Below are 55,964 nucleotides of genomic sequence, written 5' to 3' on the forward strand. Positions count from 1 at the left end.
GCGGATCCGGCGGTGGTGCCGCTCCGCAGGCGCCTGCGGAGTCCTGAAGACGGTGAAGGGCGGATGCCGAGAGGCATCCGCCCTTCGTCATTCCGTCAGGCCAGGCGCGGAGCCGTACCCGTGCCGCGCTCGATGATGCGCTGCACCATCGCATCGGCAGTGGTGTTCTCCCCCGGGCGGTTGGGCTTGCCCGCACCGTGGTAGTCGCTGGATCCGGTGACGATGAGATCGTTCCGCGCGGCGAGGTCGCGCAGCAGCGCCTTGCCGGACGCGGTGTTCTCCCGATGATCGATCTCGAATCCCGCGAGGCCTGCGGCGATCAGGCGTTCGATGACCGGCACCGGCATCATCCGATCGCGACCCGCGGTGACCGGATGCGCGATGATCGCAACACCGCCGGCCTGGGTGATCAGACGCACCGCGGTCAGCGGATCGGGCGCGTAGTGCGGCTCGTAGTACCCCTCACGGGGGTGCAGGATGCCATCGAAGGCCTCCGCGCGGTCTCGGACGATCCCGCGGGCGATGAGGGCATCCGCGATGTGCGGCCGACCGACCGTCGCATCGCCGGCGGTCTGGGCGACCACGTCGTCCCAGACGAGGTCGTAGTCGCGGCCGATGTTGCGGACGATCCGCTCTGCTCTGCCGATCCGGTCGCCGCGGATGCGGTCGGTCTCCGCCACCAGCGCCGCGTCAGCCGGGTCGAACAGGTAGCCGAGCACGTGGACGCTGCGCCACTCGTGCTTGGCCGAGAGCTCCATGCCCGGCAGGAACGTCATGCCGAGCGACTCCGCCGCGTCACCCGCCTCGGTCCAGCCGGTCGTCCGGTCGTGGTCCGTGAGCGCCAGGGTTCGGACGCCATGGGCGTGCGCCTGACGCACGACCTCGCCGGGGGTCTCCGTGCCATCGGAGTGGTTGGAGTGCAGGTGCAGGTCGCTCGGACCGTGGAAGAGCGCTGCACTCGTCATCCTCCGAGCGTATCGCGCGCACGGACGCCAGACGCGACAGAGGATTCACAGCCGTTCCCCCTAGGCTCGGGACGATGTTCCGACTCCTGGGGATCCTGCTCACCGTGCTGTTCGCGATCGCGACGGCGGTCGTGGTGTGGCCGCAGTTCTTCCAGCTCGAGCAGACGTTCCCCTTCGCCCAGCTCGTCGCGGTGCGCGGCGTCGTCATCGCCGGGTTCCTCGTCATCGCCGTGCTCTCCCTGCTGATGCTGTTCGCGAAGCCGTTGCGAGGCTTCGCGGCGTCGATCCTCATCGTCGCCCTGCTGGGAGCCGGAGCCACGGGCGCGGTCGGCGCCCTGCGAGGGTTCGGTTCCGACACGCTGCCGGAGAAGGGCGAGGAGAGCGTGCGCGTGCTGACCTGGAACACCGCGGGCGAGGCGATCTCCGCGGAGGACATCGCGGGCGAGATCCTCGCCGCCGATGCGGACATCGTCGCCCTCCCCGAGACGGCCGAGGCCGTCGGGTCGCGGATCGCGGTCATGCTCCGCGAGCAGGGCCATCCGATGTGGGTGCACCATGTGCAGTTCAATCCCGACATCGAGAACGGGCCGCAGGCCTGGCAGACGACGATCCTCATCTCCCCCGACCTCGGCGACTACTCCGTCATCCAGTCCTCCGCCGACGGCTCGAGCAACACCGGATCCGTGCCGAGCGCGGTCGTGATGCCCGTCGACGGCGAAGGGCCGACGGTCGTCGCCGTTCACGCCGTCGCACCGCGTGCAGAGGACATGGCCGCGTGGCGCTCGGACCTCGCATGGATCGCCGATCAGTGCCCCGAGGGCGATTTCATCCTCGCCGGCGACTTCAACGCCACGATCGACCACATGTCATCCCTGGGCGTGGACGGCGGCGACATGGGCTATTGCCGCGACGCGGCCACGCGCACCGGCAACGGGATGGTGTCGACCTGGCCGGCGTCGTTCCCCGAGCTGATCGGCGCGCCGATCGATCACGTCATGGCCTCGCCGAACTGGGAGCCGACCGGCTCGCGTGTGCTGGACGCCGGCGGCAGCGATCACCGCGGCCTCGTCGTGCAGCTCGACCCCGCGGCCGTCGAGGGCTGAGTCTCAGCGCGCCCTGCGTCGCCGGAGGATCGCCGCGACGAGGCGCCAGCCGACGAGGAAGAGCGCGAGCACGACGGCGGTGACGACGATGAACGCGACCGCCGTCCCCTGACCGGTCGCCGCCCGCAGCGCCATGCCGCCGGCGACCGTGACGAGCCAGATGAGGACGCCCACCGCGACGCGCGACGCGTCGACGCGCACCGCGAGCGCGACACCGTGCACCACGATGAGCGCCGCCAGGAACGGCCAGATCGAGAACACGATGCGCGCCACGGCATCCGGCTCGCCGAGCGAGTGCGAGAGGCCGCCGAGAAGGCAGAACACCACGACGAGCACCGCATCGATGACGATCGTGACGGCGGGGGACGGTCCGGTGGACACCTCATCACGACTCATCCCGCCAGCCTACGCGGCCGCCTCGCCCTGCCGCTCAGCGGCTGCGGATGAGAGACTGGATGCATGAGCACCGCATCCGGCGACACGACCGCCACGCACATCGAAGAGGACGCGGCGAAGGCGGCGGTGACCAACCGCAAGCAGCCCTTCCCCCGCGGATTCCTCGACACCATCTCCACGGGCTGGGCCGATCGCCCCGAGACCGTGCCCGGAGCACGTCCGCAGGCGCCGTACGCGGCGCGGCGACGCGCCGCGGTCTCGGCCGCCTTCCCCGGCAAGCGCCTGGTGATCCCCGCGGGCTCGCTCAAGCAGCGCAGCAACGACACCGACTACCCGTTCCGCGCCCACTCCGCCTTCGCGCACCTGACCGGCTGGGCGGCGGACGCCGAGCCCGACTCCGTGCTCGTCTTCGAGCCGACCGACGCAGGGCACGACGTCACGCTCTACTTCCGAGAGCGTGCCGACCGCACGACGACCGAGTTCTACGCCGATGCCACGGTCGGGGAGTTCTGGATCGGACCGCGGCCATCGTTGGCGGGCGTCGCCGCCGACCTGGCCATCGCCACGGACCACCTCGCATCCTTCGTCGCGGGCGACGACGACCTGTCCCTCGACGACGCCGAGCTGGCCAGGGTCGTCTCCGAGCTGCGCCTGGTCAAGGACGAGTACGAGATCGCCGAGATGCGCCGCGCCGTCGAGATCACCGCCGCGGGCTTCGACGACATCATCCGATCCCTCCCTGAGGCGGTCGCGCACGGTCGAGGCGAGCGCGTCGTCGAGGGCGTCTTCCACCGTCGCGCCCGCGAGGACGGCAACGGAGAGGGCTACGACACGATCGCCGCGTCCGGCCCGCACGCCTGCTACCTGCACTGGACCCGCAACGACGGCGCCGTCGTCCCCGGTGACCTCATCCTCGTGGATGCGGGTGTCGAGGCCGACAGCCTGTACACGGCCGACATCACCCGGACGCTGCCGGTGAGCGGCACCTTCACCGAGGTGCAGCGCCGGGTCTACGAGACCGTGCGCGAGGCCGCCGACGCCGCCTTCGCCGCCGCTCGGGTCGGCGTGCCGTTCCGCACCGTCCACGAGGCCGCGATGGGCGTGATCGCCGCGCGCGTCGCGGAGTGGGGCCTCCTGCCGGTCACAGCCGAGGAGGCGCTGGATGCGGATGCCGGTGGCCAGCACCGCCGTTACATGGTGCACGGCACCTCACATCACCTCGGCATCGACGTGCACGACTGCGCGCAGGCGCGGCGGGAGATGTACTACGACGGCATCCTCGAGCCCGGCATGGTGTTCACCATCGAGCCTGGTCTGTACTTCCAGATCGACGACCTCACCGTCCCCGAGGAACTGCGCGGCATCGGCGTGCGCATCGAGGACGACATCCTGATGACCGAGGACGGCCCGGTGAACCTGTCCGCCGGCATCCCGCGGACGGCGGACGAGGTCGAGGCCTGGATCGCGCGGGTGCGCTGACCCGGTCGTCCGGCGGGCACGTGCACCGACGCGCCGGCTCGGCGTACCGAATCCCTGGCGCCTTCACGCCATGACGGCGTGTCGCGCCGCGTCGCGCCTGGACACGCCGCGGCTGCAGGGCTGTGCCCGGGATTCGGCACGCAGGAGACGGGATCCCACGGCTCGCATCGGCCGAAAAGCCGTCAACGCGAGGTACGGTCAGTAGCGCGCGGAGAACCCGCCGTCCGAATGCAGCAGTTGCCCTGACACCCATCGGCCTTCCGGCGAGACGAGGAACGACACGACGGCGGCGATGTCGCCGGGGGTCCCCAGCCTTCCGAGCGGATGCGCGGGGATGAGCTCCTCGGCGAACCCCGGTTCCATCCAGCCCGTGTCGATCGGGCCGGGGTTGAGCGCGTTCGCCGAGATGCCGAGCGGGCCGAGCTCCCTGGCGGCCGAGATCACGAGTCGGTCCAGCGCGCCCTTCGAGGCACCATAGGGCAGGTTGCCCGTGGTGTGGTCGCTCGTGAGCGCGACGACCGCTCCCCCGGCATCCGTGATCTGACGGGCAAAGGCGGCGATGAGGAGCAGGCTCGCCCTGGCGTTCACGGCGACGTGCCGATCGAAGCTCTCAGCCGTGGTGTCGAGGATGCCTGTCGGCACATCGTGCGCGTGCGAGAGGACGAGCGCCGAGATCGGGCCCCGTGCGCGTGTGACGGCGTCGATGAGCTCCTGCGGTCCCTCGTGCGTGGAGAGATCGCAGAGGAACTCCGCATCGGCGAGATCACTGGTCGCGACATCCCACCCGTCGGCGATCAGACGAGGGACGATGCCCGCCGCGATGCTGTTCGCGCGCGCGGAACCGGTGACGAGTGCGAGGGGCATGAGCAAACCCTAGCGGGCGTGGTGCAGCCCAGCCATCACTGTCTCCCTCGGTAGACGGCGGTGCGCAGCTCCACGGCCCAGACGTCTCGCTCGGGCATCCGCAGCTCCTCCGCCACGGCGATCTCAGCCTCGACATCGTATGGGACCCGCACGAACTGGATCCCGAAGGGTTCGGCCGCCGATGCCCCGCCCTCGAGGATCACATACGACGGCGTCGGCTCGTCGAGCGGGTTGCCCGTGCTGCCGATGTTGAACAGGGTGCGACCGTCCACCGACTCGATGTAGGCGTCGTGGATGTCGGCGTAGCCGACGACATCCGGCGCGGGGCCGTCGCCCGTCATCGACGTGTTGACGAACATGCCGGCGAACTGCTCTTCGGTGTGGTGGAAATGCACACGCACGTGCGGGCTCTCGGCCGACGCATGGAAGAGCCGGATGCGGCGACCGCTCAGCTCGAGGTCATGGCTGAGCGGCAGCGACCCCAGCCAGGCGCGGCTCTCGGCGGAGAGCTCGTCGCGCCACCACACCATCTGGCCCGGGCCATCGTCGGGGATGCTGGGGAGGAAGTCGTCCCAGTTCCCGCGGACGTTCACTTCGCAGACCTCGCGGCATCGCCGCACGGCGGCCTCGCCCCGAGGCCCTTTGCCCGCGGTGTCGCCGAGGTTGAAGATCCTCGTGATGCCCCGATGGTCGATATCCGCCAGGACCGCTTCGAGGGCCGTGAGATTGCCGTGGACGTCGGAGATCAGCGCGATGCGTTCGAGGGGCACCCGACCATCGTGACACGGCATGCCGGATGCTCGGCCGCCGGCACGCTTCGACAGGCTCAGCGAGCGGGATGGGGCTCAGCGAGCGGGATGAGGCTCAGCGAGCGGGATGAGGCTCAGCGAGCGGGATGAGGCTCAGCGAGCGGGATGAGGCTCAGCGAGCGGGATGAGGCTCAGCGAGCGGGACGAGGCTCAGCGCGTCAGGAACTCCCCGACGATCGGCGCGAGCGATGCGCCGGCTTGCTCGGCAGGACGCTTCATTCCCTTGATCTGGAAATCGTGGCCGCCGCCCTCGATCCACGCGACCCTGGCGTTCTGGCAACAGGAGACCACGGCCTCGAACTGCTCGATCGGCTGGATGAACGGATCGTTCGTCCCCTCGACGAACAGCTGCGCCGCGGTGATCGCCGGAAGATGCTCGCTGCGCGGCTTCTCCGGTTTTCCTGGCGCGTGCAGCGGATAGCCCAGATACACGAGGGCGTCGACGGACATGCCCTCCGAGACGGCCATCGAGGCCATCCTTCCCCCGTAGGACTTGCCCGCCGCCCACACCGGCCCCTCCGCGCGGGCCCGCACGGCATCGACCACCGCGTTCCATGCGGTGATCGCGTGGGCGGCAGGGCCGGGCATCCGACGCCCCTGCGCGCGATACGGGAAGTCGAAGCGCACCGTCGTGAACCCCGTCTTCGCCAACGCGTCGGCGAACCCGACGAGGAAGGGATGCGCCATCCCCGCCCCGGCGCCGTGCGCGATCACGACCGTTCCCCGGCCGCTTCCCGTCCACTCCAGCGGGATGGTGACCGTCCCGGTGGGGAGCTCGACGTCGATCTGCTCGGCGCTCATCGGCCGCTCAGGACGGGTTGCGCTCGGCATCGCCGTCCGGAGAACCGGGACGATCCTGCCCCTGCTCGGCGTCTCCCTCATCGGCACGCCCTGACGCATCCGATGCGTCTCCGTTCTCCGATGCTGCGGGCGCCGCCTCCACGCGCTCTCCGTACTGCGGGAGTGCGGGGCGCGGCGGGATCACCGGCTCCGCGGGCGCAGCGGATGCGGCCGGAGCGGCGGCGGCCTGCCCCGGCGCCACCCGCTCGCCGTAGCGCGGCGGCTCGTCGAGGTTCACCGGAGGACGCACCGGCGCCTGCCGCTGCGGACCGAGCACCTGCCTGGCTTTGGCGAGGGATGCCGGAAGCACGGTGACCTCGTAGTGATCGGCGGCGAGCTGGGTGATGCTGGCGAAGTCCCGCCGACGCCGCACGATGGCGAAAGTGATGAGGCTGAGGATCATGCCGATCGCGACGCCGATGAGCACGAAGCCCACGAAGAGCTGGATCGGGGCCTCTGGATTGCCCAGCACGAGGACGGCGGCGAGGAAGAGTCCGATGAGCACGCCGTTGGTCGCGCCGGATCGTGCGGCGGTCGCATAGCCGAGGCGGCCAGTGACCCGCTCCACCGTGCGGGCGTTCTGACCCACGATCGCGATGTCGCGCGCGGGGACCTCGCCGGCGATGAGCGTGGACACCGTCTTCTGCGCACTCTGGTAGTCGCGTGTGGAGGCGACGGTCTCGCCGACCTCGGCGCTGTCTGCAGGGCGGTTCAGCATGCTCATCGCCCCATTGTCCCACGCGCTCCTGTCCACAGCCCCGGGGCTACGCTGGTCGGGTGAGCACACAACGGGTTTTCGTCGCGCGCCTGGCAGGCTGCGCCGTCTTCGACCCCGTGGGCGACCGGCTCGGAAAAGTCCGGGATGTCGTCATCGTGTACCGAAGTACCGGATCCCCGCGGGTGATCGGTCTCGTCGTGGAGATCCCAGGGCGACGCCAGGTCTTCCTCTCCATCGGCAGGGTCACCTCGATCCGTTCCGGCCAGGTCATCTCCACCGGGCTCATCAACGTCCGCCGCTTCTCGCCCCGCGCGGGCGAGGTGCGTGTGCTCGCGGAGCTCCTCGGACGCCGTGTCTCGCTCGTGGACGGCGGCGGGAGCGGCGTGATCGAGGATGTCGCGATCGAGCCGAACCGACTCGGCGAGTGGGCGGTCAGCCAGCTGTTCCTGCGCAAGCCCAAGACGAGCGCCTCGCCCTTCGCCAAGGGTCCGACGGCCTTCGCGACGTGGAGCGATGTCGCCGAGCAGCGCGCACCGGGTGAGGCGCAGTCGGCGGAGCAGCTCGTCGCGAGCTACTCGGAGCTGCACGCCGCCGACCTCGCGACCACGCTGCTCGATCTGCCCCAGCAGCGCATGATCGAGGTGGCGGAGGAGCTCTCCGACGATCGGCTCGCCGACGCACTCGAGGAGATGCCCGAGGACGAGCAGGTGCACATCCTCGACCGCCTCGGCGACGAGCGCGCCGCCGACATCCTCGACCAGATGGAGCCGGACGACGCGGCCGACCTCCTCGCCCAGCTTCCCAAGAGCCGTCTCGAGCAGCTGCTCGATCTCATGGAGCCCGACGAGGCCGAGGACGTCCGCACCCTGCTTGCATACGGACCGGACACGGCGGGCGGTCTCATGACGCCGGAGCCGATCATCCTGTCCGCCGACGCGACGGTCGCCGAAGCGCTCGCACTCATCCGCCGGCATGAGCTGCATCCGGCACTCGCCGCGGCGGTCTTCGTCACGCTGCCGCCCTTCGAGACCCCGACCGGGCGCCTGCTCGGCGTCGTGCATTTCCAGCGGATGCTGCGCTACCCCCCGCATGAGCGGCTCGGGGCGATCATGGACGACAGCATGGAGCCGATCGCCGTCACCGCGTCCGCCGCAGAGGTGGCTCGCACGCTCGCCAGCTACGACCTCGTCTCACTGCCCGTCGTCGATGCCGCGCACCGGCTCGTCGGCGCGGTGAGCGTCGACGACATGCTCGACTACCTGCTCCCCGACGACTGGCGCACCCACGACATCGACGAACCGTCTGCGGTGCAGGACGGGGGTGCACGATGATGGCGAAGTCAGGCCGCCCCGGATTCGACTCCCCGCTCGCGCGCTCGACCTCGCGTCAGCGCCCCACCTCGCGCGACCGCTTCGGGCGGTTCACGGAATGGGTCGCCCGCGCCATGGGCACGCCGGCGTTCCTCGTGATCCTCTCGTTGTTCTGCATCGCGTGGATCGGCTGGAACACGCTGATGCCCGCCTCGCTGCGCTTCGACGACGCCGCGCTCGGCTTCACGGCGCTGACCCTGATGCTGTCGCTGCAGGCCTCCTACGCCGCCCCTCTCATCCTCCTCGCGCAGAACCGCCAGGACGACCGCGACCGCGTGCAGATCGAGCAGGACCGCCAGCGCGCGGAGCGCAATCTCGCCGACACCGAATACCTCGCGCGGGAGATCGTCGCGCTGCGGATGGCGCTCGAGGAGCGCAATTCCCAGGTCGTCACGCGAGACGTGCTCAGGCAGGAGCTGAAGGCGATGCTGGCCGAGCTCGGCGAGGACGGGCATCCGGATGCCTCGACGCCGCGCACCGGCCCGGTGAGGACGACCGGGCAGCGATCGCGATCATGACGACGGATCAGGTACGCGCCGCGGTGTCGGCGGTCAGCGATCCGGAGCTGCGGCGCCCGATCGGCGACCTCGACATGGTCCGCGCCGTCCGACTCGACGACGGCATCGCACATGTGGAGATCGCACTCACCATCGTCGGCTGCCCTGCCGCGGATCGGATCGAGGCCGACGTGCGGCGAGCCGCCGCCTCCGTCCGCGGGGTGTCGGATGTCGCGCTCACCATCGGCGTCATGACGCCGACCGAGCGCAAGGCGCTCACCGAGAAGCTGCGTGCAGGAAGGCCTGCGCGCCAGATGCCGTTCGGCGCGGACTCGCTCACGCGCGTGATCATGGTCTCCAGCGGCAAGGGCGGCGTGGGCAAGTCCACCGTGACGACGAACCTCGCGGTCGCCCTCGCGGCACAGGGCCTCGCGGTCGGCCTGGTCGACGCCGACGTGCACGGCTTCTCGATCCCCGGCCTGCTCGGAATCCCCGCTGGCACTCAGCCCACCCGCATCGACGATCTGATGCTGCCGCCGGTCGCGCACGGGGTCAAGACGATCTCGATCGGGATGTTCTTGCGCGAGGGCGAGTCCGTCGTCGCCTGGCGCGGCCCGATGCTGCATCGCACGATCACCCAGTTCCTCACCGATGTGCACTTCGGCGATCTCGACGTGCTCCTCATCGACATGCCGCCCGGCACCGGGGACATCGCGATCTCGATCGGTCAGCTCCTCCCCCACGCAGAGGTCCTCGTCGTCACGACACCCCAGGCCGCCGCATCCGAGGTGGCGATCCGCAGCGGGCTGGTCGCCCGGCAGACCGGCCAGCGGGTGATCGGGGTCGTCGAGAACATGTCGGCGCTGACAATGCCGGACGGCACGACGCTCGACCTGTTCGGCTCCGGCGGTGGCGCCCAGGTCGCCGAGGCCCTGTCCGACGGCGAGGAGACCGTTCCGCTCCTGGCCACGATCCCCCTCAGCCCGGCGCTGCGACAGGGCGGCGATAGCGGCATCCCGGTCGTGATCGCCGACCAGGGCGACGCCGCCGCCGCGGCGATCGTCGATCTGGCGCGCTCCCTCGTGACGCGCAGCCGATCCCTCACCGGGCGTCTGCTCCCTGTGGCCCCCGCCCGCGGTGAACACGAAGATGGCAGACTTCAGGGGTGACGAACGCCTCCGAGCCCCGCGCGATCCGCGTGGACGCCGACCTCCTGCGCGGCATGACCGCCGATGCCACCCTCTATGTGCTCACGCGGCCGCTCGCCCTCACCGCGTACACCGCGCTCATCGCGGCAGCGGTGGTCATCGCCTTCACGCTTCCCTCGCTGACGGTGATCGATCCGCAGCGGGCGACGACCCTGCAATGGACGCTCGTCCTTCTTCTCGCCCTGCTGATCGCCTCGGTGGTCTTCACCCGGTCGTCGGTGCGCAGAGCCATCACCACGGCGATGCCCGCGGACTCCAGCGTCCGCGTCGAGGTCGGCGAGGAGAGCCTCGTGATCGTCACCGGCAAGCGCCTCTCGGATGTGCGGTTCGACACCTTCCGATCCATCCGCGTCGGCAGGCACGCCGCGCTGCTGCGGCTTCGCACCTCATCGTCGGTGATCACCGCGATCCCGCGCGCAGCACTGGACGATGAGGAGATCGCGCGGCTGAGATCCGCGATCGGCTGAACGGCCCGCTCAGGTCGCCTCAGGGTCGAACGGCGGCGGAGACGAACGCGTGAAGACACGCGGCGCCGCGGACGCCGTCGACGCTCCGCCTGCCACAGACACCGGATCGACGGGGGTCGCCTCGGCGATCACGGTCCTCGCGCCGGGAGCCGCCGGCGCGGGCTCCTCGAAGAGCGCGTCCCTGATGATGCGGCGCGGGTCGTACTGGCGGGGGTCGAGCTTCTTCCAGTCGACGTCGGAGACCTCCGGCCCCATCTCCTCCTGGACCCTGGCCTTGGTGTCGCGGAGCATCTCGCCGGCACGGCGGACGAGCTTCGCGAACTGCTCCGCGTAGTGCGGCAGACGTTCCGGCCCGATCAGAAGCACGGCGATCACACCGATCACCAGCAGCTTCTCGAAGTCGAGCCCGAAATTCATGGCTCAAGGCTACCCCGCCGCGCCTGCCCTGCGTCTCACCTCACGGCGCATAATCTGGATGGACACGAGCACGGGAGCAGCCATGAGCGACAACGACGCCAACGCGCGATACATCCGCGAGGCGACTGTGGAGCCGGACACGATCGTCCGCGCCAGAGCGCGTGCGGACGAGATCGGCGCTGCACCGCTGAGCCCCGTGCTCGGCGCGCAGATCTCCGTGCTCGCCGCAGCCGTCGGCGCACGCACGATGGTCGAGGTCGGCACGGGTGCCGGTGTCTCGGGTCTGTGGCTGCTGCGCGGCGCGCCGAACGCCGTGCTGACCTCCATCGACAATGAGCCGGAGCATCTGGCCGCCGCCCGCCAGGCGTTCGCCGAGGCTCGCATCCCGACGACCCGAGCGCGGTTCATCACGGGACGCGCCGCGGATGTGCTCCCCCGCATGAACGAGGGCTCCTACGACATCGTGCTCGTGGACGCCGACGCGGAGAACGCCGTCGAGTACGTCGAGCACGGTCTCCGACTGGTCCGCACGGGGGGAATGGTGCTGGTGCCAAGGGTGCTCGCTGGAGGCAGAGTGGCCGATCCCGTGCAGCGCGACGCCGTGACCGCGGGGTTCCGCTCGCTGATCCAGGAGACCCAGCAGTCCGCCGCGGTGCTCGCTTCCCTCTCGCCCGCAGGCGAGGGCCTGCTGCAGCTGATCAGCGTCGCCGAGACCGACTGAAACGCCCCCGTAGACACGAGAGAGGGGCGAGGATCCGCAGATCCTCGCCCCTCTCTCGTGCTGAACGAGCTCAGGCCGGGTTCACGACGCCGGCCAGCACGTCGTGAAGCTCCTTCGCCTCGGCATCGTTGACTGAAACGACCAGGCGTCCCCCGCCCTCGAGCGGAACGCGCACGATGATGAGTCGCCCCTCCTTAACGGCCTCCATAGGTCCGTCTCCGGTCCTCGGCTTCATCGCTGCCATCGTGGCTCCTTTTCCTCGGTGGTATGCGACAAGTTTATCGGTAGCGGTCCCCGCCGCGCGGAAAGCGGGAAGAAACCGTCATGAACGTCAGGGAACCTGCCAGTACGTGTTGGCGAGGGCATACATCGCGTAGATCCATGCCCACTGGCCGATGAGGCAGGCCAGCAGCACACAGATGCGAGAGAGCCGGCTGCGCGGCACCGCGACCGCACCCCACAGCGGCGAGAGGGGCAGGAGGAGCCGGAAGGTCGACGACTGCGGGAAGAACACCGCCAGCAGATAGACGAGGTAGCTCGCGCTCCAGAGTCGGAGCTCCGGCCCGAGTCGGCGCACGGCAGGGAGCAGGAGCAGCGCGGCCGCGGCGGCGAGCACGAGCAGGCACAGGAAGACGATCCCCCACCATCCCGGAAGGCCCCACTGCCCGAACCAGAACTGCGCCGCCTGCACCCAGCCGTCGAACGGGATGAAGCCACCCGCATGCACGCCCCAGTTCCGCCGCCAGGCGAGCTCGGTCGCCAGATACGCACCGGGATCGCCCGTGACAGTCCCTGCGATCAGCTGCCAGGCGAAGCCCGTCGTCGTGGCGAGGGCCCCCAGCGCGACGATGTGCACGACGTGGCGGGCGGGCAGCGCTTCCTGCGCTCTGCGCACGAAGCGGAGGATGCCGTGCAGGCCGAGGTAGAGCGCGAAGGCGAGGATGCCCGGCCGGGTGAACGCCATCACCAGGACGAGCGGATACACCAGCGCGTAGCGCCGGCGCGACACGGCGTCCAGAGCCGTCAGCAGCAGCGCCAGGAACAGCGATTCCGCATACCCGACCTGGAACATCGCCGCGAGAGGACCCGCAGCGAAGAACGCGACCGCCCAGAGCGCCGCCGAGGACCCGATCCGCTCGTGCAGGAGACGGTACAGGGCGAGACAGGCGAGGTAGCCCGCCGTGACCGCGAGGACGAACGCTCCTGCACCCCACGATCCGAGCAGGAAGCCGAGCCCCTTCGCCGCATATGCGAACACGGGCATGAATGCCCAGGCGTTCTCCGCGACCTCGCCGCTCTCCGTGAGCGGAAGAGTGTCCGGATAGCCCTCCACCGCGACGAGCCAGTACCACTGAGCATCCCAGCCGAGCACGAGGTCGCCCAGACCGGCGTCCGCGCCGAACCGCGACATCGGCCCTGACAGCGACGCGGCGGAGAGGAGGAACAGCGTCGTCACGACGCGCGCCACGAGATAGACGACAGCGATACGCGCAGCGACCGGGATCGTCGCCCACCGCCGCGCCGCGCTGATCAGGGCGCGGTCAGCCACGCGCGGAGCCCCCGCTCGACGGCCTCGATCTGAGCCAGCGGCACCCGCTCTTCGTCATGATGGGCGAGATGCGGGTCGCCGGGGCCGTAGTTCACCGCCGGCACGCCCATCGCCGAGAACCGGGCGACGTCCGTCCACCCGTACTTGGGCCTGGGCTGGGCGCCGACGGCGGCGAGGAAGTCACCGGCGATGGGGGCGTCGAGGCCGGGGCGCGCGCCGTCGGCGGCGTCCGTGATCTCGACCTCGAAGCCCGCGAGCACGGCGCGCAGATGAGCCGCAGCCTCCTGAGCGTTCTTGCTCGGAGCGAAGCGGTAGTTGACCTCGACCTCGCAGAGATCCGGGATCACGTTGCCCGCGACTCCGCCGGTGATGCGCACCGCGCTCATGCTCTCGCGGTACAGGAGCCCGTCGACGGCGACCTCCTTCGCACGGTACTCGGCGAGCCGCGCCAGGATCGGCGCCGCACGATGGATCGCGTTCTCGCCCACCCACGCCCGTGCGCTGTGCGCCCTGACGCCATGGGTGCGCACGACGGCGCGGAGCGTCCCGTTGCAGCCTCCCTCGACTTCGCCGCCGGAGGGTTCGCCGAGGATCGCGAAGTCCGCCCGGAACAGATCAGGCCGCTCGGCGGCGAGGAGGTTGAGCCCGTTCAGGGAGGCGGCGACCTCCTCGTTGTCGTACCACATCCACGTGATGTCGACCACGGGATCCGTCAGCTCTGCGGCGAGCTTGAGCTGCACGGCGACGCCCGCCTTCATGTCGACGGTGCCCCTGCCCCACAGGAACGGCACGCCGTCGACGACGACGTCTCTGGTGGGGAGGTTGTCATTGATCGGGACGGTGTCGATGTGCCCTGCGATGACCACTCGCTGCGCTCGGCCGAGGTCCGTCCGCGCGACGATCGTGTTGCCGTGTCGGCTGACCTCCAGGTGGGTCAGCGCTCCGACGGCCTCCTCGATCGCATCCGCGAGCGTCTTCTCGTCCCCCGAGACGCTGTGCACATCGCAGATCGCGCGGGTGAGGTCGACGGAGGAAGCGGTCAGATCGAGCACCATGACGACCAGCCTACGGCTCCGCGCGTCGCGTCGATCGCGATAGCGTTGTCGCATGAGCAACGCGCGTACCGTCTGGGGTGTCGGCCTGTCCACGATCGCCGGGGACGGCACCGTCCTCGATGCCTGGTACGCCGAGGTCGGCGCCGGTGAGCAGGACGCCGCGTCCGCCGCCACAGCGGCGTCCACCTACGCATCCCTCGAGGATGCGGACGAGCGCCGCAACGTCCGCACGGAGTTCGTGCAGCTGCGGATCGATCTCGATGAGGCCCCGTCCTCCACCGCCGATGCCTACCTCCGCCTGCACGCGCTGTCCCACCTGCTCGTGCGCCCGAACGAGCTGAACCTGGACGGCATCTTCGCCCATCTGCCCAACATCGCCTGGACGACGGCGGGACCGATGCTGCCCGCGGATGCCGCCCGGTTGCGGCCCTTGCTCCAGCGCCACGGCATCCAGGTGCAGGGCCTGGATAAGTTCCCCCGGCTCACCGACTACGTCCAGCCCGACGGCGTGCGCATCGCGGATGCATCCCGTGTGCGCCTCGGGGCGCACCTGAGCCCTGGCACGACCGTGATGCACGAGGGCTTCGTGAACTTCAACGCCGGAACGCTCGGCCCCGTCATGGTCGAGGGCCGGATCTCGCAGGGCGTCGTGGTCGGAGCGAACAGCGACATCGGCGGCGGAGCATCCATCATGGGCACGCTCTCCGGCGGAGGGACCGTGCGCGTCTCGATCGGCGAGCGGACGCTGCTCGGCGCGAACGCGGGCATCGGCATCGCGCTCGGAGACGACTGCGTCGTGGAGGCGGGCCTCTACGTCACCGCCGCATCGAAGATCGTCCTCGTCGATGCGCCGCGCACCGCCGACGGCGGCCGGCAGACCGTGAAGGCGGCCGAGCTGAGCGGGCGCGACGGTCTCCTGTTCCTGCGCAACTCCATCACCGGGGCGGTCGAGGCGCGGCAGCGGGCGGGCGTGGGTGTCACCCTGAACGACGCTCTGCACGCCTGACGCGCCGCCCGCCACGCCGTTGGGGCCTCACACAGCCGCGCGCTGGTAGACTCGGCTGGTTGCCCCTTCGGGCAGCCACGTCGTCGTCACGGGGTCTCTGAGGACCGAAGCGAGCACGATCAGCTCCCACCACCAGCATCGACTGGCCTTTCGCACGGCGAATCGTCGCGCGGCCGCCTCTGGCCGCGGACGCGCCCACCTCACACCCAGCTATCGCGCGCCTTCATCTGCGCGCTGACGGAGTACTGCAATGCCCACTTTCCTCGAACTCGGCGTACCAGCGCCCATCGCCGAAGCGCTCGCCGCCGACGGCAAGACCGAGGCCTTCGCGATCCAGCGCGACACCCTTCCCGACTCCCTCGCCGGTCGTGACCTGCTCGGTCGCGGCCGCACCGGCAGCGGCAAGACGATCGCGTTCGCCGTGCCGCTCGTCGCGCGCCTCGCGGCAGCCCGCCGTACCACCCGCCCCGGTCACCCGCGCGGCCTCGTCCTCGCGCCCACCCGCGAGCTGGCCACCCAGATCGCAGCCACGATCACCCCGCTCGCGAAGGCATCCGGCCTGACCGTGACGACGGTCTTCGGCGGCGTCAGCCAGCGCCCGCAGGAGCAGGCGCTCCGCGGCGGAGTGGACATCGTCGTGGCGTGCCCCGGTCGTCTGGAAGACCTCATGAAGCAGAAGGTCGCCCACATGGACGCCGTCGAGGTCGCCGTCCTCGACGAGGCCGACCACATGGCCGACCTCGGCTTCCTGCCTGGTGTCACGCGCATCCTCACCGCGACACCGGAGGGCGGCCAGCGCCTGCTCTTCAGCGCGACGCTGGACCGAGGCATCGACACCCTCGCACGCCGGTTCCTCTCGAACCCGGTCAGCCACGAGGTCGACGAGGCGAGCGTCCCGGTCGGCGAGATGACCCACCGGGTGCTCCTCGTCGAGGACGCCGACCGGAAGAAGGTCCTCGTGAACGACCTGGCCTCCGGCCTCGGCCGTCGCATCCTCTTCACACGGACGAAGCACCAGGCGAAGAAGCTCGCGAAGCTGCTCACCGCCTCGGGCATCCCCGCCGTCGATCTGCACGGCAACCTCTCGCAGAACGCCCGTGAACGCAACCTGAGCGCATTCTCCGTAGATCCTGCGGACGGCGGAGTGCGCGTCCTCGTCGCCACCGACGTCGCCGCCCGCGGCGTGCACGTGGACAACGTCGACCTCGTCGTGCACGTCGATCCCCCCGTCGAGCACAAGGCGTACCTGCACCGCTCCGGCCGCACCGCGCGCGCGGGCGCTGCCGGCACCGTCGTCACGGTCGTGCTGCCCGAGCAGCGCCGCGACGTGAAGGACCTGCTCCGCAAGGCGAAGATCAGCGCCGACCTCGAGCCGGTGACCGCAGATGCCGTGAGCGGTCTCGTGGGCGAGAAGGCCCCGCACGTGAAGCCGGCCCCCGTGCAGCAGGCCCAGCGCCCGCAGCGTCCGTCGCCCGCCCGCGCCGCGTCGAAGGAGCCCGGCTCCGCCAGCACTCCCCCGGCCCGCCGTCGCCGTCGTCGCCCCGCGCAGGGCGGCCAGGGCGCTCAGCGCCCGCAGGGGCAGGGCGGTCGGCGCTCGCAGGGGCGCTGACCCCGGCATCCGTCCGAGAACATCGCGGAGAACGAAGAAGAGCGGATGCCGTCCGGCATCCGCTCTTCTTGTCGTCCTGCTCAGCGCGTGGGGAACGCCCGCTCCGGCGCGCCCGTGTACAGCTGCTGCGGGCGGCCGATCTTGGTCTGCGGGTCGAGGTTCAGCTCGCGCCACTGCGCCAGCCAGCCAGGCAGACGCCCGATGGCGAACAGCACCGTGAACATGCGCGTCGGGAAGCCCATCGCCTTGTAGATGACGCCGGTGTAGAAGTCGACGTTCGGGTACAGGCGGCGCTCCTTGAAGTAGTCGTCCGCGAGGGCGATCTCCTCGAGCTCCTTGGCGAGATCGAGGAGCGGGTCGCTCACGCCGAGGGAGGCGAGGACCTCGTCGGCCGCTTCCTTCACGAGCTTGGCGCGCGGGTCGTAGTTCTTGTAGACCCGGTGGCCGAAGCCCATCAGCTTGACGCCGTCCTCCTTGTTCTTGACCTTCTCCACGAAGCGCTGCACGCTCTGACCGGAGTCGCGGATCTGGCCGAGCATCGTCAGCACGGCCTCGTTCGCACCGCCGTGCAGCGGCCCGGAGAGGGCCTGGATGCCCGCGGAGATGGAGGCGAACTGGTTCGCCCCGGTGGATCCGACCAGACGCACGGTCGAGGTGGAGGCGTTCTGCTCGTGGTCCTCGTGCAGGATGAGCAGCAGCTCGAGCGCCTTGGACATCACCGGGTTGACCTCGTAGGGCTCGGAGTGCACGCCGAAGTTGAGCTTGAGGAAGTTGTCGACGAAGCTCAGCGAGTTGTCCGGGTAGAGGAAGGCCTGCCCCACGCTCTTCTTGTGCGCGTAGGCGGCGATGACGGGAAGCTTCGCCAGCATCCGCACCATGTTGAGCTCGACGTGCTCCGGGTTGTGCGGATCGGTCTGGCCCTCGTAGTACGTGGAGAGCGCGGCGACGGCGCTGGAGAGCACCGACATGGGGTGGGCGGTGTGCGGCAGCGCCGAGAAGAAGTGCTTGAGGTCCTCGTGCAGGAGCGTGTGACGGCGGATGCGCTCATCGAAGTCCGCGAGCTCCGCGGGTGTGGGCAGCTCGCCGTAGATCAGCAGCCACGCGACTTCGAGATAGCTGCAGTTCTTCGCGATCTGGTCGATCGGGTAGCCGCGGTAGCGGAGGATGCCCTGATCGCCGTCGATGAACGTGATCGCCGACTTCGTCGACGCGGTGTTCACATAGCCGTAGTCGAGGCCGGTGTACCCGGTCTGCCTCGTCAGCGTCGAGAAGTCGATGCTGTCGTTGCCCGCCGTGCCTCGCACCACCGGGAACTCCGCCGTGGTTCCGCCGATCGAAAGGGTCGCCTTCACCTGCTGGTCTCCCGTCGCGCTCACGCGGACCTCCTTGTACGTCTGTCTCGACCGTGTCGGTCGTCGTCGAGGGGCGATGTCTCATGGCGCCGGAGCACCGGGCCGGATCTCGGCCGGATCGCCTTTACAGCCTAGTCTGCGCGTCGGCCTACTGTGACATCCGCCAAGGGTCGACGCTCTGCCCTGCCGAAACCTACAGAACTGCCGTGTTCAGACGCCGCGCCGCTTCGGCGACGCGCTCCGTCGGCGCGGTGAGCGCCAACCGCACGTGCTGCGTCGAGCTCTGTCCGTAGAAAGGTCCCGGCCCCGCGAGGATGCCCAGATCGGCCAGTCGCGCCATCGAGTCCCAGGCGTCCCGTCCCTCGGTCACCCAGAGATAGAGCCCGGCCTCGGAGCCCTCGAGCCGGAACCCTGCCGCCTCGACGGCGGGGCGCAGCAGATCGCGCCTGGTCCGGTAGAGCTCTTTCTGCACGGCGACGTGCTCGTCGTCGGCGAGCGCCACCGACATCGCGTGCTGCACGGGCTCAGGTGGCATGAGCCCCAGGTGCTTGCGCGCCGTGAGGAGGTCGGCGACGATCGCGGCATCTCCGGCGAGGAAGGCGGCACGGTAGCCGGCGAGATTGGACTGCTTGCTCAGCGAGTAGACGCTGAGCACGCCGTCGAGGACGCCGCCTGTCGCACGCGGATCGAGCACGGAGGGCACCGGCTCGCTCGCCCACGGGCCGTCCCAGCCGAGCTCCGCGTAGCATTCGTCGCTGGCCAGCACGGCGCCGAGCTCTCTGGCCCGGCGCACCGCGGCGGTGAGCTCGTCGACCGTCCAGGTCCTGCCGTCCGGGTTGCCAGGGGTGTTGATCCAGACGAGCTTCGTCCCCTCCGGCCACGCCTGCGGATCATCCGCGCGCACCGGCGTGGCGCCGGCGACGAGCGCGCCCACCTCGTACGTGGGGTACGCGACCGAGGGGTGGACGACGATGTCCCCCTCGCCCAGTCCCAGCAGCGTCGGCAGCAGAGCGACGAGCTCCTTGGAGCCGATCGTCGGGAGCACGTTCTGCACGGCGAGGCCAGGGACGCCGCGCCGCCTGGCGTACCAGTCGACGATGGCCTCGCGCAGGACGGGGGTGCCGACGGTCTGCGGGTACGCGTGCGCGTCCGTCGCCGCGGCGAGCGCGTCGCGGATGACGGCGGGCGTCGGGTCGACGGGAGAACCGACGGAGAGGTCGACCAGCCCGCCTGGGTGGCGAGCGGCCCGCTCACGGTACGGGACGACCGCGTCCCACGGGTAGTCGGCGAGGTCGCGGACGCTCAATGCTCGCCCTGCGGCGGAAGCGCGGCGATGATCGGGTGGTCGTGGTGGATGACCCCGACCTTGGCCGCGCCGCCGGGCGAGCCGACCTCCTCGAAGAACTCGACGTTCGCCTTGTAGTAGTCCTGCCACTCCTCGGGGAGATCATCCTCGTAGTAGATCGCCTCGACGGGGCAGACCGGCTCGCACGCACCGCAGTCGACGCATTCGTCGGGATGGATGTACAACGATCGCTCGCCCTCGTAGATGCAGTCCACGGGGCACTCGTCGATGCAGGCGCGGTCCTTGACATCGACGCAGGGAAGAGCGATCACATACGTCACCCGACCAGTCTACGACGCCCGGCTCAGGCCAGTCGCAGGGAGACCGTGACGTACGAGTGCGCCGGAAGGTCGACCTCCAGACCGTGCGGGTGGATGCGCACCCCGTCGTGGGCGACGGGGGCGACGGCATCGGGATGCTCCGGCGTGTTGTGGTCCTGGAGCCCGCCCGCCGTGAGCACGACCGCCTCGTGTCCCGCGACCGCGCGACCCCGCAGATCGAGGACGACCGTGCGCGCGTCCGCGGCGTCGAGGTTCGACAGCGACACGAGGGCGGTGTCGTCCTTCGTGGACGCCGAGACGGAGAGCAGCGGGAGCTCCTCCCCCTCCACGCTCCTCGTGGGCAGCGCGCCCTTGAAGCGGACCTGCAGCGCGGCCGCATCGTGATGGTCGACGTTCATCCGGAACACGTGATAGGTCGGGGTGAGCACGAGCGCGCCGGAATCGGGGTCGGTGAGGATCATCGCCTGCAGGACGTTCACGGTCTGGGCGATGTTGGCCATCACCAGTCGATCCGCGTAGTCGTGGAAGATGTCGAAGTGCACGCTCGCGACGAGCGCGTCGCGCAGGGTGTTCTGCTGGTACAGGAAGCCGGGGTTGGTGCCCTCCTCGACGTTCCACCAGGTGCCCCATTCGTCGATGACGAGGCCGACCTTGCGCAATGGATCGTAGCTGTCCATGACGTTCGCATGTCCGCGGACGATCTCGCGCATGTGCTGGGCCCGCTTCATCGTGACGTAGTAGTCCTCCGTCCCGAACCGGGTGGCATCGCCCTTGTCCGCCCACTCGCCGTTGATCGTGTAGTAGTGCAGCGAGAGCGCCTGGTAGAAGCCGCGCGGGTCGTGCGCGCAGCCCAGGTGCGAGAGCGCCTTCATCAGCGTCTCGGTCCACCCGTAGTCGTCGACGTTCGCACCGGCGGCGATCTTGTAGACGGTGTTGTCCCCGTGATTGCGCACGTATGTGCCGTACTGGCGGGCGAGGTTCGCGAAGTGCTCGGCGTTCATGTTCCCGCCGCATCCCCACGCCTCATTGCCCAGGCCCCAGAACGGCACCCGCCATGGCTCGTCGCGCCCGTTCGCCCTGCGCAGCGCCGCCATCGGGGAGTCGTCGTCGCGGGTGAGGTACTCGATCCACTCGCTCATCTCTCGGACGGTCCCCGACCCGACGTTGCCGGAGATGTACGCATCGGCGCCGAGCAGCTCGCAGAGCTGCATGAACTCGTGCGTTCCGAAGGAGTTGTCCTCCACGACATCGCCCCAGTGCGAGTTCACCATCCGCGGACGCTCCTCGCGCGGCCCGATCCCGTCCCGCCAGTGGTAGTCGTCGGCGAAGCATCCGCCCGGCCACCGCAGGTTCGGGATGCGGACAGCGCGCAGCGCTTCGACGACATCGAGGCGGATGCCGCCCTCGTTCTCGATCTCGGACTCCTCTCCGACGAAGAAGCCGCCGTAGATGCACCGCCCGAGGTGCTCGGCGAAGTGTCCGTAGAGGTGACGACTGATCGTCGCTCCGGGGAGGTCGAGGTCGATCACGGCGATGAGGGGGTCTGACATGGTGCTCCTGGGTGGTGGAAGAAGAAGACGTGAGGACGAGGGGTTCAGCCCTTGACGCCGCCGGCGAGCAGGCCGCTGACGATGTGACGCTGGGTGAAGATGAAGAACACGACCATGGGGATGAGCGCGACGACCGAGACCGTCATGAACATCGGCCAGTCGGTGGTGAACTCCGAGACGGCGTTGTAGACCTGCAGCACGACGGTGCGCTTCTCCGGGCTCGAGATGAAGACGGTGGGGATGAGGAAGTCGTTCCACACCCACATGGTCTGGAAGACGCCCACCGTCACGAGGATCGGCTTGATGAGGGGAAGCACGACCGACCAGAAGATGCGGAAGGATCCTGCCCCGTCGATCCGCGCGGCCTCGATCATCTCGAACGGCAGCGTGCGCATGTACCCCTGCACGAGGAAGTAGCAGAAGATCGCACCGCCCATGTACATCACGATCAGACCGTTCAGCTCGTTCACGAGCTTGAAGCCGACGAGCGTGCGGTACAGCGGGATGAGCGTGGACTGTCCAGGCACGATGAAGCCGATGAGCAGCACGTTCGCGATGATCGTGTTGAGCCTGCTCGTGCGGGTGATCATCGCGTACGCGGCGAGCGCCCCCACCAGCAGCTGCAGCAGGACGGCGACCACGGTGACGTACAGGGTGTTCAGGAACGAGCGGTACATCCGCGGATCGGAGAACACCTCCTGGTAGTTGCCGAGGAACAGCTCCGTGGGCGGCGCCAAGGGCGACGCGACCATGTCGGCCTGCGTCTTGAAGGTGTTGATGAGCACGAAGTACAGCGGGACGGCGATGAAGCAGGCCAGCAGGATCATGGTCGCGCTGAGCACGATCCTCCGCCACAGCGGCGTGGTCATGTGAACCTCCGTTCGATGTACTTCGTCAGCGCGAGCTGGCTGAAGGAGAGGATGCCGACGGCGAGCGTGAACATCACGGCGAGCGCCGACGCGAGCCCGTACCGGCCCTGGCCGACGCCGGAGACGATGATCGACTGCGTGATGGTGTAGGTCGCGAACCCCGGCCCGCCGTTGGTGAGCGTGTAGGGGAGGTCGAAGACCTTCAGACCTCCGGTCATCAGCAGGAAGGTGCTGATGACCATCGCCGGAGTCAGCAGCGGAAGCGTGATGCCGAAGAACTGCTGCCTCGGAGAGGCGCCGTCGATCTTGGCGACCTCGTAGTACTCGGCCGGTATCGACTGGAGGTAGGCGGTGTAGAGCACGGCGTGCCAGCCGGCAGCCGCCCAGACACCCACGACGATCACGGAGAGCTGTGCGAGCGCATCCACCGAGAGCCAGCCGACGGCGGGGAGGCCGAGTCCGACGAGGATCGAGTTGATGACGCCGGATTCCAGCGGCGAGAGGATGTACCGCCAAACGAGCCCGAGGATCGCCATCGACGGGATGGCGGGGAAGAACCACAGCGAGCGGACGAGGTTGCGCCCGAGGAAGACCTTGTTCAGCTGGACGGCCAGCGGGATGGCGATCACCGTGATGAGCACGGTGGTGCCGACGGCGAACAGGAGGGTGAACATCAGACCGGACAGCATCGACGGATCGCCGAGGATCGTGACGTAGTTCGCCAGCCCGATGAAGTCCGCCTCGGCGTCGTATCCGGTGAAGTCGGTCAGACTCCACGCGAACGTCTGCACGAGGGGGACGAGGAAGAGGAAGACGAGGACGACGACCGCGGGCAGCAGGAACGCCTGGTTGACGGCGATCTGCTTCCAGCCGCCGGAGGTGAGCCGGCGAAGGCTCGAGCGCGAGCGGGGCGCGACGGGGAGTGCATGCATGAGGATCCGCCTTTCGGCGGTGCCCGGCCGACGTGCAGCCGGGCACCACCGGGTTCAGGAAGAGGCGAGCTTCGCGTCCAGAGCCTCGGCGACCTCCTCGGGGCTGATCTGCCCCTGGATCATCCGCTGGATCTGCGCCACGGCCTCGACGTTGAGGACGTCCTCCGCGCGCTGCCAGGCGATCATGGGCAGGTAGAGCTGGCCCTCACGGATGGACGGGACCATCGGCTCGAAGATCGGGTTGACCGGCGGCTCGAAGTCGCTCGTGACGGTCACGTCGTTGGTCTGCTTCTGGAAGATCTCCACTCCCTCCGGTGAGGCCAGCCAGGCGAGGAAGACCTTCGCGGCCTCCTGGTGCGCCTCGTCGGATTTCGAGTTGATGGCGTACCCGGGCGCCGCAGCACCTGCGACGAACGGCGTCCCGCCGTCGATCGCAGGGATCTTGCCGAAGGCCCAGTCCATGTCGGGCGCGGCCTCGGAGACCGCGTTGATGATCCACGGCCCGGCGTTGATGATCGCCACGCGTCCTGCCGCGAACTCGTCGCGGACCATGTCGCCGTCCAGCGCCACGACGTCGGAGGAGACCAGCCCCTCGGTGTAGAGGCGGTTGTATTCCTCGAGGACGCCCGTCCACTCGTCGGCGAAGGTCGACTCTCCCGAGAAGATCTCGTCGTCGAGCGTCGGGTCCATGGACTGCGACTTCGCGCCGATCATGGCGGACACCGTGGTGGGCATCTGGTCGACGCTCTCCAGGAACGGTGTGATCCCGGCATCCTTGAGCTTCTGGCAGAGCTCGAGGAACTCGTCCCACGTCTCGGGGATCTCGGTGGCACCCACCTCCGCGAGCAGATCCTTGTTGTAGGCGTAGCCGGCAGCCCAGCTGGAGAGCGAGAGGCCGTACTGCGCGCCGTCTCTGCCATAGGTGTCCATGTTGAACTCCGCGACATTCTGCACGAAGTCCTCGCCGGAGAGGTCGACCACGTGCCCGCCGTCGATGAGGTTGGTCTTGTTCTCGGCGGCGATGAGGAAGACGTCCGGCGCGGTGCCGGAGAGCACCTGCGTCTGCAGGGTCTGGATGTACTCCGCGACCGGCGGGGAGTAGGAGGCCTCGACGGTGATCTCCGGGTGCGCCTCGGCGAACGCCTCGAGGACGGGGGTCATCTGCTCCTCCCCCGTCCAGGAGAGCATCGTGATCGATGTGGTGCCCTCGGCGTCCTCACCGGCGGATGTGCATCCGGCGAGCACCAGGGGGACGGCCGCGACCAGGGCCACGGCGGCGACAGAACGCTTCATGAACACTCCTTCGTATTCTTGGGTGCAGCTCTCGACCGCCGGCGCACGGGCACGGCGCAGCGAGTGCTTTATCGATACAACATCGATGGGATTTGAACGATACACCCCGCGTCATCACTGGTCAACGAAAGATTCCGATGATGCATCGGCGTCGGGTAGTCTCGAAGCCCGCGCACCCGCGCGGAGGCCGACTGAGGAGCCCCGATGGCGACTGTGACTATGAGCGACGTCGCCCGCGCCGCCGGGGTGTCGATCATGACCGTCTCCAACGTGATCAACGAGCGTCCTCGAGTGAGCGCCGACACCCGCGCGCGCGTGCTCGCCGTCGTCGCCGATCTCGGCTACGAGGTCAACCTCAGCGCCAAGCGGCTGCGCGCAGGACGCGCCGGCACCGTCGCGCTCGTGGTCCCGCGCTTCGATCATCCGTACTTCGGCGAGCTCGCCGCACGCTACGTCGAGGCCTTCGGAGCACACGGCATCCACGTCGCCGTCGAGCAGAGCGGCGCGAGCCGCGAGGGCGAGCTCTCCGCGGTCTCCCGCGCTCGACTGCAGATGTACGACGGCGTGCTGCTCAGCGTCGTCGGCCAGTCCTACGACGACGTCGACCGGCTGCACGCGCAGGTGCCGATCGTCCTGCTCGGAGAGCAGGAGATGCCACGCCACTTCGATCACGTCATGCTCGCGAACATCGAGGGGGCAGAGCTCGCCACCGGCGCGCTCCTCGACAGCGGCCGCACGGCCGTGGCGATCGTCGGAGGAAACGCCGCCGCCACGGACATGGGCATGGCGCGGCTGCGCACGGACGGCTGGCGCAGGGCCCACGCCGAGCGGGGTGTCGTCGCCGACGAGCGTCTGGTGATCGAGCTTCCCCAGCAGGAGATGTCAGAGGCGAGGCGACAGGTCGCCGGAGCCCTCGAACGCGGGCTCCGATTCGACGCCCTCTTCGCCATCACCGACCAGGATGCCGTCGGCGCCATGGCGGCCCTCCACGATGCGGGCTTGTCGATCCCCGGCGACGTCGCCGTGGTCGGCTTCGACAACCTCGTCCTCGGCGAGCACCTCCGGCCGTCGCTGACGACGATCGATCCGAGCAACGACTGGGTGGTGGAGCAGTCCACCCGGCTGCTGCGCAGCAGGATGAGCGGCGATGACTCTGCACCGGAGCACCTCACCGCGCCTGTGCGCCTCGTCGAACGGGCATCGACCGGCGGATAGGCCGGGGTTCAGGCGCGCGGGACCTCGGTGATCAGCGGGGTCTGCTCCCCCGTCGGGACGGCGGCGACGGGTGCGGGGCCGGTCTTGCGTGCCGGCAGGTTCGGCCACGCGATCGTCAGCAGCGCGATCCCGGCGAGCGCGTAGATCCAGATCTGCCCCCAGACCGTATTCTCCACGACGATGGACCCGCCCGGGCCCACTCCGGAGATCACCGTCACCATTCCGAGCATCCCGAGACCCGCGGCCAGCGTCGCGCCGCGATCGTGCGTCAGCGAACGGATCGCGATGAGGATGGCGCCGCAGGCGATGAGCCCGACGATGATCCCGACCGGGACCCAGCCCCAGACGAGGCTGTGCCCGATCGTTCCCGCGATGCCGAAGACGCCGCCGACGAGCGCGGCGGCGATCCAGGAGAGGATGCGGGAGATCCAGGTGCGCACCCGGCGATTCTACCGGTGCGTCCTCGAGCGACGCTGCGCGTCAGGCGGCCAGACCCGCCCATCGCAGCCCGGCGGCGACGAGCGCGGCGGCGAACACGACGACGAGGAACGACTGCCGCAGCCAGAGCAGCCCCGCGGCGACGAGCACGGCAGGCACCCTGGCATCGACGATGACCGCCTGGCCGTCGCCGAGCGTCTGGACGGCGACGAGCGCCGCCAGGAGCGCAACCGTGAGCAGATCGGAGATGCGCGCGGGCCGAGGAGCCTCCAGCACCTGCGCGGGGATGAGGTAGCCGAACGCCTTCAGCGCCACGCAGATGCACGCAGCCAGCAGCACGGCGCTCCAGACGCTCATCGGGCGCTCTCCTCGACGGCACGGGGACGTTCGAACCAGTTGAACCAGCCGACCACGATCGCGACGACCGCGGCGACGAGCACGGGGAGCCCCGGCATGATCACGGGCGTGAGGGATGCCGCGACCACAGCGGCCGCGATGCCGACGACCACCGCCTGGCGCTGCTTCAGCCGCGGCCACAGCAGGGCGAGGAAGGCGGCGGCCGCCGCGGCGTCCAGCCCCCACATCCGGGGGTCTCCGAGCACATCTCCGAGCAAGGAGCCCACGAGGGTCATGGCGTTCCAGCCGAGATAGATCCCGATGCCGGTCACCCAGAATCCCAGACGTCCCAGTCGCGGATCATCCTGCGAGATCGCCACCGCCGTGGACTCGTCGATGGTGAACTGCGCCGCACCCGCCCTGCGCCAGAAGCCCGCACCGATGATCGGCGACATCCGCATGCCGTAGGCGACATTGCGCACCCCGAGGAGGGCGGCCGAGGCGATCGCCGAGGGAAGCGCGGCGATCCCGCCCGATGCGAACACGCCGACGAAGGCGAACTGGGATCCTCCGGTGAACATGAACAGGCTCAGCACGCACGTCTGCCAGACGTCGAGCCCCGCCGCGACCGCGAGGGCGCCGAAGGAGATCCCGTAGGCGCTCGTCGCGAGGGCCACGCCGAGCGCTTCGCGCCAGACGGCGCGGCTGTTCTCGGTGGGCATCCCCTCATCCTAGGGGCGCCGGCTCAGGCCGGATCAGTACCAGTCGGTGGCCTGCGAGTGCGACCACGCGGCGCACGGCGAGCCGTACGCGCGGTCGATGTAGGACAGGCCCCAGGTGATCTGGGTCGTCGCGTTGGTCTTCCAGTCGCTGCCGGCCGTCGCCATCTTGCTGCCGGGCAGCGCCTGCGGGATGCCGGTGGCACCGCTGCCGGCGTTGTACGCCCTGTAATTCCAGCCGGACTCCTTGGTCCACAGCGACACCAGGCAGGAGAACTGATCGGAGCCCCAGCCGTACTCGCTCGACGCGAGCCGCTTCGCCGTCGCCTTGGCGCCGTCGACGGTGTTCGCGGCGGCAAGCGCAGCGGCCGCGCGCTCCTCGGCCGCCTTCTTCTCCTGCGCCTGCGTGAGCGCGGTGCGCAACGCGCCGGTCGCCGCCGTCACGGGGGCGATGTCCTCGGCCGCCTCGGCGACCTGCACGGCCTGGACGATCGGCGGGAGGGAGTCGAGGTCGGTCAGCACGTCGATGCCGGCCTCGAGGTCCGTCGTGTCGATCGTCGTGCTCTCCACGTTCAGTGCGAGATCGGCCGCCGACACGTCGGCGGTCACTGCCTGCGCGTCGGAGACGGCGCCCTGCGCCTCTGCGAGGGTCGCTGCGGCGTCCTCGGAGATCCCTGCGAGAGGCAGTGCCAGCGATACGGCGCCGCTGGGCGTGGCATCCGCCATGCCGTCCGGCACCTGCAGGAGTGCGGTCACGGCACCGGAGTGGTCCTCCACGGCCGCCGCAGCACTGGAGGCGGAGCTCGTGACGATCGCCACGCTCAGCACGGCGCCCAGGGCGATGCCGAGCACGAGCGGGTGGCGGGCGGTGACGTCGGCGTGGGCGCGCGCGAGGGCGGCGGTGCGCGCCTGGGCGCGCGAGGTGTGGGCATGCAGCATGAGGGTCGACTTTCGGGTCGTCGTGCGGCCCGGACCCCGTGTTCAGGGCGACTCGTCGGGAGCGGTCCCGGGCACGATCAACGATTCTGCTCGCCTCGTCTGGGCGAAACCCCGCTCCCACCTGGGCATCCCGTGTTGATCCGGTGGGAGAAGCCGTTCGACGCTCTCGGGAAAGTATGTTATGTATTCGTTATCTTCACTCACCCACCGGCGAGGGATCAGGGATCTCCTGCGGCTTGTAACGCGGCAGGCGGGAAGCCGGAAGGATCGCCAGCGCGCTCACGCCGGCGAGGACGAGGAGCCCCAGCCGCAGGGTGTCCAGGCGCACCTGCTCATTGATCGCCACCGCGGCATCCACCTGCTCCGGCGTCGCGTCGGTTCCTTCCAGGACGGTGCGCAGATCGTCGTTGCTGATGAAGTTCACATCGTCCAGGTCGACCTGTTCGACCAGCGACGGCGGGATCTCCGGATGCTCGGCGACGGCGGCGGCCACACCGAGCCCCAGCAGCGACACGAGCAGGGCGCCGGCGACGGCCGTCCCGACGGCGGAGGCGAGGTTCTGCGTGGTGCCGCGGAGCGATCCGACATCGCCGGCGAGCTCGGGCCTGGCCGACGTCACGAGCACGTTGAACACGAGGGTGACGAGCGCGCCTTGACCGATCCCGAAGACGATGAGCCCGATGATCGTCGGGAACGTCTCCCAGTTGTTGGTGACGACGAACGAGAGCCAGACGAGAGCCGCCGTGGTGAGCACGAAGCCGAACACCCCGATCGTGCGCGGCGGGTAGCGCTTGTAGAAGCGCACCACCAGCGTCGCGGTGATGAAGACCGTGAGGTTGAACGGCATCATCGCCAGCGACGTGTCGAAGGGCGTCCTGCCCTGAACGATCTGGATGTAGAGCGGAATGGAGAAGTTCACGCATGCCTCGAGCGCGACGACGATGAACATGGCGTACACCGCGGCCCGCTCCTTGGAAGAGCGCAGCACGCTCAGGTCGATGAGCGGCACGGCTCCCCTGCGCATCCTCCGACGGGTCCAGAGGAAGAACGCCTGCCCGAGCACGATGCCCGCGACGACGAAGACCGGTGCCGGCGAGAGGCCGAGCACCTCGAACGGCGCTGCCGGCGTCGCCTGCAGCGCGCCCCAGGCGTTCAGGTTATTGAAGCCGAGCGTGAGCAGCACGACCGCCGCACCGATCAGCGCAGACGCTACGAGATCGATCCGGATGGATGCGTCCCCTCGGTCACCGCGCAGCGTGAAGCTCAGCACGAAGACCGCGACCGCGATCGCCAGCACGATCATGAACACCGGACGCCATCCGACGAAGGTCCCGAGCGTGCCGCCGATGAGGAAGGCGGTGACCCCGGAGATCGCACGCGCGGAGCCGAGACCGCCGATCGCGGTGGCCTGCTGTGCGCCGCGGTAGTTCTCCGCGATGAGCGCCACCAGCGAGGGAACGATGATGGCGGCGGCGGCTCCCGCCAGGACCTGCCCGGTGATCGCCCACCCGATCGTCGGCGAGACGATCATGAGCAGGGAGGAACCGGCGAAGAGGGCGATCACGATGCGGAACATCAGCACCCAGCCGACGCGCTGGCCGAGCTTGGCGCCCGTCATCACGAGGGCGGCGACGGCGAGGCCGTAGACGACGATCGTCGTGCTGGCGACGGTCGGCGCAACGCCGAAGTCGTCGACCATTCCGCCCAGCGAGATGGGGAGAGCCGCGACGTTGAATGACATCAGCACCTGGGCGAGGAAGAGGCTCACCATCGGGAGCCAGGAGGTCTTCTCCTGGGCGGGAGCTGCGGGGGCTGCGGTGGTCATGACGGCACCTCTCGGGGGACGGGGGCGGATGCGAAAAGATTCAGCCCGAGGGCTCGGGAGAGATGACCGATGGCGAGCTGCGCGCGCACGGAGTTCCCCGCGGCATCCAGCCGCGGCGAGAAGGCCGCGGCTGCGCCCTTGCCGGGAGCCACGGCGACGATGCCTCCCGCCACGCCGGATTTCGCAGGGAGGCCGATCTCGAACAGCCACTCCCCCGAGCGCTCGTAGAGCCCGCTCGAGGCGGTGACGGCGAGCGTATCCCTGCAGACGTCCGCGGAGACGACGCGCTCGCCGGTGACGGGATTCACACCGCCGTCGGCGAGCGTTGCCCCCATGACGGCGAGATCGTGCGCCGTCACGCTGAGCGCGCACTGGCGCGTGTAGACGTCCACGATCTCGTCCGGATCTCCCGACAACCGCCCGTAGGACTGCAGGAGCCGCCCAATCGCGCGGTTGCGCTCGTTGCTCGCCGCCTCCGAACGGTAGACCTCTTCGTCGAGGGCCAGCGGTCGACCGGCGAAGGCGGAGAGCCCTTCTCGGATCCGCTCCCACTTCTGCTCCGCCGACGCACCTGGCACGAGGGCCGTCGTGGCGATCGCGCCCGCGTTGACCATCGGATTCATCGGATGCCCGGCGTTCAGCTCGATCGCGATCACCGAGTTGAAGGCGAGACCGGTGTTGTTGACCCCCACGATGTCCCGCACGAGAGCGTGTCCGTGCTCGGCGATCGCGAGCGCGTAGACGAACATCTTGGAGATCGACTGGATCGAGAACGCGTGCAGGGCATCTCCTGCGTCATGGACGCCGCCGGATGCCTCGATGACGGCGATGCCGAACAACGCGGGATCGGCCTCCGCGAGGATCGGGATGTAGTCCGCCACCGCGCCCGTGTTCTCTCCGGCATAGCGCGCATGCGCCTCGCGGACGAGCTCCTCGACCCGTGGCCAACCGGGCAGAGAGCCGGTGGAGACCTGCTGGGGCACGGCCTCGAAAGGCGTCGGATCCACGAGACCTCCTGCACCTGATGCGAGTCGCCCCCAGCAACTAGGTCAAACCTAGCGGCTGGGGGCGACTCGCGGGAAGGGCTCCTGATCTCAGGCGTTGGCGTCCTGGCGCTTCAGACGCGAGGCCTCACGCCCGCGGATCGTCTGGTCGAGGATCACCTTGCGGATGCGGACCGCGTCGGGGGTGACCTCGACGCACTCGTCCTCGCGGGCGAACTCCAGCGACTCCTCGAGCGAGAGGATGCGCGGAGGCGTCATCGACTCGAAGGTGTCGGCCGTGGCCGAGCGCATGTTGGTGAGCTTCTTCTCCTTGGTGATGTTCACGTCCATGTCGTCCGCGCGGGAGTTCTCGCCGACGACCATGCCCTCGTAGACCTCTTCGGTCGGCTTGACGAAGAACGACATGCGCTCCTGCAGCGCGATCATCGCGAACGGGGTCGCGACGCCGGCGCGGTCGGCGACGATCGAGCCGTTCTGACGCGCGACGATGGAGCCGGCCCAGGCGTCGTAGCCGTGTGCGATGGCGTTCGCGATGCCGGTGCCACGGGTGATCGAGAGGAACTCGGTGCGGAAGCCGATCAGACCGCGCGACGGGACGATGAACTCCATCCGGATCCAGCCGGTGCCGTGGTTGATCATGTTGTCCATGCGACCGCGGCGGTTGGCCATGAGCTGCGTGACGGCACCGAGGTGCTCTTCGGGGACGTCGATCGTGAGGTGCTCGTACGGCTCCTGGATCTTGCCGTCCTCGCCCTTGCGGGTGACGACCTGGGGCTTGCCGACCGTGAGCTCGAAGCCCTCGCGCCGCATGTTCTCGACGAGGATGGCGAGCTGCAGCTCACCGCGGCCCTGCACCTCCCAGGCATCCGGACGGCCGATGTCGTTCACGCGGAGCGAGACGTTGCCGATGAGCTCGCGGTCGAGGCGGTCCTTCACCATGCGCGCGGTGAGCTTGTGCCCCTTGACCTTGCCGACCAGCGGCGAGGTGTTCGTACCGATCGTCATGGAGATGGACGGCTCGTCGACCGTGATCTGCGGGAGCGGGCGGACGTCTTCCGGGTCGGCGATCGTCTCGCCGATCATGATGTCCGCGAAGCCTGCGATGACGGCGATGTCGCCGGGGCCCGCCGACTCGGCGGGGAAGCGCTCGAGCGCCTTGGTCATGAGCAGCTCGGTGATGCGGGCGTTCTGGGTCGTGCCGTCCTGGCGCACCCAGGCGACCGTCTGGCCCTTCTTCAGGGTGCCGTTGAAGATGCGCAGCAGCGCGAGGCGGCCGAGGAACGACGAGGAGTCGAGGTTGGTGACCCAGGCCTGCAGCGGGGCCTCGTCGTCGTAGGCGGGTGCGGGGACGTGCTCGAGGATGGCGGCGAAGAGCGGCTCGAGGTCGTCGTTGTCCGGCAGTTCGCCGTTGGCCGGGCGATTCTGCGATGCGGCGCCGGCACGGCCGGAGGCGTAGACCACCGGCACGTCCAGGAGCGCATCGACGTCGAGGTCCGGCACGTCGTCGACGAGGTCGGATGCGAGTCCCAGCAGCAGGTCGTGCGCCTCTTCCTCGACCTCCGCGATCCGCGCGTCAGGGCGGTCGGTCTTGTTCACGAGGAGGATCACCGGCAGCTTCGCCTCGAGCGCCTTGCGCAGCACGAAGCGGGTCTGCGGCAGCGGCCCCTCGGAGGCGTCGACGAGCAGGACGACGCCGTCGACCATGGACAGACCGCGCTCGACCTCGCCGCCGAAGTCGGCGTGGCCCGGGGTGTCGATCACGTTAATGGTGATCGGGGTGTCGGTGTGGGCGCCGTTGTACGTGATCGCGGTGTTCTTCGCGAGGATCGTGATGCCCTTCTCGCGCTCCAGGTCGTTGGAGTCCATCGCGCGCTCGTCGACGTGCGCGTGCTCGCCGAACGAGCCGGTCTGACGGAGCATGGCATCGACGAGGGTGGTCTTGCCGTGGTCGACGTGCGCGACGATCGCCACGTTGCGGAGGTCTGAACGGAGGGCGTGCGCCATGAAGGAAATCCTCAGAAGGGAGTGGAAAAAGTGAGCGCCGACCCGGCGTCCTGCACACGGGCGACTCTTCAGGATATCGCACCCTCGCTGATCGCTCTCTGAGCGTGCTCATCGGGGCGCGCACTAGCATCGGTGCGTGAGCTCGACGAACCTCCCTGCACAGCCGGCGCGCGCGCGGATCGCTGCGGAGATCGCGATCGTCCTCGCCCTCGGTCTCGGTCAGTCGGCGATCTACTCGGTCGTCCAGCTCGTCTACCGGCTCACCGACTCCACGCCGCTCGCCGACCAGACGACGACCCTGAACCCCTCGCGCAGCGACAGGGAGATCTTCGACCTGATCTATCAGGTGCTCTCGGTGGGCTTCGCGCTCGTCCCCGTGCTGCTCGTGTGCTTCCTGGTCTGGCGGCAGCACCGGCCGCATCTGGGCGATCTCGGCCTCGACGGCGAGCGGATCGGCAGGGACACCGGTCGCGGCATCCTGCTCGTCCTCGCGATCGGCGTCCCAGGGCTCGCGTTCTACGTGGTCGGGCGGTTGCTCGGCTGGTTCGTGTCGGTGGAGGCGAGCGGGCTGGACGCGCACTGGTGGACGGTGCCGATCCTGCTGCTGTCGGCGGCGCGGGCCTCGATCCAGGAGGAGTTCGTGGTGCTCGGCTATCTGTTCCTCCGGCTGCGGCAGCTGGGCTGGGGGCCGTGGCCGATCATCATCGCCACGAGCATCCTGCGCGCGACGTACCACCTCTACCAGGGGCCGGGCGCCTTCCTCGGGAACCTCGCCATGGGGCTGCTGTTCGGCTGGCTGTTCTCCCGCTCCGGCCGCCTGCTCCCCTTCCTCGTCGCCCACTTCCTCATCGACGCCGCCGCGTTCATCGGTTATCCGCTGGTCGCCCCGCTCCTGCCCTGAGCTGCGCCCGCGAACCCGCGACACCACGCCGAGCGCGGTTGGCGCGCGGGGCGCCTCACCCGCTTGTTCCGCGGCGTCTACGTCGAGACAAGCCGCTGGGATGCGCTGCCACCCTGGGAGAAGTACCTCGTCCGATTGCACGCTGCTCTCGCCGCCGATCCGCAACGCGTGTTCTACGGCGAGTCCGCCGCGGCGTTGCTCGGCGTGCTGATCCCCTATCAGAACAGACCCGTGCACATCCTCGCGAAGGGGCCGTCATCACGCGAATACCGGGGTGTGCGCACCCATGTCTCGGTCGATGAGCGCGAGATCATCTGCGTCGACGGCATCCATCTCACCTCTCCAACGGCCACCGCGGACGATGTTCGCGCTATCGACCGCCCGCCGAGTCCCTCGCATACTTGGATGCGCTCATGCGCATCGATCCGCACACGACGACTGACGTGGTCATCGCACTGAACGAGAGCCTCACATCGGGTCGCGGGCGACGACTGGCGCGATGGGCGCTGGAGAGAGGGACGGCACTTCGCGAGAGCCCACTCGAATCCGCCAGCGCCGCTGTCATCGAGTGGCTCGGATATCCCGCGCCACTCCACCAGCATGTGTTCGGGTTCGAGGGAGCCGAGGACCGTGGAGACTTCTTCTGGGCCGAGCAGAACGTCCTCGGAGAGGCGGATGGCACCATCAAGTACTCCGGGGCAGACGGCGAGCAGACGGCGGCGATCGCCGCGGAGAAGAGCCGAGAGAATCGGCTCCGCCGGCACCTCAGCGGCGTCGTCCGCTGGGGGTGGTCTGAGCTCGAGAACATCCAACCTCTGGACGAGGCGCTTCGTGCCGCAGGGCTGCGCCCGGTCCGAAACCGGGACTCGCTTCGCCTCGCCACCTTCCGCCCGTTCGGCCGATGATCGCACGACACTTGAGCCAGCAACACCACGCCGAGACGATGTCGGCCCGACATCGTCTCGGCGTGGTGTTGCGAGTTCGCGAGGTGCGGGTCAGGCGAAGGCCTCCACGGGAGGGCAGGCGCAGACGAGGTTGCGGTCGCCGTAGGCCTGATCGATGCGGCGCACCGGCGGCCAGTACTTGCCCGCGACGAGAGCGTGCACGGGGTACGCGGCCTCCTCGCGCGTGTACGGGTGGTTCCACTCCCCCGCGATGAGCGAGACGGCGGTGTGCGGGGCGTTCACGAGCGGGTTGTCCGCGGCATCCCACTCACCGGCCGCGACCCTGTCCGCCTCGGCCTTGATCATGATCATCGCCTCGATGAAGCGCTCGATCTCGCCCAGATCCTCCGACTCGGTCGGCTCCACCATGAGCGTCCCCGCGACGGGGAACGACATGGTCGGCGCGTGGAAACCGTAGTCGATGAGGCGCTTGGCGACGTCGTCGACGGTGACCCCGGTGGCCTCCTTGAGCGGTCGGAGATCGAGGATGCACTCGTGCGCGACCCGACCGTTCTCGCCCGTGTACAGCACCGGGTAGTGCTCCTTCAGCCGCTCCGCGATGTAGTTCGCCGACAGCACGGCCGCCGCTGTCGCATCGCGCAGACCAGGGGCGCCCATCATCCGCACGTACGACCAGGAGATCGGCAGGATACCGGCGGAGCCGTACGGCGCCGCGGAGACCGGACCACCGGCGAACGCGAATCCGCCCGCATGCTGCGCCTTCTGCGCCAGCGGGTGCGACGGGAGGTAGGGCGCGAGGTGCGCCTTGGCCGCCACCGGACCGACACCCGGTCCTCCTCCGCCGTGCGGGATGGCGAACGTCTTGTGCAGATTGAGGTGCGAGACGTCCCCGCCGAGGTCGCCGAAACGGGCGTAGCCGAGGAGGGCGTTGAGGTTCGCGCCATCGACGTAGACCTGGCCGCCGGCCGCGTGCACGGCGGCGGTGATCTCGGTGACCTGCTCCTCGTAGACGCCGTGCGTGGACGGGTAGGTGATCATGAGCGCGGACAGCTCGTCGGCGTGGGCCGCGATCTTCGCCCGCAGGTCGTCGAGATCGACGTTGCCGAGCTCGTCGGTCGCCACGACGACCACCTTCATGCCCGCCAGCACCGCGGATGCCGCGTTGGTGCCGTGCGCGGACGATGGGATGAGGCACACCGTGCGGTGCTCGTCCCCGTTCGCCAGGTGGTAGCCGCGGATCGCGAGGAGGCCGGCGAGCTCGCCCTGCGAGCCGGCGTTCGGCTGCAGGGAGACCGCGTCGTATCCGGTGACCTCGGCGAGCCACGCCTCGAGCTGGTCGATGAGCTCCAGGTATCCCCCGACATCGGATGCCGGTGCGAACGGGTGGATCTGCGCGAACTCCGGCCAGGTGATCGCCGCCATCTCCGTCGCCGCATTGAGCTTCATCGTGCAGGACCCCAGCGGGATCATGCCGCGATCGAGCGCGTAGTCGCGATCGGCGAGGCTCTTCAGGTAGCGCATCATGGCGGTCTCCGAGCGGTGCACGTGGAAGACCGGATGCGTGAGGTACTCGTCCGTACGGCGCAGTGCACCCCACGTGCCGACGGACGCGCGCAGCGGCGCCGACCACCAGGTGCGACCGAAGGCGATGCCGTCGGCGGCGGGAGCGGCGCCGAACAGGCCGGCGACCGCGACGAGGTCTCCGTACGAGGTGGTCTCATCGACCGAGACGCCCACGAGATCGGTGCCTGCCGCGCGCAGCAGGAGGCCTGCGTCGTGTGCGGCATCGACGACGGCTCCGGCATCCGGCACCCGCACCGTCAGCGTGTCGAAGAATGCCTCCTCCACGACCTCGACGCCGGCTTCACGCAACCAGGATCCGAGGACCGCGGCCTTGCCTGCGACCTCCTCCGCGATCGCCCTCAGGCCGTCCGGCCCGTGGTAGACGGCGTACATCGAGGCCATCACGGCCAGCAGCACCTGCGCCGTGCAGATGTTGCTCGTCGCCTTCTCGCGGCGGATGTGCTGTTCACGGGTCTGCAGCGAGAGCCGATAGGCGGGCTTGCCGTCGGCATCCACCGAGACGCCGACGAGCCGGCCGGGCAGCTGGCGCTCCAGACCCTGACGGACGGCCATGTAGCCCGCGTGCGGGCCGCCGAAGCCCATCGGGACACCGAAGCGCTGCGTCGTGCCGACCGCGACATCCGCGCCGAGCGAGCCGGGCGACGCGATCAGCGTGAGCGCCAGCAGGTCGGCGGCGACGACCGCGAGACCGCCCGCGACATGCACGGCGTCGATCACGGCGGTCGGGTCCCACACCAGTCCGGACGCGGCCGGGTACTGCACGAAGACGCCGAAGAGCTCCTCGGGCAGCGCCTCACCGGCGGCGAGGTCGCGCTCGACGAGCTCGATGCCCACGGCCTCCGCCCTGGTGGCCAGCAGAGCCTTGGTCTGCGGGAACGCCCCCGAGTCGACGACGAACACGTTCGACCGGACCTTCGAGGCGCGACGAGCGAGCAGCATGCCCTCCGCCACCGCCGTGGACTCGTCCAGCATCGAGGCGTTCGCGGTCGAGAGACCGGTGAGGTCGGCGACCATCGTCTGGAAGTTGATGAGCGCCTCGAGCCTGCCCTGCGAGATCTCCGGCTGGTAGGGCGTGTACGCGGTGTACCAGGACGGGTTCTCCAGCACGTTGCGCTGGATCACGCTGGGGGTGATGGTGCCGTAGTAGCCGAGGCCGATCATCGGCGTGTTGACCGTGTTGCGGGCGGCGAGCGCGCGCAGCTCGGCCAGCGTCTCGGCCTCGGAGGCCGCGGGCGGGATCACCGATTCGCCGGCGGCGGTGAAGATGGATGCCGGCACGGCCTGGCGCATCAGCGCCTCGATGGGAGCCGATGCGCCGGTGACGCCCAGCGCCTCCAGCATCTGCCGCTGGGCCTGGTCGGTCGTGCCGATGTGACGTTGCGCGAAGGAGACCACGGGTGCGATCAGCCCTGGGTGTGAGCGACGTAGGCGTCGCGGTCGAGCAGGCCGTCGAGCGCACCGTCGGCGACCTCGACCTTGATCAGCCAGGCGCCGTCGAACGGCGAGGAGTTCACCAGCGCAGGGTCATCGGCGACGGCGTCGTTGACCTCGACGACGGTGCCGGCCACCGGGGCGTACAGCTCCGAGACGGACTTCGTCGACTCGGCCTCGCCGAAGACGTCGCCGCGCTGCACGACGGTGCCGACGGCGGGCAGCTCGACGAAGACGATGTCGCCGAGGGCATCGGCGGCGAAGTCGGTGATCCCGACGGTCGCGATGGCGCCCTCCAGGGCGACCCACTCGTGCTCTTCGCTGTACTTGAGGGTGGTGAGATCGGTCATTTCTTCCTCCGGTAGAAAGGCAGGTCGACGACGGTCGCGGGGATCTTCGTCCCGCGCACGTCAAGGAACAGGGGCAGTGCGGATGCTTCGGGGTCGATGTACGCCATCGCGACGGGATGGCCGAGCGTCGGGCTGAGCGCGCCGCTGGTCACCTCTCCGACGACCGCGCCGTCCTCGGCGACCACGGCGTACCCGGCGCGGCCGGCGCGGCGGCCCTCCGCCGCGAGACCGACGAGCACGCGTGCGCCCCCGGCGGGAGTCACGGCGTCCTTGCCGACGAAGGCGTCCTTGTCGGTGACGACGACGCGGCCGAGACCGGCCTGGGCCGGCTTCGTGTCGAGCGAGAGCTCGTGGCCGTACAACGGCATCCCCGCTTCGAGGCGCAGCGTGTCACGGGCCGCCAGACCGGCAGGGACGAGCCCCTGATCGGAGCCGGCGGCGAGCAGCGCATCCCAGAGCGCTGCGGCATCCTCCGCCTGGACGAGGAGCTCGAAGCCGTCCTCGCCGGTGTAGCCGGTGCGCGCCAGCAGCAGCGGCGCGCCATGGAATCGCGCGGAGGCCCAGGCGTAGTACTTCTGATCCCCCCAAGGGATGGAGACCTCCGAGATGCCTTCGGTCGCCGCGACGATCGTCTCGGCTGCCGGCCCCTGCACGGCGAGGAGGGCGTAGTCATCGGAGACGTCGACGACGACCACGTCGAACGAGCCCGTCCGTTCCTGCAGGGCGGCGGCGACGGCATCCCTGTTCCCCGCATTGGAGATGATCAGGTAGCTCTCCTCGCCGAGCCGGTACACGATGACGTCGTCGACGATCCCACCGGTCTCGGCGAGCAGAAGCGAGTACTTCGCCTTGCCGACGGGCATGGCCGAGATCCGACCGGCGAGCGCGTAGTCGAGGTACGCGGCGGCATCGCCGCCGTCGACGGTGAACTCGGCCATGTGCGAGATGTCGAAGAGGCCGGCGGCCTGTCGCACCGCGTGATGCTCGGCGAGATCCGAGGTGTAGCGCACCGGCATCTGCCAGCCGCCGAAATCGGTGAAGGACGCGCCGAGGGACTCGTGTCTGTCTCGCAGCGGGGTGTAGCGGGCCTCGGCCATGGAGTTCTCCCGTCGATCGGAAGGATGCCGTACGGAATGCACGGTATCCGAGAACTCCCCCTCTGTCATGGGCCTGAGAGTTTCGCCCTTCGACCGTTCGGAGAACGTGTCGCGGGGCTTTCACCGTCGGCGGATGGCGGGCATCGCTTTTCAGAGCGGCCCGACCCGGGCGGTACGCGGTACCTGAGAGATTGGCGGGGAGGCTTGCTCCTTCGGTGCCCGGCTGTGTTCACCGGGGCTCTCCCGCACGGGTCGTGGGGCCTTTCTTCACTTATGAGCTACAGCTTAGGGCGTGCCGGCCAGCTCCGCGCGCACCTCGTCCCTCAGCCGACCGAGATTCTCGGGCTCAGGGGCCGCCGCCAGCAGCGTCCTGGTGTACTCGTGCTGGGGGTTCAGGATCACCTCGTCCGCGGCTCCGCGTTCGACGATGTCGCCGCGGTACATGACGAGGATCTCGTCGCTGAAGTGCCGCGCGGTGGCCAGGTCGTGCGTGATGTAGAGCACGCCGAGCTGCTCCTCGCGCTGCAGGTCGGCGAGGAGGTTGAGAACGCCCAGCCGGATGGACACATCAAGCATCGACACCGGTTCGTCGGCGACGATGAACCGCGCGCCGGGCGCCAGCGCGCGGGCGATCGCGACGCGTTGGCGTTGCCCACCGGACAACTCGTGCGGGCGGCGCTCGGCGAAGCTCTCGGCCGGTGAGAGCCGCACCCGCTCGAGCAGTTCGAGGGCGCGCTCGCGCACCTGTGCACCGGTGAGCTCCGGATGATGGATGCGCAGCGGCCGCTCGAGGTGGTGGACGATCGTGTGGAAGGGGTTCAACGAGGCGAACGGGTCCTGGAACACCATCTGCACATCCGAGCGGTACCGCGCCAGCGCCCGACCTCCGGTTCCCGTCGGCGCGCCGTCGAGGAGGATCTCGCCCGAGGTCGGGGTCTCGAGCTTCATCAGCATCCGCGCGATGGTGGACTTGCCGCTGCCCGACTCTCCGACCAGTGCGATCGTCTTCCCCGCCTCGAGCGTGAACGAGACGTCCTTCACCGCGTGCAGGATGCTCGTGCGCAGCCCGGAGCGGAGCCGGAAGTCCTTGACGAGATGCCGTGCTTCGAGGGTGCTCATCGGATCTCCTCCGTCGCGCCGGAGCGGACGAAACCGCCGCGTTCGCCGCGCAGGCTCGGGAAGCTGGACAGCAGCTTCTTCGTGTACTCGTGCTGCGGGTCCCGGTAGATCTCCTCGGCCGTTCCCTGCTCGACGATCTCACCCTGCAGCATGACGGCGATGCGGTCGCTGATCTCGATGAGCATCGGCAGGTCGTGCGTGATGAAGATCACGGCGAAGCCGAGCCGCTCGCGCAACCGCATGATCTCGCGGATGATCCCGCGCTGCACGACGACGTCCAGGGCCGTGGTCGGCTCGTCCATGATCATCACCTGGGGGTCCAGCGCGAGCGCCATGGCGATCATCACACGCTGGCGCATGCCGCCGGACAGCTCGTGCGGGAAGCTCGTCAGCCGGGAGGGGTCGACGCCGACGAGCCGCAGCAGCTCCTCGGCGCGCTCCTTCTTGGCCGCACGGCTCATGCCGGGGCGATGCGTGTCGAAGACGTCGAAGATCTGCGCCTTCACACTGATCACGGGGTTGAGGGAGTTCATCGCCCCCTGGAAGACCATCGAGATCTTGTCCCAGCGGAACGACCGCAGCCCGTCTTTCTCGAGGGCGACGATGTCGATGTCGAAGCCCTCGCGGTCGTGGAAGGTGATCTCGCCGCCGGTCATCAGAGCCGGCGCCTTGAGCAGACGGTTCAGGCCATAGGCGAGGGTGGTCTTGCCGCAGCCGGATTCGCCGGCGAGGCCGAGGATCTCGCCGCGATGAAGGGTGAGCGACACGTTCCTGACCGCCTTGACGGGCGGATCCACCTCGTACTCGATGGACACGTCACGCGCGGTCAGCACGGCTTCCGTGGCGGTCATGCCTGCACTCCCTTCGCCTTCGCCGCCCGTCGCAGGCGGCGCGCGGCCTCCGGTGCGCCCCGCAGCTTGGGGTTGATGATCTCGTCGATGGAGAAGTTGATGAGCGACAGACCGCAGCCCAGCAGCGCGATGAGCAGGCCGGGCGGGATGAACCACCACCACGCCCCTGTCCCGAGCGCCTGACCGGACTGCGCGTCGTTGAGGATCGTCCCCCAGGTGATCGAGTCGGTCGCGCCGAGCCCGAGGTACGACAGCCCCGCCTCGCCGAGGATGGCGAAGATGATCGCGAAGAGGAACTGCGCCGCCAGCAAGGGCAGCAGGTTCGGCAGGATCTCGACGAGGATCACGCGGAACGACTTCTCCCCCGCGGTCTTGGCGGCGTAGACATAGTCGCGGCTGCGCAGCGACCTCGCCTGGGTGCGCAGCACGACGGCGGAGCCTGCCCAGGAGGTGATGCCGAGGACGAAGGCCACGAGCAGCCAGCTGCGGGTGTCGAAGTACGTGGCGATGACCATCGCGAGCGGCAGGCCGGGGATGACGAGCATGATGTTCGTCACGAGGGAGAGGCCCTCGTCGCGCCAGCCGCCGACGTATCCGGCGAGCACGCCGAAGAACAGCGAGAGCACGATCGCGATCGTCCCCGCCACGATGCCGACCAGGAGCGATCCCTGCGTGCCGTGGGCGAGCTGCGCGAGGACGTCGTAGCCGAGCTTGGTCGTGCCGAGGAGATGCTCGGCACCAGGCGGCTCGAGCGCCGGGTTCTGGGAGTCGCGCGGATTCTGCGTGAGGAACGGCCCGAGGACGCCGAAGAGGACGATCCCGAGAACGAGGACGAGACCGGTGACGAGCTTCGCCGATCGGCGGGGAAGCATCGCGCGGATCCCGCCTCTGGCCCGTCGCTGCGTGATGATCGCGACGGTTCCCGGCAGCGCGGGGGTGGGCTTGGTGGTGGTGTCAGACATTGTGGCGCGCCCTCGGGTCGATGTAGCCGTAGACGAGGTCCATGACGAAGTTGGCGGCGAGCACCGTGAGGGTGATCACCAGGAAGACCCCCTGCATGAGGGCGTAGTCGCTGTTCTGCACGGCCTGGAACATCAGCTTGCCGATGCCGGGGTAGGTGAACACCTGCTCCATGACGATGGAGCCGGCCACGACGAAGCCGAGGGTGATCGCGAACCCGGCGATGGACGGGATCGCCGCGTTGCGCGCGGCGTACATGGTGAGGATGCGCCGGGGCCGCAGCCCCTTGGCCTCGGCCGTGGTGACGTAGTCCTCCGCGAGGGTGGAGACCATCATGTTGCGCATCCCGAACAGCCAGCCGCCGACGGAGCTCAGCACGATCGTGAGGGCGGGGAGAACGGCGTGGCCGACGGCATCCGCGAAGAACGCCCAGGTCCACTCCGGCCCCCTGGGGAAGTCGAAGACGCTGTAGCCGCCGATGATCGGGAAGACGCCGAGCCCGACGGCGAAGACCGCCACCAGCACGAGGGCCAGCCAGAAGTACGGGATCGACTGCAGGATCGTCGTCGCGGGGATGAGGTGGTCGACCCAGGTGCCGCGCTTCCATCCCGCCCATGCACCCAGCACGATGCCGAGGATGAAGGAGATGACGGTCGCGACGCCGACGAGGATGATCGTCCACGGCAGCGCCTGGCCGATCAGCTCGGCCACCGGGGTCGGATACTTCGTCACGGAGATGCCGAGATCCCCCTGGAGCATCCGACCCCAGTAGCCGACGTACTGCTCCCACAGCGAGGAGTCGTCCGAGCCGAGCAGCAGCTTGATGTTGCGGATCGTCGTCTCCGAGATCTCGCCGCCGTTGCGCTGCAGCTTGGCGATCATGATGTCCGCCGGGTCGCCAGGCATCAGACGAGGGAGCAGGAAGTTGAGGGAGATCGTGGCCCACAGCGTGATGATGTAGAACCCGATCCTGCGGGCATAGAAGTTCATGTCTGCTCCTCTTCCTCCTGCTCTCCTCTTCTGTCAGGCGGCGCTCAGCCGACCGGCTCCAGGTGCTGCAGGATGTAGCCGGCGGCGACGGAGCCCCAGGACGGCGGGAACGCGTACAGGTCGTCCTCGGTGGGCCAGCCGGTGAAGTCCTTCGCGTTGTAGAAGGTCTGCGTGGCGTTGATGACCAGCGGGATGTAGGGCAGGTCGCGCACGATCTCGTCCTGGATGACGGCGTACTGCTCCATCTTCACGGCCTCGTCGTTCGTGGCCGCGGCCACCGCGATCGCGGCATCCACGGTCGGGTTGTCGTAGCGGCTGAAGTTCCAGCGACCGGCGGGGACCTCCTCGCCGACGGGGTTGGTGGACTGGATGGCGGTGCCGCCCACCCAGTCGCGGTAGATCTGGAACGGATCGGCGACCGAGGTGCCGATCATGCCGCCGACGATCAGCTCGTACTGGCCGGTCTGGCGCGCGTCGGAGAACTCCTGCCACTGCACGGTGCCGACGTTGATCTTGATGCCCGCTGCTGCGGCCTGCTCCGCGATGAGCTTGGCCGCGTCGTTGTAGTCGGTCCAGCCGTCGACGGAGATGAGGTCGAGCTCGATGGCTGCGCCGTCCTTGCCGTAGAAGCCGTCGGCATCCTTGGTGTAGCCGGCCGCCTCGAGGATGGCACCGGCGCCTGCGGCATCCGGATCCTGCGGGCTGAGCTCGTTGGCGGGGTCGGCGACCCACTTCTCATCGCGGGGAAGCAGGGCGTAGGTGGGCGAGATGTCGCCCGTGAGGTCGACGAAGGCCTTCTCCTTGATGGTGCCGCGGTCGATCGCGACGTTGAGCGCCTGCCGGACGGCGACGTCGGTCTGCTCGCCGGTGCAGCCGAGGTCCGCGTTCGCGCAGGTGTACAGCACCGTCGGGTCCTGCGGGGTGTTGATCCAGGAGATCTGGCCGTTCGCGGTCACGGAGTCGGGGTTCGGGATGAACATGCCCGCCCAGTCGAGCTCGCCGGCGGCGAGGAGGTCCTGCGCCGACTGGTTCGCGTCGATGGCGATGTACTGCACGGTCTTGACGGCGGGGACGTCCGCATCGCGGAAGTTCTCGTTCGCGACGAGCGTGTAGGACTCGCTGGTGACGCTGTCCACGACGTACGGGCCGGACCCTACCGGCTCCTCGTTGGTGAAGTTCGCGAAGTCGTCGACTTCGCCCCAGACGTGCTCGGGGAGGATCCAGGTGCCGCCGAGGCGCTGCCACTCATTGGTGAACTGCGGCTCCGCGTAGGTGAGCACGACGGTCGTCTCGTCGGTGGCCTCGGCGGAGACGAGCCCCTGGCCCTCGGGGTTGTTGCCCTCGTAGCTGAAGGTGAAGGCGACATCGTCCGCGGTGAGCGGCTCTCCGTCGCTCCAGGTCAGGCCGCTCTTCACCGTGATGGTGATGACCGTGCCGTCCTCGTTGAAGGCGTACGACTCGCCGACCATGCCGGTCGGGTCCTCGGCCGCGGTCTTGTTGAAGAAGAACAGGGGCTCGAGGATCGGACCGAGCGCGCCGTGGAGCACGGTCGGGGCGAAGGGGTTGAAGTTGGCGGTGATCGGCGTCTGGCTGCCGGCCCAGACGCGCAGGGTGACGTCGGAGTCGCCGCCGCCGCCGGATTCGTCGCCGCCACCGCCGGTGCATGCGGTGAGGGTGAGGGCGAGGGCGGAGGCCCCCGCGATCGCCGCGATCGCTGCGCGGCGCTTTCCACTGCGGATCATTGGTATTCGTTCCTCTCGGTGCTTCGTTGCTGGAGGGATGCTGCTCATCGTTGAGACCCCGGGGGTGGGGTTTTGTTAGGACAGTAACCTAACAAACCCCGCCGCGCCAACAGAGCAGGGGGTCACGACGGCGTAACGTTTGCGGGCTCGACAGGCACTGACGTGAATGATGATTCACTTAGCTCTTGCGCAGCCCCCTCGGCGCACGCCATGCTGACACCAGCGACGACGCTAACAGGAGGCAGACATGACGTTGACCGCAGCACAGCGGGCGACCTTCACCGCCATCTTCGACACCTTCGCCCCCGGCGATGGCGACGGCATCCCCTCGGCCTCCGCCCTGGGCGCCGTCCCTGTCGCGGAGGCCATGCTCGAGGCGAATCCGCGCAAGGCGGACGCCGAGCTGCTCGCGAAGGTGCTGTCGATCTGGGACACCCCATTGGGCGGGATGCTGCTCGGATTCGGACCGCGCCGCTTCTCACGCATGCCGCAGCACGAGCGCGAGGCGGCGCTCATCGCGATGTCGGATTCGAACGTCGCGATCCGGCGGAGCCTGTTCCAGAATCTCAAGTCCGCCGCGATGCTCTCGTACTACATCACCCCCGACGCCGAGGGCTCCTCGCCGCTCTGGCGCGCCATGGGATACCCCGCTCCCCCTGGCCGGCGCACCGACGCCCTGGCCGCGCCGCTGCATCCGCACACGCCGGCCGCGGACACGGAGCTGTCCTGCGACGTCGTCATCGTCGGCTCCGGCGCCGGTGGCGGCACCGCCGCAGCAGTGCTCGCGAAGGCGGGCCTCGAGGTCATCGTCGTCGAGAAGGGCGCGTACTACGACGACGGTGACTTCGACGGAGGCGAGGCGTCGGGCCTCGCCCGCCTGTACGCACCCGGCCCGAACGCGACCGCGGAGGGACAGCTGAGCCTGCTCTCCGCGCAGTGCCTCGGCGGCGGCACCGTCGTCAACTTCTCGACATCGTTCCGCACCCCGGAGCATGTCCGTGCCGAGTGGGCGTCGCTGGGCGCCGAGCAGTTCGCGACACCCGAGTACGACCAGGCGATGGATGCCGTCTGGGCGCGCCTGGGCGTGAACGGCGAGACGAGCCCGGCATCCGCACGGGATCAGATCATGCAGCGCGGCCTGGAGGCACTGGGCTGGCACGTCGGGTCGCTCGATCGCAATGCCGTGGGCTGCGAGGCGGCGACCGAGTGCGGTCGATGCGGCTACGGCTGCCGGATCGGGGCGAAGCAGTCGGTGACGAAGACCTGGCTCGCCGACGCGGAGGCCGCAGGGGCGCGCCTGCTCACCGGGGTGGATGTCCGCACCGTCGAGACCTCCGCAGGCCGGGCGACGGGCGTCAGCGGCGTGACCGCGGACGGCCACCGGGTCGCCATCAGGGCGAAGGCGGTGATCGCCGCAACAGGCAGCGTGCAGACCCCTGCACTGCTGCGCCGCTCAGGGCTGTCCAACCCGAACATCGGCGCGCACCTGCGGCTGCACCCGGCCACCGCGGTGTGGGCGGAGTTCGAGGAGGACGTCCGCCCGTGGGAGGGCACCATGCAGGCGAGGTACTCGGCCGAGCACGCCGATGTCGACGGCTCGGGCTACGGAGTGGTCTACGAGACCGCAGCGGCGAACCCCGGCCTGTCCGTCGCGTTCCAGGCCTGGCGAGGGGCCGGCCGCCACCTCGCCGACATGCGGCGACTGTCGCGCTACTCGAGCGTGGGGGTGATCACGCGCGATCAGGACTCCGGGCGAGTGAAGGTCGGCAAGGACGGCGAGCCCACCCTGCACTACGTCCTCTCCGAGCGCGACGCCGCCAGGGTGCAGGTCGGCGTTGGCGGGGCGGCGCGCATCCTCGAGGCGGCCGGCGCCACCCGGATCTTCTCCGGGCACCAGGCCGGTATCGAATGGTCGCGCTCCTCCGGCATGCCCGTGGCCGACTTCATCGATCGCTGCGGACGCGCCGGTTACGGACCCGGCCGCTGCTCGATGGCCGCGCTGCACATCATGGGCTCCGCCCGCATGGGCGGCTCGGCCGACATGAGCGCGGTGAATCCGGACGGAGCCGCCTGGGAGGTGCCCAATCTCTACGTGGCTGATGCGTCGACGTTCCCGACGAGCTCCGGGGTGAACCCGATGATCTCGATCGAGGCGATCGCGTACATGACGGCGACGAGATTGGCTGCGCGCATGGCCGGATGACATCCGCGCGTCATCGGTTTGCACTTCGGGTCATCGCGACACTAAGATCGGATCCGGAGGTTAGGGTCACGATGACACGAACTGAGGATGTCGGCATCCGCGTCGCCGTCTCCACGGCGATCCTCACGCTGCGCCGCACCGGCGACGGCGCGACGGCGCTGTCCCTGCCCCTGGTGCTGCGCACGCGCGATCCCCACCAGGGGCTGTGGGCCCTGCCAGGCGGCTGGCTGGGCGAGCCGGAGGACCTCGAGGATGCGGCGGCGCGCACGCTCGCGGAGACCACAGGCCTCTCCCCCAGCTATCTCGAGCAGCTCTACGCCTTCGGCGACGCCGACCGCTCGCCGACCAGGGTCGTCTCGATCGTGTACTGGGCGCTGCTGCGCCAGGACGAGGTGGACGCGCAGCGCGCGGCGCACATCGCGGCGGGCAACGCCCCCGAGAACGTGCGCTGGTTCGACGCGGCCGCCCTCCCGCAGCTCGCCTTCGATCACAACCGCATCGTCGACTACGCGCTGTGGCGCCTGCGCAACAAGGTCGGCTACAGCCGGGTCGCGCACGGCTTCCTCCCGCCCACCTTCACGCTCGCCGAGCTCAGGGAGGCCTACGAGGCGATCCTCGGGCGGCGCCTGGATCCGGCCAATTTCCGCCGCCAGGTGGAGTCCTCGGGCAACCTCCTGCCGACCGATGACTTCCGCACGGGGAGCCACCGTCCCGCCCGCCTGTACCGCTACAACACCGACGTCGAGCTCGCCGACCACGGCCCGCTCGCCACCCGCTGATCCCCCGCACCCGCCCGACGAAACGAGCACCCGATGAGCATCACCTTCGTCCCCGTACCGACCGTTCCGACCGACCCCTCGGTCGATCACGCGATCCAGGCGATCGTCGCCGGGGCGTCGACGGACGCCACCTGCTCCACCGACCTCGCCGTCGGCCCCTGGGACTTCGACACGAGACCCGGCTACGGCCCCGGCTCGTCCATGGGCGATGTGATCCCCACCGGCGCACCACGGCAGGGCGAGCTTCCCGCCGCGTACCGGGACGCGCCGGAGGACGAGCTGCATGCCAGGATCATCGCCGCCAAGCAGGCGCTCGGCGACCGGGTCGTCGTGCTCGGGCACTTCTATCAGCGCGAAGAGGTCGTGACGCACGCGGACTACGTCGGCGACTCCTTCCAGCTCGCGAACGCGGCGCTGGAGCGCCCTGACGCCGAGGCGATCGTGTTCTGCGGCGTGCACTTCATGGCCGAGACCGCCGACCTGCTCTCGCGGCCGGAGCAGGCCGTCATCCTCCCCAACCTGGCCGCAGGCTGCTCCATGGCGGACATGGCCGACATCGATCAGGTCGAGGAGTGCTGGGAGCAGCTGGCAGAGGTGTACGGCGACCTCGAGGCCGTCGATGCAGACGGCCGTGTGCCGGTGATCCCGGTCACCTACATGAACTCCTCAGCGGCGATCAAGGGCTTCGTCGGCAGGCACGGCGGCATCGTGTGCACGTCGTCGAATGCGAGGACCGTCCTGGAGTGGGCGTTCGAGAGGGGCCGCCGCGTGCTGTTCTTCCCCGATCAGCACCTCGGACGCAACACCGCGAAGGCCATGGGCGTGCCGTTGGAGCGGATGCCGATGTGGAACCCGCGCAAGGCGCTCGGCGGCTCCACCGCCGAGGAGCTCTCCGATGCGCAGGTGATCCTCTGGCACGGCTTCTGCTCGGTGCACCGCCGCTTCACCGTCGCGCAGATCGACCAGGCGAGGGCCGAGCACCCCGGCGTGCGCGTCATCGTGCACCCCGAGTGCCCGATGGACGTCGTGGATGCCGCGGACGAGGCGGGTTCGACGGACTTCATCCGCAAGGCGATCGCGGCGGCGGAGACCCCCACGACGTTCGCGATCGGGACGGAGATCAACCTCGTCCGCCGGCTCGCGGCCCAGTATCCCCAGCACGAGATCTTCTGCCTCGACCCCGTCGTGTGCCCGTGCTCGACGATGTACCGGATCCACCCCGGCTACCTCGCCTGGGTGCTGGAGGAGCTCGTCGCCGGTCGCACGCCGAACCGCATCACGGTGACCGACGACGTCGCAGAGCCCGCCCGCCTCGCCCTGCAGCGGATGCTCGCCGCGAAGCCGACGCCGTTCACGTCTCCCACCCCCTCGGCCGCTGAGCCCACCCCCTCGGCCGCTGAGCCCACCCCCTCGCTCGCTGAGCCTGTCGAAGCGCGCCCATGATCGTCCTCGTCGTCGGCTCCGGCATCGCCGGCCTCACCGCTTCGCTGCACGCGCACGAGGCAGGCCACGCGGTCACGATCATCACCAAGGGCGCGCTCGGCGATGGATGCACCGGCTTCGCACAGGGCGGCGTCGCCGGCGTCTACGGCCAGGGGGACTCTCCGGCGCAGCACGCCGCCGACACGCTCGCCGCCGGGGCAGGGCTCTCCGATCCGGCCGCCGTCGACGTGCTCGTCGGGGACGCGGCTGAGCGCATCGCCGAGCTGATCGCCCGCGGCGTCGCCTTCGATCGCGCGGAGGACGGCACGCTGCTCCTGGGCAGGGAAGCGGCGCACGCGCACGCCCGCATCGTCCACGCCGGCGGCGACGCGACGGGCGCCGCCATCTCGGCGGCCCTGGTCTCGGCCGTCAGGCGCACATCGATCGAGGTCGTCGAGCACGCCTTCCTCGCCGACCTCCTCGTCGACGAGGGCCGTGTCCGCGGCATCCGTGCCCTCATCGGGGACGTCGAGCGCGACCTCGCCACCGACGCCGTCATCCTCGCCACGGGCGGCGCGGGACACCTCTACGCGCACACCACGAACCCGGCGGGCACGACCGGTGACGGCATCGCCGCCGCCCTCCGTGCGGGCGCCGCCGTCGCGGACCTCGAGTTCATGCAGTTCCACCCGACGGTGCTCGCCGAGGGCCCCGCCTTCCTCATCTCCGAAGCCGTCCGCGGCGAGGGGGCGACGCTCGTCGACGACGAGGGCCGCCGGTTCGCGTTCGACAGCCACCCGGACGGCGAGCTGGCTCCGCGCGACGTCGTCTCCAGAGCGATCGCCCGCCAGGCCGCCGCCCAGGGCTCACCGGTGCGACTGGACGCCACGATGCTCGGAGCCGAGAGACTGGCCGAGAGGTTCCCCACCATCGACAGGGTCACCGCAGAGCGCGGCTTCGACTGGTCCAAGGAGCCGATCCCTGTCACTCCGGCCGCTCACTATCTCATGGGCGGCATCGTCACCGACCTGGACGGGCGCACGACGCTCCCCGGGCTCCTCGCCGTCGGCGAGACGGCGCGCACGGGCGTGCACGGGGCCAACCGGCTCGCCTCCAACTCGCTGCTGGAGGGCGCGGTGTTCGCCGCGCGCGCCGCGGCGGCGCTCGGCGACGTGCACACCGGCGTCCTCGGCGAGCTCCCAGATACCGCACGCCTCGATGGGACCGACGAGCCCGCGCTCGACGCGCACGTGCCGTTCTCCCGCGCCGCGCTGCAGCAGCTCATGTGGGACGGCGTAGGCCTGTTGCGCACCGCAGAAGGCCTCAGGAGCACGCTCGGCGTCCTCCACGCGTGGCAGCGGACAGCATCCGTCCCGTCCACCGTCGCCGAGCGGGAGGACGCGAATCTGCTGCTGCTGGCGGAGGCCGTGACATCCGCCGCGCTCCTGCGCACCGCGTCCGTCGGAGCACATCACCTCGACACCCCGATCCTGGAGACCGTCCGATGATCACCGCTGCCACCCTCACCCGTGTCGTCGCGGCCGCGCTCGAGGAGGACGCTCCCTGGGGCGATCTGACCAGCTCGGCGCTGCTGCCCGCAGACGCGACCGCCACCGCCGATCTCGTCGCGCGTGAAGCCGGTGTGTTCAGCGGCGGCGACGTCTTCGCCGCCGCGTTCGCCCTGACCGACTCCGCCGTCACGATCGATCTGCACTTCGCGGACGGCGACGCGTTCGCGGCCGGTGATGTGCTCGCCTCCGTCTCTGGATCGGCGCGGAGCGTGCTCACGGCCGAGCGCGTCGGGCTGAACTTCGTCCAGCGCATGAGCGGCATCGCGACGCTCGCCGCCGTCTACGTCGACGCCGTCGAGGGCACGGGTGTGCGGATCGCCGATACCCGCAAGACGACGCCGGGGCTGCGCGCCTTCGAGCGACACGCGGTCGCCTGCGGCGGCGCGAGCAATCACCGCTACTCGCTCTCGGACGCGGTGATGGCGAAGGACAACCACCTCGCCGTGCTGCAGCGCTCCGGCGCCGATCTCGCCGAGGCGCTGCGTGCATCGCTGGCGCGGCTCCCGCACACGACGCACGTCGTCGTCGAGGTCGATCGCCTCGATCAGATCGAGGCCGTGCTCGCCGGCGGCGCACACACCGTCATGCTCGACAACTTCAGCCTCGACGCTCTCCGCGCCGGCGTCGCCCTCGTCGGGGGGCGGGCGGTGGTGGAGGCATCTGGAGGGGTGAACCTCGACACCGTGCGCGCCATCGCCGAGACCGGCGTCGACGTCATCTCGGTCGGAGCGCTCACCCATTCGGCGCGCGCGCTCGACCTGGGGCTCGATCTCCGGATCGGCTGAGCCCGATGCTGTACCTGGATCACGCCGCCACCTCCCCCGTGCGCCCCGAGGTCCTCGAGGCGATGCGGCCGTACCTGACCGATGTGTTCGGCAATCCCTCCAGCCACCACACCGCGGGTGAAGCGGCGGCGGGGGCGCTCGATGCCGCGAGGGCGCGGGTGGCTGCCGTGCTGGGGATGCGCGCGGGAGACGTCGTCTTCACCGCGGGCGGCACGGAGGCGGACAACCTGGCGGTGAAGGGCATCGTGCTCGGCTCCCCCCGCCGTCATCTCGTCGTCTCCCCCATCGAGCACGAGGCGATCCTCGAGTCCGCCGCCTATCTGGAGCGCTTCCACGGCGTCTCCGTGACCGCCCTCGCCGTCGACGGCGCAGGTCGTGTCTCGCCGGACGCCCTGGCGTCGGCGCTGCGCGAGGACACGGCCCTGGTGTCGATCGGCCATGCGAACAACGAGGTCGGCACCGTCCAGGACGTCTCGGGGCTGAGCGCCGTGACGCGATCCGCCGGCGTTCCCCTGCACATCGACGCGGTGCAGTCCGTCGGATGGCTGCCGCTGGCAGGTCTCGGCGCCGACGCCGTCTCGATCGCCGGCCACAAGGTGGGAGCGCCCAAGGGCATCGGAGCGCTGGGCGTCCGGGGACGTCTTCCGTTGGAGCCCGTGCTGCACGGCGGCGGACAGGAGCGGGGGCGGCGCTCCGGCACGGAGAACGTCGCCGGTGCCGTGGCCCTCGCGGTCGCACTCGAGCTCGCCGAGGCGGAGAGGGAGTTCGTCGCCGCAGCCGTCGGCGCTCGCACGCGGGCGTTCATCGCCGGCGTCCTCGCCGCGGTGCCGTCGGCCCGGCTCACCGGTGACCCCCTCCAGCGTCTGCCAGCGATGGCGAGCTTCACGTTCGCCGGCACCAGCGGCGAAGCCGTGCTGCTGGAGCTCGAGCGGCGAGGAGTGATCTCCTCGAGCGGCTCGGCCTGCGCGGCAGGCAGCGATGAGCCATCTCACGTGCTCCTCGCCTGCGGGATCGCCCCCGAGGTCGCGCAGACCTCGGTGCGCTTCACCTTCGGGCGCTCGGCTCTCCCCGAAGAGGCGCCGGCGCAGCTGGTGCGTCTGGTCGCGGATGCCGTGGCCGCCGTCTCCGGCTGAGGTGCTCGCCATAGACTCGCTTCGTGCCCGAACCGCTCGTCACCCTCATCGTCCCCGGGCGCGACATCGCCGCCTTCGTGCCGGCCGCGCTCGACTCGCTCCTTGCTCAGACCGAGAGCCGCTGGCGGGCGATCCTCGTCGATGACGGCTCGACCGACGGCACCGGCGAGATCTTCGCCGCCGCCGCGTCCGCGGACCCTCGCTTCCGCGTGCTGCACCACGAGGCATCCCTCGGCCTGGGCGCGGCCCGCAACGCCGCGATCGATCTCGTCGACACCGAGTACCTCGGCTTCCTGGACGGCGACGACGAGCTGCTGCCGACGGCGCTGGCGAGGATGCTCGGCACGCTCGCCGTCACCGGCAGCGACTTCGTCGCGGGGGCCTACGTGCGCTCCCGTCGCGTCGACGGCGTCTATCGGAGCGGCAGGGTGCAGCCCTGGGTCGCCGCCGCCACGGCGCCCGAACGGCACGCCACGACGATCTTCGAACACCCCCGCGCATCCGCGAACATCGTGGCATGGTCGAAGATCAGCCGCACCGACCTCTGGCGCGACCTGCGCTTCCCCGAGTCCGTGGCCTACGAGGATCAGATCGTCGCCCAGCGCATGTACACCACGGCGCGCGCGTTCGACGTGATCCCCGATGTCGTCGTGCGCTGGCGCCTGAGGGCCGACGGCTCGTCGATCACGCAGGGCAAGGCGCAGCTGCCCGTGCTGCGCGACTACCTCGCGGCGCTGCGCGGCGGCATCGACGTGCTCAGCCGTGCCGGAGCGCATGCCGCTGTGGCAGCTAGGCTGGAGCTCATCCTCGCGATGGATGTCGCGCCGCTCCAGGAGATCGCGGCCGACCACCCCGACCCCGCATACGCCGCGGAGGTCCGCGCTTTCATCGACGAGCTGCGGGCACGCCCCGAGTTCGCCGACGCTCATCCCGATCCCACCCTCGCGGCCGCGCTCAGCTGGTGACGGCCGCTGGAGACCCATGAACGCCTATCTCGAATCGCTCTTCTCCCTCGAAGGCCGCACCGCGGTCGTCACCGGCGGCAGCTCCGGCATCGGCCGCGGCATCGCCACCGCCCTCGCCCTGGCCGGGGCCTCCACTGTGATCGTCGCCCGCGGCGCCGATCGCATCGACGAGACCGTCCGCTCGCTGAGGGATGCCGGATGCCGCGCCGCCGGCGTCGTCGGCGACCTCGGAACCCGCGAGGGGATCAGGGCCGCCGCGGACGCGGCGACCCTGCCCTTCGGCGAACCGGACATCCTCGTCAACTCGGCCGGGATCAACATCCGCCCGCCCTACGCCGAGATCACCGAGGCCGACTGGGACGCGACCATGACCGTGAACGCGCTGGCGCCGTTCCTGCTCGGCCAGCGCTACGGCACCCGCATGGCCGAACGCGGCTATGGCCGGATCATCCACATCAGCTCACAGCAGGCGCACCGCGCCTTCGTCGGCAGCGGGATCTACGGCGCGTCCAAGGGCGCGATCGAATCCCTCATGCGCTCGGAGGCCGAGGCCTGGGGCGGGACGGGCGTCACGAGCAACACCCTCGTGCCCGGTTTCGTGCTCACGCCGCTGAACGCCCGCCTGCAGGAGGACCCCGAGAAGATCGGGGCGCTCGCCGCACGCACCATGATCGGCCGCAACGGCCTGCCGGAGGACTTCGCCGGGGCTGCCGTCTTCCTCGCCGGAGCGGGGTCGGCGTACATCACCGGCCACTCCCTCTTCGTCGACGGCGGCATGTCGGCGCACTGAGCGAGCGGTCCGACCGGCTCAGACGCGCCGGAACGCGACCGCGGCAGGGCCGTCTGCGACGCCGTCCACCCTGAGCACGACCTCGCCGGCGCCCTCCTCGATGGTCACGTCGCCCGCGAGCACTCTGGCCCCGGCTGGGTCGAAGCCCTCCGTGCGCACGCGCTGCTCCCCCGCGTCGCCGAGGAAAACGATGCGCTCGGTGGACGTGATCCAGTCGCGCCGCCAGGGCTCGTCCGAAGCGACGGACGAGGTGTCGGCGCGCTCTGTGACCGCCGCGATCTCGGCCAGCGGGCGCTTCCAGGCGCCGAAGGCCTCGAGCGTCTGCTGCTGCGCCTCGGGGATCTCGCCCTGCGCCGTGGGACCGACGTTCAGCAGCAGTCGGCCGCCCTTGGAGACGATGTCGACCCACAGCCTGGCCAACTGACCGGGGTCGAGGATCTCCTTGGGCGATTCGAGCCGGTTGTACCCGAACGACCAGCCGAGCCCGCGGTTGTTCTCCCAGACGTCCTTGGACTCGTTCTCCCTCATGGCGGAATACTCCGTCGTCGCGACGTCGTAGTACGTGTCGCCCCACCGGTCGTTGACGACGCCATCCGGATGCGTCTCGAAGTACTCGCGGAACAGCTCGTGAAGCCCTCCGGGGCCGCGGTGCTTGCCGGCATCCGGCCATTCGATGTCGTTCCAGAGCACCTCCGGCCGGTACCGCTCGACGAGGTCCCGCACATGGGCCAGCGCGTAGTCGTGGTACGCGGTGTCGTTCGGCCGCAGCGAGCGCACCTCGACATCGGAGCGATGCGGCGGGAAGTCCGTCACCGACCAGTCGAGCCCGCCGGAGTAGTACACGCCGAAGCGCATGCCCTCGGCCCTGACCGCGTCGGCGATGGCGCCGATGAGGTCGCGGCGCGGCCCGCGGTGCACCGTGTTGCGCGTGCCCGTTCCCGGTGCGTCCCAGAGCGCGATGCCGTCGTGGTGCTTGGTGGTGGGGATGACGTACTCCGCCCCGGCGCGGGCGAACAGCGCAGCCCAAGCCTGCGGGTCGAACCTCTCCGCACCCCACTGATCGAGGAAGTCGTCGTACGGCGCACCGCCGTGGATCTCTCGGTGATGCTGCTGGGCAGGGCTTCCCTCGATCCGGATCGTGTTCAGATACCACTCGGCGTACGGGTTGTGGGCGAACCAGGTCTCGTCGTCGATCTCGCCGAGTGCGCCGA

Annotated in this window: 55 protein-coding genes and 2 riboswitches (2 of these 57 running past the window's edge); of the genes, 22 read left to right on the forward strand and 33 right to left on the reverse strand. The window is 69.6% G+C overall.

The window, feature by feature from the left end; translation table 11 throughout:
* Positions 1-47, forward strand: the end of a protein-coding gene (locus ACWGJP_RS14335; RefSeq protein WP_452330478.1) for a DEAD/DEAH box helicase. Its footprint begins 1,480 nt before the window's first position; only the last 47 of its 1,527 coding nucleotides appear in the window; its start codon lies off the left edge, out of view; it ends in the stop codon at positions 45-47.
* A gap of 48 nt (positions 48-95) precedes the next feature.
* Here ACWGJP_RS14335 and ACWGJP_RS14340 read toward each other — a convergent pair whose 3' ends face one another.
* Positions 96-965, reverse strand: coding sequence for a PHP domain-containing protein (locus ACWGJP_RS14340; protein WP_452330479.1), 870 nt, complete (start codon positions 963-965; stop codon positions 96-98).
* Between the two features lie 74 nt (positions 966-1,039).
* Between ACWGJP_RS14340 and ACWGJP_RS14345 the strand changes: the two genes are divergently transcribed.
* Entirely contained in the window at positions 1,040-2,068 is a 1,029-nt protein-coding gene (locus ACWGJP_RS14345) for an endonuclease/exonuclease/phosphatase family protein (protein ID WP_452330480.1), read from the forward strand.
* A gap of 3 nt (positions 2,069-2,071) precedes the next feature.
* Here the strand turns inward: ACWGJP_RS14345 and ACWGJP_RS14350 are convergent, their stop codons facing one another.
* Positions 2,072-2,464 (reverse strand): DUF3054 domain-containing protein, encoded by a 393-nt coding sequence (locus ACWGJP_RS14350; RefSeq protein ID WP_452330481.1) that lies wholly within the window; start codon positions 2,462-2,464, stop codon positions 2,072-2,074.
* Positions 2,465-2,527: 63 nt separating this feature from the next.
* On the opposite strand from ACWGJP_RS14350, the gene ACWGJP_RS14355 reads away from it, so the two are divergent.
* Positions 2,528-3,943 carry an aminopeptidase P family protein gene (locus ACWGJP_RS14355; RefSeq protein WP_452330482.1) on the forward strand — a complete coding sequence of 472 codons (1,416 nt, stop codon included), beginning with the start codon at positions 2,528-2,530 and terminating at the stop codon, positions 3,941-3,943.
* Between the two features lie 198 nt (positions 3,944-4,141).
* Here the strand turns inward: ACWGJP_RS14355 and ACWGJP_RS14360 are convergent, their stop codons facing one another.
* The 4 genes from ACWGJP_RS14360 to ACWGJP_RS14375 form a co-directional block, all read right to left on the reverse strand.
* Positions 4,142-4,807, reverse strand: a complete 666-nt coding sequence (locus tag ACWGJP_RS14360) for an SDR family oxidoreductase (RefSeq protein ID WP_452330483.1) — start codon at positions 4,805-4,807, stop codon at positions 4,142-4,144.
* Between the two features lie 35 nt (positions 4,808-4,842).
* Positions 4,843-5,577, reverse strand: coding sequence for a metallophosphoesterase family protein (locus ACWGJP_RS14365; RefSeq protein ID WP_452330484.1), 735 nt, complete (start codon positions 5,575-5,577; stop codon positions 4,843-4,845).
* Between the two features lie 189 nt (positions 5,578-5,766).
* On the reverse strand, positions 5,767-6,417 hold the full coding sequence (locus tag ACWGJP_RS14370; protein ID WP_452330485.1) for an alpha/beta hydrolase family protein: 651 nt from the start codon (positions 6,415-6,417) through the stop codon (positions 5,767-5,769).
* A gap of 7 nt (positions 6,418-6,424) precedes the next feature.
* The gene (locus ACWGJP_RS14375; RefSeq protein WP_452330486.1) at positions 6,425-7,180 is read right to left on the reverse strand and encodes a general stress protein; all 756 of its coding nucleotides are present in this window, start codon (positions 7,178-7,180) and stop codon (positions 6,425-6,427) included.
* A gap of 53 nt (positions 7,181-7,233) precedes the next feature.
* Between ACWGJP_RS14375 and ACWGJP_RS14380 the strand changes: the two genes are divergently transcribed.
* Genes ACWGJP_RS14380 through ACWGJP_RS14395 form a run of 4 tightly spaced genes read left to right on the forward strand, consistent with a single transcriptional unit; the run spans position 7,234 to position 10,716 of the window.
* A complete protein-coding gene (locus ACWGJP_RS14380; RefSeq protein ID WP_452330487.1) occupies positions 7,234-8,505 on the forward strand; it encodes a magnesium transporter MgtE N-terminal domain-containing protein in 1,272 nt (423 codons plus the stop codon).
* Positions 8,505-9,062 (forward strand): DUF1003 domain-containing protein, encoded by a 558-nt coding sequence (locus tag ACWGJP_RS14385; protein ID WP_452330843.1) that lies wholly within the window; start codon positions 8,505-8,507, stop codon positions 9,060-9,062. The genes ACWGJP_RS14380 and ACWGJP_RS14385 overlap by 1 nt, the downstream gene beginning before the upstream one ends.
* Positions 9,059-10,210, forward strand: a complete 1,152-nt coding sequence (locus ACWGJP_RS14390) for an Mrp/NBP35 family ATP-binding protein (RefSeq protein ID WP_452330488.1) — start codon at positions 9,059-9,061, stop codon at positions 10,208-10,210. The genes ACWGJP_RS14385 and ACWGJP_RS14390 overlap by 4 nt, the downstream gene beginning before the upstream one ends.
* Positions 10,207-10,716, forward strand: coding sequence for a YcxB family protein (locus ACWGJP_RS14395; RefSeq protein WP_452330489.1), 510 nt, complete (start codon positions 10,207-10,209; stop codon positions 10,714-10,716). Before ACWGJP_RS14390 ends, ACWGJP_RS14395 begins: the two co-directional genes overlap by 4 nt.
* Positions 10,717-10,725: 9 nt before the next feature.
* Here the strand turns inward: ACWGJP_RS14395 and ACWGJP_RS14400 are convergent, their stop codons facing one another.
* Positions 10,726-11,133 carry a Sec-independent protein translocase TatB gene (locus tag ACWGJP_RS14400; RefSeq protein ID WP_452330490.1) on the reverse strand — a complete coding sequence of 136 codons (408 nt, stop codon included), beginning with the start codon at positions 11,131-11,133 and terminating at the stop codon, positions 10,726-10,728.
* A gap of 82 nt (positions 11,134-11,215) precedes the next feature.
* Between ACWGJP_RS14400 and ACWGJP_RS14405 the strand changes: the two genes are divergently transcribed.
* On the forward strand, positions 11,216-11,854 hold the full coding sequence (locus tag ACWGJP_RS14405) for an O-methyltransferase (RefSeq protein ID WP_452330491.1): 639 nt from the start codon (positions 11,216-11,218) through the stop codon (positions 11,852-11,854).
* 70 nt (positions 11,855-11,924) lie between these two features.
* Here ACWGJP_RS14405 and ACWGJP_RS14410 read toward each other — a convergent pair whose 3' ends face one another.
* From ACWGJP_RS14410 to dapE, 3 genes are all read right to left on the reverse strand, one after another.
* The gene (locus tag ACWGJP_RS14410) at positions 11,925-12,098 is read right to left on the reverse strand and encodes a DUF3117 domain-containing protein (protein ID WP_241926059.1); all 174 of its coding nucleotides are present in this window, start codon (positions 12,096-12,098) and stop codon (positions 11,925-11,927) included.
* A gap of 87 nt (positions 12,099-12,185) precedes the next feature.
* Positions 12,186-13,403, reverse strand: a complete 1,218-nt coding sequence (locus ACWGJP_RS14415; protein ID WP_452330492.1) for a hypothetical protein — start codon at positions 13,401-13,403, stop codon at positions 12,186-12,188.
* Positions 13,385-14,458: a succinyl-diaminopimelate desuccinylase gene (dapE, locus tag ACWGJP_RS14420; RefSeq protein ID WP_452330493.1), complete on the reverse strand. Its 1,074-nt coding sequence runs from the start codon at positions 14,456-14,458 to the stop codon at positions 13,385-13,387. The genes ACWGJP_RS14415 and dapE overlap by 19 nt, the downstream gene beginning before the upstream one ends.
* Before the next feature lie 52 nt (positions 14,459-14,510).
* Here dapE and dapD point away from each other — a divergent pair, with 52 nt between their 5' ends.
* Positions 14,511-15,464 carry a 2,3,4,5-tetrahydropyridine-2,6-dicarboxylate N-succinyltransferase gene (gene dapD, locus ACWGJP_RS14425; RefSeq protein WP_452330494.1) on the forward strand — a complete coding sequence of 318 codons (954 nt, stop codon included), beginning with the start codon at positions 14,511-14,513 and terminating at the stop codon, positions 15,462-15,464.
* Between the two features lie 250 nt (positions 15,465-15,714).
* On the forward strand, positions 15,715-17,073 hold the full coding sequence (locus ACWGJP_RS14430; protein ID WP_452330495.1) for a DEAD/DEAH box helicase: 1,359 nt from the start codon (positions 15,715-15,717) through the stop codon (positions 17,071-17,073).
* A gap of 80 nt (positions 17,074-17,153) precedes the next feature.
* Here the strand turns inward: ACWGJP_RS14430 and ACWGJP_RS14435 are convergent, their stop codons facing one another.
* The 7 genes from ACWGJP_RS14435 to ACWGJP_RS14465 form a co-directional block, all read right to left on the reverse strand.
* Complete coding sequence (locus ACWGJP_RS14435) at positions 17,154-18,449, reverse strand: citrate synthase (protein ID WP_452330496.1); 1,296 nt, start codon at positions 18,447-18,449, stop codon at positions 17,154-17,156.
* Positions 18,450-18,618: 169 nt separating this feature from the next.
* Positions 18,619-19,731 carry a succinyldiaminopimelate transaminase gene (dapC, locus tag ACWGJP_RS14440; RefSeq protein ID WP_452330497.1) on the reverse strand — a complete coding sequence of 371 codons (1,113 nt, stop codon included), beginning with the start codon at positions 19,729-19,731 and terminating at the stop codon, positions 18,619-18,621.
* A complete protein-coding gene (fdxA, locus tag ACWGJP_RS14445; protein ID WP_452330498.1) occupies positions 19,728-20,051 on the reverse strand; it encodes a ferredoxin in 324 nt (107 codons plus the stop codon). Before fdxA ends, dapC begins: the two co-directional genes overlap by 4 nt.
* Before the next feature lie 23 nt (positions 20,052-20,074).
* Positions 20,075-21,601: an alpha-N-arabinofuranosidase gene (locus ACWGJP_RS14450; protein ID WP_452330499.1), complete on the reverse strand. Its 1,527-nt coding sequence runs from the start codon at positions 21,599-21,601 to the stop codon at positions 20,075-20,077.
* A gap of 44 nt (positions 21,602-21,645) precedes the next feature.
* Positions 21,646-22,470, reverse strand: a complete 825-nt coding sequence (locus ACWGJP_RS14455; protein WP_452330500.1) for a carbohydrate ABC transporter permease — start codon at positions 22,468-22,470, stop codon at positions 21,646-21,648.
* Positions 22,467-23,402, reverse strand: a complete 936-nt coding sequence (locus ACWGJP_RS14460) for a carbohydrate ABC transporter permease (protein ID WP_452330501.1) — start codon at positions 23,400-23,402, stop codon at positions 22,467-22,469. Before ACWGJP_RS14460 ends, ACWGJP_RS14455 begins: the two co-directional genes overlap by 4 nt.
* Before the next feature lie 54 nt (positions 23,403-23,456).
* Entirely contained in the window at positions 23,457-24,695 is a 1,239-nt protein-coding gene (locus ACWGJP_RS14465) for an ABC transporter substrate-binding protein (protein ID WP_452330502.1), read from the reverse strand.
* A 204-nt stretch (positions 24,696-24,899) separates the two neighbouring features.
* Between ACWGJP_RS14465 and ACWGJP_RS14470 the strand changes: the two genes are divergently transcribed.
* Positions 24,900-25,910 carry a LacI family DNA-binding transcriptional regulator gene (locus ACWGJP_RS14470; RefSeq protein WP_452330503.1) on the forward strand — a complete coding sequence of 337 codons (1,011 nt, stop codon included), beginning with the start codon at positions 24,900-24,902 and terminating at the stop codon, positions 25,908-25,910.
* Positions 25,911-25,918: 8 nt separating this feature from the next.
* On the opposite strand, the gene ACWGJP_RS14475 is transcribed toward ACWGJP_RS14470, so the two are convergent.
* The 7 genes from ACWGJP_RS14475 to typA all read right to left on the reverse strand — a co-directional run bounded on the left by ACWGJP_RS14475 (position 25,919) and on the right by typA (position 33,175).
* Positions 25,919-26,350, reverse strand: coding sequence for a histidinol dehydrogenase (locus tag ACWGJP_RS14475; RefSeq protein WP_452330504.1), 432 nt, complete (start codon positions 26,348-26,350; stop codon positions 25,919-25,921).
* A gap of 40 nt (positions 26,351-26,390) precedes the next feature.
* A complete protein-coding gene (locus ACWGJP_RS14480) occupies positions 26,391-26,705 on the reverse strand; it encodes an AzlD domain-containing protein (RefSeq protein ID WP_452330505.1) in 315 nt (104 codons plus the stop codon).
* Positions 26,702-27,406, reverse strand: a complete 705-nt coding sequence (locus ACWGJP_RS14485) for an AzlC family ABC transporter permease (protein ID WP_452330506.1) — start codon at positions 27,404-27,406, stop codon at positions 26,702-26,704. The genes ACWGJP_RS14480 and ACWGJP_RS14485 overlap by 4 nt, the downstream gene beginning before the upstream one ends.
* A 33-nt stretch (positions 27,407-27,439) precedes the next feature.
* Positions 27,440-28,342 (reverse strand): aggregation-promoting factor C-terminal-like domain-containing protein, encoded by a 903-nt coding sequence (locus ACWGJP_RS14490; RefSeq protein WP_452330507.1) that lies wholly within the window; start codon positions 28,340-28,342, stop codon positions 27,440-27,442.
* 196 nt (positions 28,343-28,538) lie between these two features.
* On the reverse strand, positions 28,539-30,167 hold the full coding sequence (locus tag ACWGJP_RS14495) for an MFS transporter (protein ID WP_452330508.1): 1,629 nt from the start codon (positions 30,165-30,167) through the stop codon (positions 28,539-28,541).
* Positions 30,164-31,174: a glutaminase A gene (gene glsA / locus ACWGJP_RS14500; protein WP_452330509.1), complete on the reverse strand. Its 1,011-nt coding sequence runs from the start codon at positions 31,172-31,174 to the stop codon at positions 30,164-30,166. The genes ACWGJP_RS14495 and glsA overlap by 4 nt, the downstream gene beginning before the upstream one ends.
* An 87-nt stretch (positions 31,175-31,261) precedes the next feature.
* Positions 31,262-33,175, reverse strand: a complete 1,914-nt coding sequence (gene typA / locus ACWGJP_RS14505) for a translational GTPase TypA (RefSeq protein ID WP_452330510.1) — start codon at positions 33,173-33,175, stop codon at positions 31,262-31,264.
* 136 nt (positions 33,176-33,311) lie between these two features.
* Here typA and ACWGJP_RS14510 point away from each other — a divergent pair, with 136 nt between their 5' ends.
* The 3 genes from ACWGJP_RS14510 (at position 33,312) to ACWGJP_RS14520 (ending at position 34,981) form a co-directional block, all read left to right on the forward strand.
* On the forward strand, positions 33,312-34,076 hold the full coding sequence (locus ACWGJP_RS14510; protein ID WP_452330511.1) for a CPBP family intramembrane glutamic endopeptidase: 765 nt from the start codon (positions 33,312-33,314) through the stop codon (positions 34,074-34,076).
* Positions 34,077-34,139: 63 nt separating this feature from the next.
* Positions 34,140-34,535, forward strand: a complete 396-nt coding sequence (locus tag ACWGJP_RS14515; protein ID WP_452330512.1) for a hypothetical protein — start codon at positions 34,140-34,142, stop codon at positions 34,533-34,535.
* Positions 34,490-34,981: a hypothetical protein gene (locus ACWGJP_RS14520; protein ID WP_452330513.1), complete on the forward strand. Its 492-nt coding sequence runs from the start codon at positions 34,490-34,492 to the stop codon at positions 34,979-34,981. The genes ACWGJP_RS14515 and ACWGJP_RS14520 overlap by 46 nt, the downstream gene beginning before the upstream one ends.
* Before the next feature lie 90 nt (positions 34,982-35,071).
* Here ACWGJP_RS14520 and gcvP read toward each other — a convergent pair whose 3' ends face one another.
* From gcvP to ACWGJP_RS14560, 8 genes are all read right to left on the reverse strand, one after another.
* Complete coding sequence (gcvP, locus tag ACWGJP_RS14525; protein WP_452330844.1) at positions 35,072-37,906, reverse strand: aminomethyl-transferring glycine dehydrogenase; 2,835 nt, start codon at positions 37,904-37,906, stop codon at positions 35,072-35,074.
* 62 nt (positions 37,907-37,968) lie between these two features.
* Positions 37,969-38,346: a glycine cleavage system protein GcvH gene (gcvH, locus tag ACWGJP_RS14530; protein WP_452330514.1), complete on the reverse strand. Its 378-nt coding sequence runs from the start codon at positions 38,344-38,346 to the stop codon at positions 37,969-37,971.
* Positions 38,343-39,443, reverse strand: coding sequence for a glycine cleavage system aminomethyltransferase GcvT (gene gcvT / locus ACWGJP_RS14535; RefSeq protein ID WP_452330515.1), 1,101 nt, complete (start codon positions 39,441-39,443; stop codon positions 38,343-38,345). The genes gcvH and gcvT overlap by 4 nt, the downstream gene beginning before the upstream one ends.
* Before the next feature lie 52 nt (positions 39,444-39,495).
* Positions 39,496-39,603: riboswitch (glycine riboswitch) on the reverse strand.
* Positions 39,604-39,699: riboswitch (glycine riboswitch) on the reverse strand.
* A 29-nt stretch (positions 39,700-39,728) separates the two neighbouring features.
* The gene (locus tag ACWGJP_RS14540) at positions 39,729-40,562 is read right to left on the reverse strand and encodes an ATP-binding cassette domain-containing protein (protein WP_452330516.1); all 834 of its coding nucleotides are present in this window, start codon (positions 40,560-40,562) and stop codon (positions 39,729-39,731) included.
* Positions 40,559-41,413: an ABC transporter ATP-binding protein gene (locus ACWGJP_RS14545; RefSeq protein WP_452330517.1), complete on the reverse strand. Its 855-nt coding sequence runs from the start codon at positions 41,411-41,413 to the stop codon at positions 40,559-40,561. Before ACWGJP_RS14545 ends, ACWGJP_RS14540 begins: the two co-directional genes overlap by 4 nt.
* Entirely contained in the window at positions 41,410-42,375 is a 966-nt protein-coding gene (locus ACWGJP_RS14550) for an ABC transporter permease (RefSeq protein ID WP_452330518.1), read from the reverse strand. The genes ACWGJP_RS14545 and ACWGJP_RS14550 overlap by 4 nt, the downstream gene beginning before the upstream one ends.
* On the reverse strand, positions 42,368-43,363 hold the full coding sequence (locus ACWGJP_RS14555) for an ABC transporter permease (protein WP_452330519.1): 996 nt from the start codon (positions 43,361-43,363) through the stop codon (positions 42,368-42,370). Before ACWGJP_RS14555 ends, ACWGJP_RS14550 begins: the two co-directional genes overlap by 8 nt.
* A 44-nt stretch (positions 43,364-43,407) precedes the next feature.
* On the reverse strand, positions 43,408-45,105 hold the full coding sequence (locus tag ACWGJP_RS14560) for an ABC transporter substrate-binding protein (protein WP_452330520.1): 1,698 nt from the start codon (positions 45,103-45,105) through the stop codon (positions 43,408-43,410).
* A 247-nt stretch (positions 45,106-45,352) separates the two neighbouring features.
* On the opposite strand from ACWGJP_RS14560, the gene ACWGJP_RS14565 reads away from it, so the two are divergent.
* The 8 genes from ACWGJP_RS14565 to ACWGJP_RS14600 all read left to right on the forward strand — a co-directional run bounded on the left by ACWGJP_RS14565 (position 45,353) and on the right by ACWGJP_RS14600 (position 54,753).
* A complete protein-coding gene (locus ACWGJP_RS14565) occupies positions 45,353-47,308 on the forward strand; it encodes a GMC family oxidoreductase N-terminal domain-containing protein (RefSeq protein ID WP_452330521.1) in 1,956 nt (651 codons plus the stop codon).
* Positions 47,309-47,379: 71 nt separating this feature from the next.
* Positions 47,380-48,087 carry an NUDIX hydrolase gene (locus ACWGJP_RS14570; RefSeq protein ID WP_452330522.1) on the forward strand — a complete coding sequence of 236 codons (708 nt, stop codon included), beginning with the start codon at positions 47,380-47,382 and terminating at the stop codon, positions 48,085-48,087.
* Between the two features lie 33 nt (positions 48,088-48,120).
* On the forward strand, positions 48,121-49,530 hold the full coding sequence (gene nadA / locus ACWGJP_RS14575) for a quinolinate synthase NadA (protein WP_452330523.1): 1,410 nt from the start codon (positions 48,121-48,123) through the stop codon (positions 49,528-49,530).
* Positions 49,527-51,017, forward strand: coding sequence for an L-aspartate oxidase (nadB, locus tag ACWGJP_RS14580; protein ID WP_452330524.1), 1,491 nt, complete (start codon positions 49,527-49,529; stop codon positions 51,015-51,017). The genes nadA and nadB overlap by 4 nt, the downstream gene beginning before the upstream one ends.
* Positions 51,014-51,865: a carboxylating nicotinate-nucleotide diphosphorylase gene (nadC, locus tag ACWGJP_RS14585; protein ID WP_452330525.1), complete on the forward strand. Its 852-nt coding sequence runs from the start codon at positions 51,014-51,016 to the stop codon at positions 51,863-51,865. The genes nadB and nadC overlap by 4 nt, the downstream gene beginning before the upstream one ends.
* 5 nt (positions 51,866-51,870) lie before the next feature.
* The gene (locus ACWGJP_RS14590) at positions 51,871-52,998 is read left to right on the forward strand and encodes a cysteine desulfurase family protein (RefSeq protein ID WP_452330526.1); all 1,128 of its coding nucleotides are present in this window, start codon (positions 51,871-51,873) and stop codon (positions 52,996-52,998) included.
* 23 nt (positions 52,999-53,021) lie between these two features.
* Positions 53,022-53,963: a glycosyltransferase family 2 protein gene (locus tag ACWGJP_RS14595; RefSeq protein ID WP_452330527.1), complete on the forward strand. Its 942-nt coding sequence runs from the start codon at positions 53,022-53,024 to the stop codon at positions 53,961-53,963.
* A 16-nt stretch (positions 53,964-53,979) separates the two neighbouring features.
* Positions 53,980-54,753, forward strand: coding sequence for an SDR family NAD(P)-dependent oxidoreductase (locus tag ACWGJP_RS14600; RefSeq protein ID WP_452330528.1), 774 nt, complete (start codon positions 53,980-53,982; stop codon positions 54,751-54,753).
* Positions 54,754-54,771: 18 nt separating this feature from the next.
* On the opposite strand, the gene ACWGJP_RS14605 is transcribed toward ACWGJP_RS14600, so the two are convergent.
* Positions 54,772-55,964: the 3' portion of an alpha-L-fucosidase gene (locus ACWGJP_RS14605; protein WP_452330529.1), read on the reverse strand. The gene runs 118 nt beyond the window's last position; the window shows 1,193 of its 1,311 coding nt (coding positions 119-1,311); the start codon falls outside the window, past its right edge; its stop codon occupies positions 54,772-54,774.

This window comes from Microbacterium sp. NPDC055903 (assembly GCF_053615555.1).

Coding starts and splice junctions, on each gene's coding strand:
- ACWGJP_RS14340 (WP_452330479.1), bottom strand. CDS start 965: ATGACGAGTGCAGCGCTCTTCCACGGTCCGAGCGACCTGCACCTGCAC.
- ACWGJP_RS14345 (WP_452330480.1), top strand. CDS start 1,040: ATGTTCCGACTCCTGGGGATCCTGCTCACCGTGCTGTTCGCGATCGCG.
- ACWGJP_RS14350 (WP_452330481.1), bottom strand. CDS start 2,464: ATGAGTCGTGATGAGGTGTCCACCGGACCGTCCCCCGCCGTCACGATC.
- ACWGJP_RS14355 (WP_452330482.1), top strand. CDS start 2,528: ATGAGCACCGCATCCGGCGACACGACCGCCACGCACATCGAAGAGGAC.
- ACWGJP_RS14360 (WP_452330483.1), bottom strand. CDS start 4,807: ATGCCCCTCGCACTCGTCACCGGTTCCGCGCGCGCGAACAGCATCGCG.
- ACWGJP_RS14370 (WP_452330485.1), bottom strand. CDS start 6,417: ATGAGCGCCGAGCAGATCGACGTCGAGCTCCCCACCGGGACGGTCACC.
- ACWGJP_RS14375 (WP_452330486.1), bottom strand. CDS start 7,180: ATGAGCATGCTGAACCGCCCTGCAGACAGCGCCGAGGTCGGCGAGACC.
- ACWGJP_RS14385 (WP_452330843.1), top strand. CDS start 8,505: ATGGCGAAGTCAGGCCGCCCCGGATTCGACTCCCCGCTCGCGCGCTCG.
- ACWGJP_RS14390 (WP_452330488.1), top strand. CDS start 9,059: ATGACGACGGATCAGGTACGCGCCGCGGTGTCGGCGGTCAGCGATCCG.
- ACWGJP_RS14400 (WP_452330490.1), bottom strand. CDS start 11,133: ATGAATTTCGGGCTCGACTTCGAGAAGCTGCTGGTGATCGGTGTGATC.
- ACWGJP_RS14405 (WP_452330491.1), top strand. CDS start 11,216: ATGAGCGACAACGACGCCAACGCGCGATACATCCGCGAGGCGACTGTG.
- ACWGJP_RS14410 (WP_241926059.1), bottom strand. CDS start 12,098: ATGGCAGCGATGAAGCCGAGGACCGGAGACGGACCTATGGAGGCCGTT.
- dapE (WP_452330493.1), bottom strand. CDS start 14,458: ATGGTGCTCGATCTGACCGCTTCCTCCGTCGACCTCACCCGCGCGATC.
- dapD (WP_452330494.1), top strand. CDS start 14,511: ATGAGCAACGCGCGTACCGTCTGGGGTGTCGGCCTGTCCACGATCGCC.
- ACWGJP_RS14430 (WP_452330495.1), top strand. CDS start 15,715: ATGCCCACTTTCCTCGAACTCGGCGTACCAGCGCCCATCGCCGAAGCG.
- ACWGJP_RS14450 (WP_452330499.1), bottom strand. CDS start 21,601: ATGTCAGACCCCCTCATCGCCGTGATCGACCTCGACCTCCCCGGAGCG.
- ACWGJP_RS14455 (WP_452330500.1), bottom strand. CDS start 22,470: ATGACCACGCCGCTGTGGCGGAGGATCGTGCTCAGCGCGACCATGATC.
- ACWGJP_RS14460 (WP_452330501.1), bottom strand. CDS start 23,402: ATGCATGCACTCCCCGTCGCGCCCCGCTCGCGCTCGAGCCTTCGCCGG.
- ACWGJP_RS14465 (WP_452330502.1), bottom strand. CDS start 24,695: ATGAAGCGTTCTGTCGCCGCCGTGGCCCTGGTCGCGGCCGTCCCCCTG.
- ACWGJP_RS14470 (WP_452330503.1), top strand. CDS start 24,900: ATGGCGACTGTGACTATGAGCGACGTCGCCCGCGCCGCCGGGGTGTCG.
- ACWGJP_RS14480 (WP_452330505.1), bottom strand. CDS start 26,705: ATGAGCGTCTGGAGCGCCGTGCTGCTGGCTGCGTGCATCTGCGTGGCG.
- ACWGJP_RS14485 (WP_452330506.1), bottom strand. CDS start 27,406: ATGCCCACCGAGAACAGCCGCGCCGTCTGGCGCGAAGCGCTCGGCGTG.
- ACWGJP_RS14490 (WP_452330507.1), bottom strand. CDS start 28,342: ATGCTGCATGCCCACACCTCGCGCGCCCAGGCGCGCACCGCCGCCCTC.
- ACWGJP_RS14495 (WP_452330508.1), bottom strand. CDS start 30,167: ATGACCACCGCAGCCCCCGCAGCTCCCGCCCAGGAGAAGACCTCCTGG.
- typA (WP_452330510.1), bottom strand. CDS start 33,175: ATGGCGCACGCCCTCCGTTCAGACCTCCGCAACGTGGCGATCGTCGCG.
- ACWGJP_RS14520 (WP_452330513.1), top strand. CDS start 34,490: ATGCGCATCGATCCGCACACGACGACTGACGTGGTCATCGCACTGAAC.
- gcvP (WP_452330844.1), bottom strand. CDS start 37,906: ATGCTGGAGGCGCTGGGCGTCACCGGCGCATCGGCTCCCATCGAGGCG.
- gcvH (WP_452330514.1), bottom strand. CDS start 38,346: ATGACCGATCTCACCACCCTCAAGTACAGCGAAGAGCACGAGTGGGTC.
- gcvT (WP_452330515.1), bottom strand. CDS start 39,443: ATGGCCGAGGCCCGCTACACCCCGCTGCGAGACAGACACGAGTCCCTC.
- ACWGJP_RS14540 (WP_452330516.1), bottom strand. CDS start 40,562: ATGAGCACCCTCGAAGCACGGCATCTCGTCAAGGACTTCCGGCTCCGC.
- ACWGJP_RS14545 (WP_452330517.1), bottom strand. CDS start 41,413: ATGACCGCCACGGAAGCCGTGCTGACCGCGCGTGACGTGTCCATCGAG.
- ACWGJP_RS14550 (WP_452330518.1), bottom strand. CDS start 42,375: ATGTCTGACACCACCACCAAGCCCACCCCCGCGCTGCCGGGAACCGTC.
- ACWGJP_RS14555 (WP_452330519.1), bottom strand. CDS start 43,363: ATGAACTTCTATGCCCGCAGGATCGGGTTCTACATCATCACGCTGTGG.
- ACWGJP_RS14560 (WP_452330520.1), bottom strand. CDS start 45,105: ATGATCCGCAGTGGAAAGCGCCGCGCAGCGATCGCGGCGATCGCGGGG.
- ACWGJP_RS14565 (WP_452330521.1), top strand. CDS start 45,353: ATGACGTTGACCGCAGCACAGCGGGCGACCTTCACCGCCATCTTCGAC.
- ACWGJP_RS14570 (WP_452330522.1), top strand. CDS start 47,380: ATGACACGAACTGAGGATGTCGGCATCCGCGTCGCCGTCTCCACGGCG.
- nadA (WP_452330523.1), top strand. CDS start 48,121: ATGAGCATCACCTTCGTCCCCGTACCGACCGTTCCGACCGACCCCTCG.
- nadB (WP_452330524.1), top strand. CDS start 49,527: ATGATCGTCCTCGTCGTCGGCTCCGGCATCGCCGGCCTCACCGCTTCG.
- nadC (WP_452330525.1), top strand. CDS start 51,014: ATGATCACCGCTGCCACCCTCACCCGTGTCGTCGCGGCCGCGCTCGAG.
- ACWGJP_RS14590 (WP_452330526.1), top strand. CDS start 51,871: ATGCTGTACCTGGATCACGCCGCCACCTCCCCCGTGCGCCCCGAGGTC.
- ACWGJP_RS14600 (WP_452330528.1), top strand. CDS start 53,980: ATGAACGCCTATCTCGAATCGCTCTTCTCCCTCGAAGGCCGCACCGCG.